The organism is Actinoallomurus liliacearum, assembly GCF_039542035.1.
Lineage (GTDB): Bacteria > Actinomycetota > Actinomycetes > Streptosporangiales > Streptosporangiaceae > Actinoallomurus > Actinoallomurus liliacearum.
The window spans coordinates 1-57,115 of sequence record NZ_BAABHJ010000001.1 but is presented as its reverse complement, the minus strand read 5'-3'; the positions used below and the strand labels follow the sequence as shown (position 1 = coordinate 57,115).

The 57,115-nt window shown below is 68.8% G+C and carries 51 protein-coding genes and 2 pseudogenes (1 of these 53 cut by a window edge); 30 read left to right on the top strand and 23 right to left on the bottom strand.

Features of this window, described 5'->3' with window-relative positions:
• The 3 genes from ABD978_RS00255 to ABD978_RS00245 all read right to left on the bottom strand — a co-directional run.
• Positions 1-980, bottom strand: the 5' portion of a protein-coding gene (locus tag ABD978_RS00255) for a cytochrome P450 (protein ID WP_345346219.1). The gene continues 298 nt to the left of window position 1, outside the view; only the first 980 of its 1,278 coding nucleotides appear in the window; its start codon is at positions 978-980; its stop codon lies beyond the left edge, outside the window.
• A gap of 61 nt (positions 981-1,041) precedes the next feature.
• A complete protein-coding gene (locus ABD978_RS00250; RefSeq protein ID WP_345346216.1) occupies positions 1,042-2,217 on the bottom strand; it encodes a Vgb family protein in 1,176 nt (391 codons plus the stop codon).
• Positions 2,218-3,290: 1,073 nt separating this feature from the next.
• Positions 3,291-3,743, bottom strand: coding sequence for a RidA family protein (locus ABD978_RS00245; protein WP_345346213.1), 453 nt, complete (start codon positions 3,741-3,743; stop codon positions 3,291-3,293).
• 195 nt (positions 3,744-3,938) lie between these two features.
• Here ABD978_RS00245 and ABD978_RS00240 point away from each other — a divergent pair, with 195 nt between their 5' ends.
• From ABD978_RS00240 to ABD978_RS00220, 5 genes are all read left to right on the top strand, one after another.
• Positions 3,939-4,421, top strand: coding sequence for a cupin domain-containing protein (locus ABD978_RS00240; protein ID WP_345346210.1), 483 nt, complete (start codon positions 3,939-3,941; stop codon positions 4,419-4,421).
• Entirely contained in the window at positions 4,418-5,323 is a 906-nt protein-coding gene (locus ABD978_RS00235; RefSeq protein WP_345346207.1) for an acyl-CoA thioesterase, read from the top strand. Before ABD978_RS00240 ends, ABD978_RS00235 begins: the two co-directional genes overlap by 4 nt.
• Before the next feature lie 41 nt (positions 5,324-5,364).
• Complete coding sequence (locus ABD978_RS00230) at positions 5,365-7,023, top strand: AMP-binding protein (protein ID WP_345346204.1); 1,659 nt, start codon at positions 5,365-5,367, stop codon at positions 7,021-7,023.
• Positions 7,024-7,034: 11 nt separating this feature from the next.
• Positions 7,035-9,416 (top strand): bifunctional salicylyl-CoA 5-hydroxylase/oxidoreductase, encoded by a 2,382-nt coding sequence (locus ABD978_RS00225; RefSeq protein ID WP_345346201.1) that lies wholly within the window; start codon positions 7,035-7,037, stop codon positions 9,414-9,416.
• A gap of 247 nt (positions 9,417-9,663) precedes the next feature.
• On the top strand, positions 9,664-10,512 hold the full coding sequence (locus ABD978_RS00220; protein WP_345346198.1) for a PaaX family transcriptional regulator: 849 nt from the start codon (positions 9,664-9,666) through the stop codon (positions 10,510-10,512).
• 148 nt (positions 10,513-10,660) lie between these two features.
• Here the strand turns inward: ABD978_RS00220 and ABD978_RS00215 are convergent, their stop codons facing one another.
• The 4 genes from ABD978_RS00215 to ABD978_RS00200 form a co-directional block, all read right to left on the bottom strand.
• The gene (locus ABD978_RS00215; RefSeq protein ID WP_345346195.1) at positions 10,661-12,082 is read right to left on the bottom strand and encodes a pyridoxal phosphate-dependent decarboxylase family protein; all 1,422 of its coding nucleotides are present in this window, start codon (positions 12,080-12,082) and stop codon (positions 10,661-10,663) included.
• An 11-nt stretch (positions 12,083-12,093) separates the two neighbouring features.
• Positions 12,094-12,921, bottom strand: a complete 828-nt coding sequence (locus tag ABD978_RS00210) for an AraC family transcriptional regulator (RefSeq protein WP_345346192.1) — start codon at positions 12,919-12,921, stop codon at positions 12,094-12,096.
• A gap of 118 nt (positions 12,922-13,039) precedes the next feature.
• Entirely contained in the window at positions 13,040-13,744 is a 705-nt protein-coding gene (locus ABD978_RS00205) for a hypothetical protein (protein ID WP_345346189.1), read from the bottom strand.
• Between the two features lie 89 nt (positions 13,745-13,833).
• Entirely contained in the window at positions 13,834-15,546 is a 1,713-nt protein-coding gene (locus tag ABD978_RS00200; RefSeq protein WP_345346186.1) for an amidohydrolase, read from the bottom strand.
• Positions 15,547-15,786: 240 nt separating this feature from the next.
• Between ABD978_RS00200 and ABD978_RS00195 the strand changes: the two genes are divergently transcribed.
• A complete protein-coding gene (locus ABD978_RS00195) occupies positions 15,787-15,918 on the top strand; it encodes a hypothetical protein (RefSeq protein ID WP_345346183.1) in 132 nt (43 codons plus the stop codon).
• Between the two features lie 311 nt (positions 15,919-16,229).
• Here ABD978_RS00195 and ABD978_RS00190 read toward each other — a convergent pair whose 3' ends face one another.
• Positions 16,230-16,880: a TetR/AcrR family transcriptional regulator gene (locus ABD978_RS00190; RefSeq protein ID WP_345346180.1), complete on the bottom strand. Its 651-nt coding sequence runs from the start codon at positions 16,878-16,880 to the stop codon at positions 16,230-16,232.
• Between the two features lie 20 nt (positions 16,881-16,900).
• Between ABD978_RS00190 and ABD978_RS43680 the strand changes: the two genes are divergently transcribed.
• Positions 16,901-17,464 carry a YcaO-like family protein gene (locus tag ABD978_RS43680; protein WP_425550650.1) on the top strand — a complete coding sequence of 188 codons (564 nt, stop codon included), beginning with the start codon at positions 16,901-16,903 and terminating at the stop codon, positions 17,462-17,464.
• A gap of 1,228 nt (positions 17,465-18,692) precedes the next feature.
• Here the strand turns inward: ABD978_RS43680 and ABD978_RS00185 are convergent.
• Positions 18,693-22,181: an alpha-N-acetylglucosaminidase TIM-barrel domain-containing protein gene (locus tag ABD978_RS00185; RefSeq protein WP_345346177.1), complete on the bottom strand. Its 3,489-nt coding sequence runs from the start codon at positions 22,179-22,181 to the stop codon at positions 18,693-18,695.
• Between the two features lie 181 nt (positions 22,182-22,362).
• On the opposite strand from ABD978_RS00185, the gene ABD978_RS00180 reads away from it, so the two are divergent.
• The gene (locus tag ABD978_RS00180; protein WP_345346174.1) at positions 22,363-23,550 is read left to right on the top strand and encodes an ROK family transcriptional regulator; all 1,188 of its coding nucleotides are present in this window, start codon (positions 22,363-22,365) and stop codon (positions 23,548-23,550) included.
• Positions 23,551-23,678: 128 nt separating this feature from the next.
• On the opposite strand, the gene ABD978_RS00175 is transcribed toward ABD978_RS00180, so the two are convergent.
• A complete protein-coding gene (locus ABD978_RS00175; protein ID WP_345346171.1) occupies positions 23,679-23,873 on the bottom strand; it encodes a hypothetical protein in 195 nt (64 codons plus the stop codon).
• A gap of 221 nt (positions 23,874-24,094) precedes the next feature.
• On the opposite strand from ABD978_RS00175, the gene ABD978_RS00170 reads away from it, so the two are divergent.
• The 3 genes from ABD978_RS00170 (at position 24,095) to ABD978_RS00160 (ending at position 26,033) form a co-directional block, all read left to right on the top strand.
• Positions 24,095-25,387 carry a pentapeptide repeat-containing protein gene (locus ABD978_RS00170; RefSeq protein ID WP_345346168.1) on the top strand — a complete coding sequence of 431 codons (1,293 nt, stop codon included), beginning with the start codon at positions 24,095-24,097 and terminating at the stop codon, positions 25,385-25,387.
• A gap of 78 nt (positions 25,388-25,465) precedes the next feature.
• Positions 25,466-25,681 carry an SGNH/GDSL hydrolase family protein gene (locus ABD978_RS00165; RefSeq protein ID WP_345346165.1) on the top strand — a complete coding sequence of 72 codons (216 nt, stop codon included), beginning with the start codon at positions 25,466-25,468 and terminating at the stop codon, positions 25,679-25,681.
• 160 nt (positions 25,682-25,841) lie between these two features.
• Positions 25,842-26,033, top strand: a complete 192-nt coding sequence (locus ABD978_RS00160) for a hypothetical protein (RefSeq protein ID WP_345346162.1) — start codon at positions 25,842-25,844, stop codon at positions 26,031-26,033.
• 16 nt (positions 26,034-26,049) lie between these two features.
• Here ABD978_RS00160 and ABD978_RS00155 read toward each other — a convergent pair whose 3' ends face one another.
• The 3 genes from ABD978_RS00155 to ABD978_RS00145 form a co-directional block, all read right to left on the bottom strand.
• On the bottom strand, positions 26,050-26,499 hold the full coding sequence (locus ABD978_RS00155; RefSeq protein WP_345346159.1) for a hypothetical protein: 450 nt from the start codon (positions 26,497-26,499) through the stop codon (positions 26,050-26,052).
• 329 nt (positions 26,500-26,828) lie between these two features.
• On the bottom strand, positions 26,829-27,581 hold the full coding sequence (locus ABD978_RS00150; protein WP_345346156.1) for a thioredoxin domain-containing protein: 753 nt from the start codon (positions 27,579-27,581) through the stop codon (positions 26,829-26,831).
• Positions 27,582-27,730: 149 nt separating this feature from the next.
• A complete protein-coding gene (locus ABD978_RS00145) occupies positions 27,731-27,913 on the bottom strand; it encodes a hypothetical protein (protein WP_345347414.1) in 183 nt (60 codons plus the stop codon).
• 22 nt (positions 27,914-27,935) lie between these two features.
• Here ABD978_RS00145 and ABD978_RS00140 point away from each other — a divergent pair, with 22 nt between their 5' ends.
• A complete protein-coding gene (locus ABD978_RS00140) occupies positions 27,936-28,739 on the top strand; it encodes a tetratricopeptide repeat protein (protein ID WP_345347411.1) in 804 nt (267 codons plus the stop codon).
• Between the two features lie 565 nt (positions 28,740-29,304).
• Here the strand turns inward: ABD978_RS00140 and ABD978_RS00135 are convergent.
• From ABD978_RS00135 to ABD978_RS00120, 4 genes are all read right to left on the bottom strand, one after another.
• Positions 29,305-30,162 carry a DUF5753 domain-containing protein gene (locus tag ABD978_RS00135; RefSeq protein WP_345346153.1) on the bottom strand — a complete coding sequence of 286 codons (858 nt, stop codon included), beginning with the start codon at positions 30,160-30,162 and terminating at the stop codon, positions 29,305-29,307.
• A gap of 396 nt (positions 30,163-30,558) precedes the next feature.
• Complete coding sequence (locus ABD978_RS00130; RefSeq protein WP_345346150.1) at positions 30,559-31,005, bottom strand: hypothetical protein; 447 nt, start codon at positions 31,003-31,005, stop codon at positions 30,559-30,561.
• A 167-nt stretch (positions 31,006-31,172) separates the two neighbouring features.
• Positions 31,173-33,164, bottom strand: a complete 1,992-nt coding sequence (locus ABD978_RS00125; RefSeq protein WP_345346147.1) for an acetoacetate--CoA ligase — start codon at positions 33,162-33,164, stop codon at positions 31,173-31,175.
• Entirely contained in the window at positions 33,161-33,874 is a 714-nt protein-coding gene (locus tag ABD978_RS00120) for a GntR family transcriptional regulator (RefSeq protein WP_345346144.1), read from the bottom strand. The genes ABD978_RS00125 and ABD978_RS00120 overlap by 4 nt, the downstream gene beginning before the upstream one ends.
• 130 nt (positions 33,875-34,004) lie before the next feature.
• On the opposite strand from ABD978_RS00120, the gene ABD978_RS00115 reads away from it, so the two are divergent.
• Genes ABD978_RS00115 through ABD978_RS00100 form a run of 4 tightly spaced genes read left to right on the top strand, consistent with a single transcriptional unit; the run spans position 34,005 to position 38,172 of the window.
• The gene (locus ABD978_RS00115; RefSeq protein WP_345346141.1) at positions 34,005-34,847 is read left to right on the top strand and encodes a fumarylacetoacetate hydrolase family protein; all 843 of its coding nucleotides are present in this window, start codon (positions 34,005-34,007) and stop codon (positions 34,845-34,847) included.
• A gap of 12 nt (positions 34,848-34,859) precedes the next feature.
• Positions 34,860-35,783, top strand: coding sequence for a VOC family protein (locus ABD978_RS00110; RefSeq protein ID WP_345346138.1), 924 nt, complete (start codon positions 34,860-34,862; stop codon positions 35,781-35,783).
• Positions 35,784-35,809: 26 nt separating this feature from the next.
• A complete protein-coding gene (locus tag ABD978_RS00105; protein WP_345346135.1) occupies positions 35,810-37,315 on the top strand; it encodes a bifunctional 3-(3-hydroxy-phenyl)propionate/3-hydroxycinnamic acid hydroxylase in 1,506 nt (501 codons plus the stop codon).
• Positions 37,312-38,172, top strand: coding sequence for an SMP-30/gluconolactonase/LRE family protein (locus tag ABD978_RS00100; protein ID WP_345346132.1), 861 nt, complete (start codon positions 37,312-37,314; stop codon positions 38,170-38,172). The genes ABD978_RS00105 and ABD978_RS00100 overlap by 4 nt, the downstream gene beginning before the upstream one ends.
• Before the next feature lie 17 nt (positions 38,173-38,189).
• Here ABD978_RS00100 and ABD978_RS00095 read toward each other — a convergent pair whose 3' ends face one another.
• A complete protein-coding gene (locus tag ABD978_RS00095; protein ID WP_345346129.1) occupies positions 38,190-39,110 on the bottom strand; it encodes a LysR family transcriptional regulator in 921 nt (306 codons plus the stop codon).
• 349 nt (positions 39,111-39,459) lie between these two features.
• Between ABD978_RS00095 and ABD978_RS00090 the strand changes: the two genes are divergently transcribed.
• The 6 genes and pseudogenes from ABD978_RS00090 (at position 39,460) to ABD978_RS00070 (ending at position 44,816) form a co-directional block, all read left to right on the top strand.
• The gene (locus ABD978_RS00090) at positions 39,460-40,272 is read left to right on the top strand and encodes a COG4705 family protein (protein ID WP_345346126.1); all 813 of its coding nucleotides are present in this window, start codon (positions 39,460-39,462) and stop codon (positions 40,270-40,272) included.
• 225 nt (positions 40,273-40,497) lie between these two features.
• On the top strand, positions 40,498-41,457 hold the full coding sequence (locus tag ABD978_RS00085; protein ID WP_345346123.1) for an amidohydrolase family protein: 960 nt from the start codon (positions 40,498-40,500) through the stop codon (positions 41,455-41,457).
• Between the two features lie 127 nt (positions 41,458-41,584).
• Positions 41,585-42,814, top strand: coding sequence for an MFS transporter (locus ABD978_RS00080; protein WP_345346120.1), 1,230 nt, complete (start codon positions 41,585-41,587; stop codon positions 42,812-42,814).
• Positions 42,815-43,027: 213 nt separating this feature from the next.
• On the top strand, positions 43,028-43,201 hold the full coding sequence (locus tag ABD978_RS00075; RefSeq protein ID WP_345346117.1) for a tyrosine-type recombinase/integrase: 174 nt from the start codon (positions 43,028-43,030) through the stop codon (positions 43,199-43,201).
• Between the two features lie 152 nt (positions 43,202-43,353).
• Positions 43,354-43,457, top strand: a pseudogene (locus ABD978_RS43675) (transposase); the annotation flags it as partial.
• A gap of 144 nt (positions 43,458-43,601) precedes the next feature.
• Positions 43,602-44,816, top strand: coding sequence for a serine hydrolase domain-containing protein (locus ABD978_RS00070; RefSeq protein WP_345346114.1), 1,215 nt, complete (start codon positions 43,602-43,604; stop codon positions 44,814-44,816).
• Between the two features lie 317 nt (positions 44,817-45,133).
• Here ABD978_RS00070 and ABD978_RS00065 read toward each other — a convergent pair whose 3' ends face one another.
• Both ABD978_RS00065 and ABD978_RS00060 read right to left on the bottom strand, forming a co-directional pair.
• Positions 45,134-45,352 carry a recombinase family protein gene (locus ABD978_RS00065; protein ID WP_345346111.1) on the bottom strand — a complete coding sequence of 73 codons (219 nt, stop codon included), beginning with the start codon at positions 45,350-45,352 and terminating at the stop codon, positions 45,134-45,136.
• A gap of 47 nt (positions 45,353-45,399) precedes the next feature.
• Positions 45,400-47,766 (bottom strand): tetratricopeptide repeat protein, encoded by a 2,367-nt coding sequence (locus ABD978_RS00060; RefSeq protein WP_345346108.1) that lies wholly within the window; start codon positions 47,764-47,766, stop codon positions 45,400-45,402.
• A 439-nt stretch (positions 47,767-48,205) separates the two neighbouring features.
• Here ABD978_RS00060 and ABD978_RS00055 point away from each other — a divergent pair, with 439 nt between their 5' ends.
• The 3 genes from ABD978_RS00055 to ABD978_RS00045 all read left to right on the top strand — a co-directional run bounded on the left by ABD978_RS00055 (position 48,206) and on the right by ABD978_RS00045 (position 49,681).
• On the top strand, positions 48,206-48,526 hold the full coding sequence (locus ABD978_RS00055) for a hypothetical protein (RefSeq protein WP_345346105.1): 321 nt from the start codon (positions 48,206-48,208) through the stop codon (positions 48,524-48,526).
• A gap of 409 nt (positions 48,527-48,935) precedes the next feature.
• Entirely contained in the window at positions 48,936-49,070 is a 135-nt protein-coding gene (locus ABD978_RS00050; protein WP_345347479.1) for a hypothetical protein, read from the top strand.
• Positions 49,071-49,246: 176 nt separating this feature from the next.
• Positions 49,247-49,681 carry a hypothetical protein gene (locus ABD978_RS00045; RefSeq protein WP_345346102.1) on the top strand — a complete coding sequence of 145 codons (435 nt, stop codon included), beginning with the start codon at positions 49,247-49,249 and terminating at the stop codon, positions 49,679-49,681.
• Positions 49,682-49,741: 60 nt separating this feature from the next.
• On the opposite strand, the gene ABD978_RS00040 is transcribed toward ABD978_RS00045, so the two are convergent.
• Entirely contained in the window at positions 49,742-49,906 is a 165-nt protein-coding gene (locus ABD978_RS00040; RefSeq protein ID WP_345346099.1) for a hypothetical protein, read from the bottom strand.
• Positions 49,907-50,201: 295 nt separating this feature from the next.
• Here ABD978_RS00040 and ABD978_RS00035 point away from each other — a divergent pair, with 295 nt between their 5' ends.
• The 4 genes from ABD978_RS00035 to ABD978_RS00020 all read left to right on the top strand — a co-directional run bounded on the left by ABD978_RS00035 (position 50,202) and on the right by ABD978_RS00020 (position 55,095).
• Positions 50,202-50,861, top strand: a complete 660-nt coding sequence (locus ABD978_RS00035) for a TOPRIM nucleotidyl transferase/hydrolase domain-containing protein (RefSeq protein WP_345346096.1) — start codon at positions 50,202-50,204, stop codon at positions 50,859-50,861.
• A gap of 522 nt (positions 50,862-51,383) precedes the next feature.
• Entirely contained in the window at positions 51,384-52,952 is a 1,569-nt protein-coding gene (locus tag ABD978_RS00030; RefSeq protein ID WP_345346093.1) for an N-acyl-D-amino-acid deacylase family protein, read from the top strand.
• Positions 52,953-52,960: 8 nt separating this feature from the next.
• Positions 52,961-54,376, top strand: coding sequence for a GntT/GntP/DsdX family permease (locus ABD978_RS00025; protein ID WP_345346090.1), 1,416 nt, complete (start codon positions 52,961-52,963; stop codon positions 54,374-54,376).
• Positions 54,373-55,095, top strand: a complete 723-nt coding sequence (locus ABD978_RS00020; protein WP_345346087.1) for a serine hydrolase — start codon at positions 54,373-54,375, stop codon at positions 55,093-55,095. Before ABD978_RS00025 ends, ABD978_RS00020 begins: the two co-directional genes overlap by 4 nt.
• Positions 55,096-55,258: 163 nt before the next feature.
• On the opposite strand, the gene ABD978_RS00015 is transcribed toward ABD978_RS00020, so the two are convergent.
• Together ABD978_RS00015 and ABD978_RS00010 are read right to left on the bottom strand one after the other, a co-directional pair.
• Positions 55,259-55,729, bottom strand: a complete 471-nt coding sequence (locus ABD978_RS00015; protein WP_345346084.1) for a FadR/GntR family transcriptional regulator — start codon at positions 55,727-55,729, stop codon at positions 55,259-55,261.
• Between the two features lie 457 nt (positions 55,730-56,186).
• Positions 56,187-56,423 (bottom strand): hypothetical protein, encoded by a 237-nt coding sequence (locus ABD978_RS00010; protein WP_345346081.1) that lies wholly within the window; start codon positions 56,421-56,423, stop codon positions 56,187-56,189.
• A gap of 231 nt (positions 56,424-56,654) precedes the next feature.
• Between ABD978_RS00010 and ABD978_RS00005 the strand changes: the two are divergent.
• Positions 56,655-57,115 (top strand): annotated as a pseudogene (locus ABD978_RS00005) (NAD-dependent DNA ligase LigA); the annotation flags it as partial.

Sequence of the window (57,115 nt, the reverse complement as noted above, 5' to 3'; positions counted from 1 at the left end):
CCGTCACCGGCCTTGATGAGCCGGCCGCCCAGGTGCGTGTCCTGGGTCGCCCATCTGCCCAGGCTGTTCTGCCCAGGGGTGTCCTCCCAGAGCACCTCGTTCAGTGCCTGACCGGCGCTGCGGCGACCACCGGACAGGGTCACTGCGAACCGGTCGTCGGTGAGCATGAGCCGCAGGGTGTTGCCGATCCAGTTGGCCATGGCGTCCTGGCCGGCGGTCATGGTGATGATGAGGTCGTGGGTGAGTTCTTCGTCGGTGAGCCCCGCAGGGTGGTCCAGCAGGCGTGAGGGGATGTCCGGACCGGGCCGCTCTCGCTTGGCCGCCAGCAGCCGCAACATCGCCGCGGCGAACCGCTGGTAGGCCTCGATGGCTCCGTCACCGCCGTTCATCGCCGCCATCACGTCGCGCGCGAGGTCGGGTGCCTCGGTCTTCGGCAGGCCGAACATCTCGGCCGAGACGAGGACCGGCATCGGGTGGGCGTACCTCGCCATCAGGTCCGCCTCGCCACGGGCGGCGAAGGAGTCGATCAGTTCGTCGGCGATCCGCTCGCACTGCGACCTCAGCTCGAACTGGTCGACCGCGGCGAGGGCGGCGCTGATCGCAGCGGAATGCCGCTGGTGCTCGGGCCCATCGGTGAACAGCACCGATGGCTGGTAGGCGATGAACGCCATCAAGGGCCAGTCGGGCGGGATGCGGTCCCAGGCGTTCCAGCGGCGGGAGTCACGCACGAACAGCTTCGGGTTGGACAGCACGTGGTAGAGCTCGCGATACCCGATCACCAGCCATGCGGGCACGTCGCCTTCGAGCAGGACCGGCACGACCGGACCATGCGTCCTCCTCATCTCCCGGTACAGCTCGGTCGGGTTCTCTTGATACTGCGGGCCGTACAACCGAACGGCGTCCGCGTGCGCGAGGTGTTCCGTCGGCGGGGTGCCGACGGGGCGCGCGCGGTCGGCCGGCGACTGGGCATCGGTCATCATGTCTCTCCACGAAGGTCCGTTCGGTGCCGCTGACCGGCAGGTGCTGCGTCTTCGACGGGTTTCAGTCGAAGACCAGCCGTCCCACCTTGTTGGCGGTCAGCTCGGCGAACCAGATGGAGCCGGGCTGCTCGTTGTTGATGTCGCAGGGACTGGACAACGAGGAGGGGGTCGCATAGGACTCGGCCTGATGCGTCACGGGATCGAAGCTGCCCATCTTGTTGCCCAGGCCGACGCTGCCGGCGAAGTTCAGTGAGAAGTACAGCCTCCCGTCGCTGCCGGTGACGATCGGCCCGGGGATGGGGAGGGGGTTGCCGATACCGCCACCGTCGAACAGGCTGCTGAGCAGGCCGCCGAGCCCGAACAACGGGAACTCCTGGATCCGCCCGGTTTCCGGGTCGATACGAGCCAGCTTCATGGCCAGTTCCTCGGTCACCCAGATCGCGCCGTCGGGACCGGTCGTGACACCGAGCGGGAACGATCCCGGTGTGGGCATCGTGTATTCGGTGACCGCCTTGGTGTCCACGTTGATCGAGAAGACCTTGTTCTCCAGCGGCAGGTCGGTCACCATGGTGCGCCCGGGCCCTGGCTTGATGATCCCGAACAACGCCTGTTGTGCTCCGGTGGCCGTGGGCAAGGGGTACTTGGTCATCTGGTGGGTCGCCATGTCGATGCGGCCGACCGAGTTCAGCCCGCCGAGCGTGAACCACATCGCGCCATCGGCGCCCTTGGTGATGTCGTTCGCCAAGCCGAGCCCGGTGTGCAGGGGAAGCTCCAGCCCGGACGTGTTCAAGGCACCGGCCCAGGGAAGCGGTATCTCCTGCATGGCGCCGGTGTCGGGGTCGATCCGTAGCAGGCTGTTGCCCGTCACCTCGGTGGACCAGATGGCGTTGTCCTGACCGATCTCCTCGCCGCCCGGGACGGACAACGGCATGGGCGTGCGGAACTCCTCGAAGTGCCCGGTGGCCGGATCGAAGCGGGTGAACTGCCCGGCCAGGTACTGCTCGACCCAGAGCCGGCCGTTGCCGTCGAATTCGACCTCACACGCCCCCGAGAGCGGCCCGGTCGGCAACGGACCGTACTCGACGACATGAGGCACCGCCGCCCGGGCGGCGGTGGCGGGAACGACCGCCGCGGCACTGGTGATGACGGCGGCGCACAGCCGGCCGATCAGGCGATGGGTGGCGCGCGGCGCACGCTCGCGCCGACCACGAGGTGAACGAGTGGCAGCCGGTGGCATCACTACATCCTTCCGATCGAACAGCCGGTCCGCCTGGGAGGAAATACCGCCAACTGCCAGGCGAGCGGACCAGAGCCTAGAGGAGAGATGCGTCCACATACGAGTTCAGCACCATATTGAGTCGTATTTGCCAGCAATATGTGTATTGTCGCTCTTGCGGTTTTTGTGCCCGTGATGGAAGTTTCCGATCATGACCGACGGTCGACTCGCCCAGCTGAGCTGACAGCCCGGCGCCCCGACCCACGGGTAGGACGATCTGGGACATCGCCGAAGCATTACTATCGGCCGTCACCTCGTTGATTAGCGTCTGTGGAGGAAGGGCCGCCTCGGGGAACTCAGGTCATCCCAGCGAACGCCAACCAGAGGGAAGGGCACGTCGCCGTGTGCTTCCTCGCGAACGTGGGATGTGCCGGCGCCGGCCAGGCGGGTGGTCACCGCGACGGCGCTGTGAGCGCGCCGCACAGCCACCGGCACGTACGACGGCAGATGTTCGAGTGCGGCGCCGGCCGGCATGCCGAACATCGGTGACCCGATCGGCAAAGCCGAAGCCCCCGCCGGCGCTCGGCCGGCGAGAGCTTCCGGTCGCCGCCCATGTGTTCGGGTAACCAGCCCGAGAACGGCGAATGTGTCCCAACCAGGCAAGGTCGAAGGACGTCTTTCAGTCTACTGCGGGGGGGCTTGAGCCGGCTCATGCGCGGCCTCCGCCCGGCCGAGCGGGGAGGCGCCTCGTGCCGTCACCAGCACGGCTCGTTCCTCCGGCATGGTCATGCCTTATCGCGGAATTGCTTACGGCGGGCGGTGTTCTGCGGATCTCGCTGCTCTAGTTCCACCCGGTGCACAGGATGTCGCGGTTGAAGCGGTGCAGCGGCGACTCCAGGCGTACCTCGCGGAGCGGCATGGGGCGGGCGTCGGCGAGCGCGGCCCGTACCGCGTCGAGTGCCGCCGGGCCGCCGGGCCGCCGCGCACGATGTCGTCGACCGTACCGATGGCGGAGGGCAGCAGTGCCACCATGCCTTCGGCCTCGTTCAAGGCGCCGGCTCGCCGTGTGCCGTCGACGGTGACAGAGGCGAGTCTCATTTCCGTGGCCCCTCAGGACCAGGTTCGGGCAGCGGCGCCGGCGGTACGAGCCGGTGTTCCGGGATCACGGCCACGCCCAGGATCTCGATCATGGCCTCCGGCTGCCACAGGGCGGTGCAGCCGATCCCGGCCATGGCCGGGTAGACGGGACCGGCGAGCTCGCGCCAGACCCGGCCGATCTCCTTGCCGTGAGCCTGGTAGCCGGGGATATCGGTGAGGTAGAGGGTGATGCTCACCAGGTCCTCGGGTTCGCCTCCCACCGCGCGGAGCGTGGTCAGCACATTGCCGAACGCCTGGCGGAACTGCTCGACGATGCCGCCAGGAACGATCTCCATGTCGGCGTTCAGGGCGGTCTGTCCGCCCAGGTAGAGCGTGTTTCCGGTGAGGGTTCCATGCGAGTACCCGCTTGGCGCTGGAAGGGCACTCGGGTTCACGGCGACGGGCGTCATACGGCCTCCCGTTGGGATGGGTCGAGCTCCGGTTCTTCCTCGGAGCGGTATTGACAATAAATGACGGTCGTGAAAAATACGACATGTCACGAGCATGCTCCGACACAGCGATCCGCCGACAGCCGTCCCTGGCTGCGGTCTCGCACCTCGACCGGCCGGCGCCTCCCCCCACGCGATCGAAACGGAGCCATTCCGATGGAGCCCGACTTCAGCAAGTACCGCCTCGAGGGTGACAACTCGATGTATCGGCTGCCCAGCGGTCTCGTCCAACCCGTGGTGACGCGCGGCGGCCTAGAGGACGCCGGTACGGCCGACTCCGGGGGAGCGGTGCGGATCTCGGGGGTCAGCATCCAGCACACCCCGGCCACGAGGCTGTGGTTCGGCAAGGTCAGCAACGAGCCGGGCTACCGGTCGGTCTCTCACCACCACGGCGAGGCCGAGACCGGCGGCTACGTCCTGTCGGGGCGGGCGCGCATCTACTTCGGCGACAAGTTCGAGGACTACGTCGACATGGAGGAGGGCGACTGGGTCTTCGTGCCGCCGTTCATGCCGCACGTCGAGTGCAATCTCTCGCGCACCAGGCCCCTGGTGTGGATGACCACCCGTACGCCGGAGAACATCGTCGTCAACCTGCCCGACGTCGCCGACACCGACCTGCGGGACTGGCTGAACCGATGACGACTCAGGCCCTGGAGACCTCGGCGGTCTTCACCGCCGCCGTCACGCTGACGCCCGCGGAGACCGAGCACTTCGACGTCGCCTTCACCGCCATCACCCAGCCCTGCCCCTGGCCGAAGGCCTACGGCGGTGATCTGGTCGCCCAGGCCGCGGCCGCGGCCATGCGGTCGGTGACCGACGGCAAGACGCTGCACTCGATGCACGGCTATTTCCTGCGCCCGGCCGACATCGGGGCGCAGGTGCGCTACGAGGTGGAGCTGCTCCGGGACGGACGTGGCTACAGCACCCGGCAGGTACGCGGTTACCAGCACGGCAAGCCGATCTACGTCTGCCTGGCCAACTTCGCCGCCGGTGAGCCCGGCGGGACGTTCCACGCCGAGCCGCCCGAGGCCGTCCCCGATCCGGAGGAACTGCCCAGTTCCGCGGCGTACCTCGCGCACCGGACCGGCGGCACGATGACCGATGAGTCGAAGGCCTACTGGTCCGGCGGCCGCAGCTTCGACATGCGGCATGTGCCCGGGCCGGTCTACCTGACCATCGAGGGGCGACGGGCGCCGCACCAGGCGGTGTGGATCAAGCCGTTCGACCCGCTCCGGCCGGTCGAGGGACTGAGCGACCCGCAGCGGGACATGGCCGCGCTCGCCTATGTCTGCGACTACACCATCCTCGAGCCCGTGCTGCGTGTGCTCGACCTGCCCTGGGCCAGGCCCGGGCTGATCACCGCCAGTCTCGATCACGCCATGTGGTTCCACCGGCCCGGACCGGTCGACGGCTGGCTCCTCTACGTCCAGGAAGCGGTCGCCGCCGACACGGGCCGCGGCCTCGGCACCGGCCGCTTCTTCACCCGCGATCGCCGGCACCTCGCCACCGTTGCCCAGGAGGGCATGATCCGCGTCGTTTGACCCGTCGTCCCCTCGCCGGCGGCTCCCGGAAGGCATCCCCATTGTTCCTTTCGCCATCAGCCCACCTGGACACCTTCACCCGCGATCACCTGCCGCCGACACATCTGTGGCCGACACTCGAGTTCACCTTGCCGGAGCTGCGGTATCCGGACCGGCTCAACGCCGCCACAGAGATCCTCGACAAGGCGGTCGCGACGTTCGGAGCCGACCGGCCGGCGCTTCGTACGCCGGACGGGGAGATCTGGTCCTACGGCCTGTTGCGGACACGGGCGAACCAGGTCGCCCAGGTGCTCACCGAGGACCTGGGCCTGGTTCCCGGACAGCGCGTGCTGCTGCGCGCCCCGAACAATCCATGGACAGTCGCGGCCTGGCTCGGCGTGCTCAAGGCCGGAGGCGTCGTCGTGACCACCATGGCCGCGCTGCGCGCCCGCGAGGTCGCCCCGATCGTCGAACGGACCCGGCCGTCCATCGCGCTGGTGGACCACCGGTTCGCCGAGGACGTCCACGTCGTCAAGGACGCGACGATGCCGTCCATGACGGTCGTGGAGTACGGAGGCGCCGGCGCGGACGATCTCATCGAACGTGCCCTGGTCAAGTCCGGGCGGTTCAGTGACGTGGCGACCGCCGCGGACGACGTCGCGCTCCTGGGGCCGACGTCCGGCAGCACCGGCGTCCCGAAGATCACCATGCACTTCCACCGTGATCTGCTGTCCATCGACCGCACCTTCGGCCGCCCCGTGCTCGGGCTGACCCCGGACGACACGGTCGCCTGCTCCGCGCCCCTCGCGTTCACGTTCGGTCTCGGCATGCTCGTGGTCTTCCCGCTGCTGGCCGGCGCCTGCGCGCTGCTGACCGAGTCCGTCACCCCGCCGCAGCTCGCCGACATCGTCCAGCGACACGGCGTCACGGTACTCGCGACCGCTCCGACGGCCTTCAAGGCGATCCTGCGTGAAGGCCGGGAGGAGAAGCTGGCCGGGTTGCGGACCGGTGTGTCGGCCGGCGAACACCTTCCGCGGACCACGTGGGAGGGGCTACGCGACAGGCTCGGGCTGCGGATCATCGATGGCATCGGCGCCACCGAGATGCTGCACATCTTCATCGCGGCCGCCGGTGACGACATTCGGCCCGGCGCCACCGGGAGGCCGGTGCCCGGCTACCGCGCCACGATCCTCGGCCCGGACGGCGAAGAGCTCGGGCCCGGTGAGTCCGGACGGCTCGCCGTCATCGGCCCGGTCGGTTGCCGCTATCTGGACGCCGCCCGCCAGACGGACTACGTCGTCGACGGCTGGAACGTCACCGGCGACGTCTTCTACCGGGATGAGGACGGCTACTTCTTCTACCAGGCCCGCAGTGACAACATGATCGTCTCGTCCGGGTACAACATCGGCGGGCCCGAGGTCGAGGCCGCCATCGACACCCATCCCGACGTGCTGGAGTCCGGTGTCGTCGGCCGTCCCGACGCCCAGCGCGGCTCCGTCGTGTGCGCCTTCGTCGTGCTTCGGGACGGCGTGGTCGGCGACGCGGCCAAGGCGAAGGAGATCCAGGATCACGTCAAGCGGGTCCTGGCCCCCTACAAGTACCCGCGCGACGTGCGGTTCTGCGACTCGCTGCCGCGCAACAGCAGCGGCAAACTCCAGCGTTTCGCTCTTCGCAGGGTCATCGACGACGAGCAGGCCGCCATGCCTGTCGCCGAGCAGTGAGAGGAACTTCGGTGAAGATCGCGATTGTCGGCGGTGGCCCCGGCGGCCTGTACCTCGCCGCCTTGATGAAGCAGCTCGACCCCGGCCATGACATCACCGTCTGGGAGCGGAACGCCCCGGACGACACGTTCGGCTTCGGTGTGGTGTTCTCGGATGAGACGCTCGGTGGCATCGAGAGCGCCGACACCGAGTTCGCCGACGCCATGGTGAGGCGGTTCGCCCGGTGGACCGACATCGACATCCACTTCCGGGGCGAAAGCCATACCGTCGGCGGGCAGGGCTTCGCCGCCATGAGCCGCAAGGAACTGTTGCGCCTGCTGCAGGAGCGCTGCCGCGGCCTCGGCGTCGTCACGCACTTCTCCACGCTCGCCCCCGCCGTCGGCGACCTCATCGCGTCCTACGATCTGGTGGTCGGGGCCGACGGACTCAATTCGCAGGTCAGGCAGGCGTACGCGGACGTTTTCCGCCCCACGCTGGACCGGCGGCCCAACAAGTACATGTGGCTCGGCACGGATCGTGTCTTCGAAGCCTTCCAGTTCTTCATCAAGCAGACCGAGTGGGGGACCATGCAGGTCCACGGCTACCCCTACTCCGACGGCGGTTCCACCTTCATCGTCGAGATGCACGAGGACGTCTGGCGCCGTGCCGGTTTCGACGTCACCGAGGGAGTCGAGTTCCCGCCGGGCGTCTCCGACGAGCAGGCCATCGAGCGGCTCCGAGAGCTGTTCGCCGATGAGCTCGGCGGTCACCAGGTCTTCGCCAACAACTCCAAGTGGCTGAACTTCACCACCGTGCGCAACGAGCGGTGGCATCACGGCAACCTCGTCCTCATCGGCGACGCGGCGCACACCGCGCACTTCTCGATCGGGTCGGGCACCAAGCTCGCCATGGAGGACGCGCTCGCCCTCGCGGCCTGCCTGCACGAGAACCCGGATGCCGAGGCCGCGCTGACGGCCTACGAGAGTGAGCGACGACCCGTCGTCGAATCCACCCAGCGGGCGGCGCAGGCATCCCTGGAGTGGTTCGAGAACCTCGGCATGTACGTTCACCAGGAGCCGACCCAGTTCTGCTTCAACCTGCTGACCCGGTCGCGCCGCATCACCTACGACAACCTGCGCACCCGCGACCGGGAGTTCGCCGACCGCGTCGACGCCGCCTTCGCCGCCTCGCAGGGCCTGGACGGAGTCGCGCCGGCGATGTTCCAGCCCTTCCGGCTGGGGCGGCTCGAGCTGAAGAACCGGGTCGTCGTCTCTCCGATGGACGTGTACTCCGCCGTCGACGGCGTGCCCGGCGACTTCCATCTCGTCCACCTCGGCTCCAAGGCCATGGGCGGGGCGGGACTGGTGATGACCGAGATGGTCTGCGTCTCGCCGGACGGCCGGATCACCCCCGGCTGCGCGGGGCTGTGGACCGACGAGCAGCGTGACTCCTGGGCCCGGATCGTGTCCTTCGTGCACGACCGGACCACCGCCCGCATCGGTCTTCAGCTCGGCCATTCCGGCAGGAAGGGGTCGACCAGGCTGATGTGGGAGGGCATGGACGACCCGCTGGAGCAGGGGAACTGGGAGGTCGTCGGCCCGTCACCGCTGCCGTACGGTCCGGGCTCGCCCGTTCCGCGCGAGGTCACCCGCGCCGACATGGACGAGATCGTCGCGGACTTCGTCGCGGCCGCCCGTCGAGGTGCCGAAGCCGGATTCGACCTGCTCGAGCTGCACTGCGCGCACGGCTACCTGCTGTCCTCCTTCCTGTCGCCCATCTCCAATCGCCGCACCGATGAGTACGGCGGCTCGCTTGAGAACCGCCTCCGCTTCCCCTTGGAGGTGTTCGAGGCGGTACGCGCCGCCTGGCCCGCCGAGCGGCCGATGAGCGTGCGGATCTCCGCGACGGACTGGGCTCCGAACGGCAACACCGAGAAGGACGCCGTCGAGATCGCCCGGGCCTTCATCGCCCACGGGGCCGACGCCATCGACGTCTCGTCAGGACAGGTCACCAAGGACGAGCGTCCCGCGTTCGGCCGTTCGTACCAGACCCCGTTCGCCGACCGGGTCCGGCAGGAGATCGCGGCCGCCACCGGCACGGCCGTCATCGCCGTCGGCGCCATCGCCTCCTACGACGACGTGAACTCGATCCTGCTGGCCGGGCGCGCCGACCTGTGCGCCGTCGGTCGTACGCATCTCTACGACCCGCACTGGACGCTGCACGCGGCGGCCGAGCAGGAGTACCGAGGTGCGGCCGCGGAATGGCCCGTGCAGTTCGCGGCAGGTCGCCGCAAGCCGCCGACGGCGCGCACCGACGCGGTGCGCCCCCGTCTGTCTCTCCTGCGCGCCGACACCACCGACCAGAACGTCCACCTGCGCTGGACCCCGCACCGGGACCCGGCACCCGTCTCCTGATCGGTGGGCGGCCCGGACCTCGTCCGAGCCGCCCACGGCCCGCGTGGCCCCGGCTCTAGGACATCCCCGCCTTGGCGCGGTGCGTGAACTCCTCACTGGTGACGGCGTCGGCGGTCGACTGGGCGAGCACGACCAGCGAGGCGCGATGGACCTCCTCGGCGGTCATGGCTCCCCACGCAAGGTCCGGGTGGTCGTAGGTGGCACAGGCGTCGGCGAGGACCAGCGTGATCGTTGGTATCGTGGCCTGGTGACGGCCGTGTCAGACCCGAGTGAGACCGGCGCCGACGCGCCGACGCGCAGTGCGCAGCCGAGGCACCTGATCGTCACCGTCTACGGCCTGTACTCCCGGTCGGACGGCGGCTGGCTGTCGGTCGCCTCGCTGATCGCGCTGCTCGCCGACCTCGGAGTCGACGAGCCCGCCGTCCGCTCGTCGATCTCGCGGCTCAAGCGGCGCGGGATCCTGCGAGCGCGCCGGCACGACGGCGCGGCCGGCTACGAGCTGTCCGACGAGGCGCTGGCCATCCTGCGCGAAGGGGACGACCGTATCTTCCAGCGCCGGCGTGCGACGCTCACCGACGGGTGGATGCTCGCCGTCTTCTCGGTGCCCGAGTCCGAACGCCACAAGCGGCATGTCCTGCGTTCCGAGCTGACCAGGCTCGGCTTCGGCACCGCCGCGCCGGGCGTGTGGATCGCACCGGCGCACCTGCATGACGCGACCGCCGAGATGCTGCGGCGACTCGACCTGGACTCATACGCGGATCTGTTCCGCGGCGAGCATCTGGCGTTCGGGGATCTGGCCGCGAAGGTCCGCCGATGGTGGGATCTCGACGAGCTCGAGCGGCTCTATGGGGCGTTCCTCCAGGCGCACGCGCCGGTGCTGCGACGGCGCCGCACGCCCCAGGCGGGGGAGGCGTTCGCCGACTATGTTCGGGTGCTCACCGATTGGCGGCGACTGCCGTACCTCGACCCGGGCCTGCCCGAGGAACTCCTGCCCGACGGCTGGATCGGGATCCGGGCCGCCGACCTCTTCTTCGCGCTGAAGGCGCGGCTGGAGGAGCCCGCCCGCGCCCACGTCATGGCCACGATCACCGGGTGACGAGCAGCGGCTTCCCTCGCCGAGACCGGCGGAGGCCGCTCTCAGGGAACCGCCTTCGGCCGGGCGGGCGCTCGGTCGCGAGACCTGCCCGTCACCCGCAGCCTCGGAGCAGGTCCGCGGCGGCGCGCGATAGATCATTAACCCGTGATCAGGTTCGAGGGCGCGTCGTGGCCTCGTCGCCGGCGCAACGGCGGATGTGGTCGAGCGCGTCGCGCAGGTGTGATTCGTGGGTCCGGTGGCTCGTGGCGTTCAGCCGCAGGTAGAAGCGCTCGTCAACGCGGGTGCTGGACAGGAAGAAGCGTCCTGTGCGGTTGATCCGGTCGAGTAGCCGGCGGTTGGCGTCGTCGTCCGCTCGCAAGCGGAAGACCACAACGGTCAGGTCGGGTTCCCATGGCACCTCGAGCAGCGGATCCGCAGTGAGTTCCCGGTATGCCAGCGCGGCCAGGTCGAGTTTCTCGTCCAGCGCGTCGCGGAAGGCAGCGGCACCGTGAAGGTGCAGCGGTAGCCAGAGCCGCAGTCCGCGGAACTCGCGGGTCAGCTCGGGGCCGAGATGGCCGTAGTCGGGCAGCCCGGCGACGCCGGTCAGGTCCTGCAGGTAATCGCCGCGACCAGAGTGGGCGGCACGCAGTGGCCCGGTGTCACGCACCAAGAGCACGCCGGTCCCGTACGGCAGGAAGAGGCTCTTGTGCGGGTCGAACACCACGGAGTCGGCGCGTTCGATTCCACGAAGCCGATCACGGCCGCGCGCGGTGAGCCGGAACCCGCCGCCATAGGCGGCGTCGACGTGAAACCAGATGTTCTCCCGGCGGGCGAGCTCTCCGAGCTCGGCCAGCGGGTCGATCGTCCCGGTGCTCGTGGTGCCGGCCGTGCCTACCAAGAGAAAGGGCCGCAGTCCGTTGGCGCGATCAACGGCGATGAGCCGGGCGGCAGCGTCCGGATCCATGCGAAGGCCCCGGGCCGGCACCGTCCGGACGGACGAGGCCGGCAATCCCGCGATCCGTGCCGCCTTCGCGACGCAGTGGTGCGTGTGCTCGGTGACGTACAGCGTGCCACCCGCGATGTCCTCACCGAGACGGTCGTGCCGTGCGGCGACGAGCCCCGCCAGCGTTGCCATCGAACCACCGGTGGTCACCAGACCGGCCGCGCTCGACGGCAGGCCGAACTGCCCGCACAGCCACCGCAGGATCCCATGCTCCATCGCGACCAGGGCGGGCGCGAGCTCGGCCACGGCGGTGAAGCGGTTGTACGTCTGCGCGAGCAGCTCGGCGAGTGCGGAACCGACCAGGCCACCGGCGGGGAAGTAGGCGAGATAACCGGGGCCCGCCGTGTCCAGGCTGCGTTCGGCGGCGTCCTGGAAGGTGTCGAGTAGCGCAGTGAGATCCCCGGCCTCCTCCGGTGGTGGCCGCAGCATCCGTGCCACGATCTGCTCGGTGTCGTCGTTCCGGCCGGCCGGTGCCTGGGAAAGGCCATCGATGAAGTCGGCGATCCTCTCGAGGACCGCCCGTCCCATCACCTCGATCGACGTCTGATCCGGCTCCAGCGCCAAGGCCCGTACGTGTATTTCCGCCATGGCTCGGCAGATTAGGCAGAACCCGGCGATGGCGCTTGTACGATCCTGCCACCCTGTTGGTAGCCGCCGGGCGGCACGCCGACGAGCCGGCGAAAGTGCCGGGACAGGTGCGCCTGGTCGTAGAAGCCGACCATCGGCGCGACCTCGGCCGGAGGTATGCCCCTCTCGAGCAGCCGACACGCAGCGCGGACGCGCAGCTGGGTCAGGTACGCGTGCGGCGGCAGCCCATACGCGTCGCGGAACGCCCGCACGAGCGTGGACCACCCGACCCCCACCTCCGCGGCGAGCTCCTCCAGGCCCGGCGGCTCCGTCATGCGTTCGTGCAGCACCTCGCGCGCCCGTTCGGAGAAAGCGCCGCCAGATGACCGGACCGGAACGGCCGAGGGCACCCCGCCGTACGACCGCAACAGCCCGGCCAGCGCCCGGCGCATCAGGGTCTCCGCAGTCAGCCGGTCCTCGGTCTCCGTAGCAGCGTGCGCTCTCAGCACCAGGCGCGCAGCCCGGTCATCGTCGACGACCCGTTCGATGAAACGCGGCGTGCCCCGCGTCCCGGCCAGCTCCGACATGAGACCCGCCGACGGATACAGCACCCGGTAGGCCCAGCCGTTGTCGGTCAGCGCGACACCGGTATGCACCACCTCGGGACCGATGAGCACAAGCCCGCCCGGACCGATCCGCTCGACACCGTCCGCGAACCGAATCTCTTCCGCTCCGGACTGGATCACACCGACCGCGAAGGTCTCGTGACCGTGCCGGGCGAACGCGTGCGACACGTAGCGAGCGCGCATCAACCCGAGGCCGTCCAGTCCGCGAAGCCGCCAGAACCGTGAGAGCTGCACCGCAGCCGGGTCGTTCGTCAGCCCCGCACCTCCGATGCCCTCCGGTCCGCGTCGGCGACCCTAGTACGCCGCCCGGCGCCATGGAAGAAGCCTGACCGACCGCTTGGTGCGCGCGCCCTCACCGCCGTGTCGTAGCCGGTTTCATCGCACCGCTCTCCCGGCCCAGAAGGATGTATCCGAGGGCGTACAGCAGCGCACCGGCGACCTCGAAGATCTGGATGAGCGGGAACCGCGGCCCTGAGGTGAAAATGAACAACCCGCCGAGCGTGTAGACGAATGACCCGACGCTGAGCAGGACGGCCACTCGCCCCATTCCGCGCCGCCTCAGCATGAGCGCGAGCAGCAGATACCCGAACGGAAAGATCAGCAACGCCGGGAACACGATGATCGCCGCACCCGCATCCACATCACCGCTCGTGTGAACGAGGCTCGGCTCGTAATGCGCACGAACGGGGTTATGGGAACCGTCGTAGACGATGAGCGCGAACCACAGGAGCGTGCCGACCAGCGCGGCGTACCACCCACTCAAGTCCCGGCGGGTCTGGACACGCATACCCAGCGCGAGCATGCTGGCGAGACTGACCACCTGCAACAGCAGACCGGCCGCCTGAATGTCGTGCGTCACCCCGTACAGTTGTCCGACCTTCGCCATTCCCCACCCATCGCGCGCCGGGTGCAGGATCGTGCCCAGCAAGAACAGCGGCCCTCCGATGAATGCCGCGATCCTCGCGACCGTTCGCAGCCGCCGGCGAATGCCGCCCGTATCCATGCCGAGCGGCACGACCGTTTCCTGGTCACTGTTCAACGTGGTTCGATCACTCATTTTCTTGCCATCTCCTCATGGGCGATTGGATGCAGCGGAAAACCGACTGCTTCGAGGTGGATGTATCGATGGCGGCCCGATCCCTCGCGTCAAAGTCCCGCTGCGGGGTCGAGGCCGGCGACGGTCTTACCGCCGAGCATCGTCGTGATGACTTTGGTGTTCGAAAGGTCGTCGAGCGGGCAGGTGAGCGGGTCACGATCGAGGATGACGAGGTCGGCGTGGTTGCCGGAGCGCAGGGAGCCGATGTCGTCCCAGCGCAGGACGTGAGCGGCTTGGTCGGTCCACATGGACAGTGCCTGGCGGCGGCTGATGCCGGGGGTCGCCGCGGTCCTGCCGCTGGCGCCATAGCGGGGTTCGACGGCCAGTGCGATGTGTTCGAAGACGTTCTTGGGTCCCCAGTCGCTGCCGGCGGCGACGTGCAGACCGGCGTCCAGGAGCCGGGCGAGCGGAATGAAGTCGGGAAGCAGGCGCTCGCCGAACCGTTCGCGAACGACTTCTCCCTTACCCCAGGAGAATGACATGGTGGTGGTGATGTCGAGGCCAAGGGCGGCGGCGCGTCGCACCAGGTCGGGTTCGGCGAAGTAGAAGTGCTGCAGCAGCCAGGCCCGGCCGTCCGCGGTCAGGGGCGTCTGGCCGAGTTCCTCGAGTTGGTCGAGGTGGCTGTCGATTTCGGCCAGACCCGAGGTCACGATGTTGAGGCGCACCCCGTTCTCGTGGCAGTACCGGATCGCCTCCTGGACCTTTTCCGGGCTCAGGGCCGGTCGGCCTCGGGTCGGCCTCCCGTACGGGTCGGAGTACGCCTCACGCATGAGGGTGAATCCCGGCCAGCACGGCCCGTACGGCGAGACGGTGACACCGTCGACGCGGAACATCTGATCCGAGCGGTCGGCGAGGTCGCGAGCCCGCTCCAACCGCTGCCGGTACTCGGCGGGCTGCAGCGGGTCGCTCCACACCACTCCTGTGGGCTCGGCCTCGGGCGAGCACAGCACCCGAAGGGTGAGCTGTTCCTGGTCACGCAGCCATCGGTAGAACTCGACGAGTGAGAAGGTCATCAGGTGCGCCTCGTACACCGTGGTGACGCCGAGGGCGTTGAACGTCCGCATCGCCCGCTGGGTACCGGGGAGGATCGCGTCAGCCTGTAGCAGCGGAAGCCGGCGGAGCAGGTCGTTCATGAACGGGTCGTCGCAGTAGTAATTGGTGACCGAGCCGTGCAGGCGCCCGGTCGGCCGGCCGTCCGGATCCTTTTCGATCCAGACGTCGCCGACGCGGTCCGGCGTGGAGGGGCTGATGCCCAGCTGGTCGAGGGCGAGACTGTTCATGGCGCAGACGTTCGGTACGACCGGTGCCCAGGCCTGGATGAACACCGGATTCCGAGGCGCGGCCCGATCCAGGACATCACGGTCCGGCAGCCGGCCTTCGGCCAGGTCGCGATAGGACCGGCGGATGAAGTAGTGCGGTTCGCCCACCGGAGTGGTCATGATCCACTCGCCGGGTGGGCTCACGGATGCTCGGGCCGCGATCCGAGCCACGATGTCTTCGTGGCAGGTCGCGTCGGTGATGTCGACCAGCGGCTCGGCGAGTGCGCCGAAGTGCATCAGGTGCGGGTGGGTGTCGATCAGTCCAGGGATGACCGTGCTACCGCCCAGGTCGGCCACCCGGGCCTGGGCACCGGCCCGTGCGCGGACCGTGCCGCTGTCGCCGATGGCCAGCACGCGGCCGTCGCGGATCGCGATGGCCTCGGCGATGGTGCCGTGTTCGTCACAAGTGATGACTCGACCGCCGTCCAGTACGGTCGTGTGCATTGTTCCTCCGCGGCTTTGCTGCTGGTCTCGGATGGGAGTACGGCCTCCGCTTGGCGGTGGCTCGCTGACGAGCCGGGGCGGGTCGCCCGGGACTTCGCGTCAAACCGAACAGTGGTGTTCGACTTATATCGAGGCATCGTAACCTGTACATCGCTGTCGTAGATAGGTGGGGCATGCACTCGACAACGGCGAACGCCCCCGTCGGCGCGCCACCGGCCCGTGGCCGGTGAGTATCCGCTGATGCTGACCACGATGATCGCCGCTTATGCGGCCGAACTACGCGCCTTCCGCCGCGTGGTCACGGTGGCGGCCGGCACCGCGCTCAGCCTGGCCGGTGCCGGAGTGCTGTTCGGGGGTGGCTCGGTCTCGTGACCGTGAGCCTCGTCCCGCAGACGGGGCCGGTCACGGCCATCGGCGACGCCGTACGAAACCGGTGCGCCTACGTCAAAGCCCGGGAACTGTCGGCGGCCGCGGACCTCGCCGCAAACCGCATCGTGCAGGAGGCGATGGCGTCCTGGGCATGCGGGAACGGGCGCCCGCGGTCGGCGGCATCTTCACGGCGGGCCCTACGCCGGAAGGCGGCATGCTCGAAGCGGTCACGAATGGCGTGATGTTCCTTCAGGCCGTGGGCGTCGCCTCCGCCTGACGCGGTGACGGCTCGCGGTGCTGGTCTCCTGCCGCCCTCAACGCTCGGCCTTCAGTGCCGCCAGCAGTGTCCTTTCCAGGATGTCCCCGACGGCGTCCTTGTCCAGCCGCCCGGCGGCGGCCTCGTCGGCGGCGGCGTGCAACAGCGTGTAGACCGTGGTGACCAGCCAGTCGGCGGGCAGGTCGGTGCGGAAGGCGCCGTCTGTCCGGCCCCGTGCGATGAGCCGTTCCATGTACCCCATCGGCTTGTCGTGGAAGCGGCGCACCTCCTCCGCGGGCAGTGCGTGTTGCGCGGCCGCGTGCAGGCTGCCGAGTCGGCTGAGGAAGGGCCAGCACGACCGGATGACGCGGGCGAACGCTTCGGCGGGTGGTCCCTCGGCGGGCGTAGCCTCCTCGATGATGCCGTCCGCGTCGGCGATCGTCCGGGCGAGGACGGCCCTCAGCAGGTCCTCGCGAGAGGCGAAGTGGGCGTACAGAGTCACGCGGCCCAGGCCGGCGGCCTTGGCGATCTCGCCCATGCTCGCGTCGCGGTCCCGGGCGAAACATTCGGTGGCCGCGGAGATGATCGCCTCGATGTTGCGTTCGGCGTCGGCCCGCTTGTGGCCGGCGGAGCGCCGAACGCCGCGCTTCGGGGCCTCTGGCTGCGCAGCCTGCCGTTGCGGGGTCTGCGGATCTGTGGTCTGCGCCATGGACGCAGATTATTCCGGCGGTGATGGCCGTGCGCCCGTTGGGCGCGACGTTGTCGGTCTCGCAGGGCAAGGGAGCGACTCTTCTGCTCGCGAAGATCTCTGCTGCGATGGAAGCCGTCGAACTATGGCATGCGGAGAACGCCGTCCCCTCACCAGAGCTCATCAACGTGCCCGCTTCGGCTCTGGACCTGCCTTACCCGGTCCCCGAGCTGGGCCGGACCGAGGACAGCCTGCTCACGGAATGGACACGGCTGGACTGGATCGGGGCGCAGAGCATCCCCCGACGCTCCCCGGCGATGGTCCCTCGTGGAGCGGTCCGATTGGGACATTCCCCTCTTGACTGGCGGATCCACGGGCTCACTGCGTCTTCGAACGGCCTGGCGTCCGGCAATACCGTGGCCGAGGCCACCGTGCACGCAGGGTCCGGAGCGCGATGCCGTCAGCGGACTGATGGGCGTGCCGGCGTCGGACCGCCGATACATCGATTCGGCGAGCGTGACCGAAAGCTACTGTGTGGAGCTCATCGACCGCATCGCCCATGCGGGCGCATGGCTGGAGCTGGAGCACGTCCGGATCGGTGCTGAAGTCGGCGGAGCACCTACTCGTTACGGCCAACCCAGTACTGCGATCTGGCATCACCGAAAGGAGGAATCGCCAACGATGGCACTTATTCAGCGATCGAGTCATCGGCAAAAGAAGTGCCTCCCGCACGCCGACGCTAAATCATCCCAAAGTTCGCATCTGCTGAGCAGGGTGGGCTACGGCATCCTACTGCTGGAGCGACTCGGCAGAATGGCGGGTGGGGTGGCGAAAAAACACTTCGCCACCCCACCTGATCCGATGAGCCGATGGCCCAGAGACCTAAAGAATCCATCTCATCTAATTAAAACGGAAACCAGCCAGCGGGACCCATGTCATTCACCTCCTTCGCTTATAGGCGATGAAGCATCTCTCCCGGATATCCCTTCAGGCGCGGCTCGCCCGACAGAGAAGTGGGATGTTCGAAAAGGTCAGAGGCCACCGCAGGAGCGTGTGGCGTCCTCGGTGCGGTCGGAGACCGGGGTCCATGACGCTCACCGAGCGTGTGACGCGGGGCGCGGAGCACGAGCGATCAGGTCGAGGAGTTCGTCGACGGACCACTGGTCGTACGCGTGCTCCCCGTACTCGCAGCGGTACGCGTCAGCCGGTTCCGATCAGGAAGTCGGTGGCCGCCCCGAACCGGCCGCCGTGCGGTTTCATCGGCGGGACGCGCTGCCGTTGGAGCAGGGTCGCCCAGGCGCTGCGCAGGGGACGAAGATCGGCGGGCCCGACGGCGAGGAAGAGGGCTCTCGCCTCCCGATGAGGCTTCCAAGCTGGGGTCTGTTCGGATCTCCGCGCGTGGCCATCCCGGCACCTTCCCTGTAGGCGTACAACATACGCTAACACATAAGCCGTACAGCCATGCACGACTTATGGCGAAAGTACGCTGTGGGGGATGCCCGGCCCACGCTCACTCACGGACGCACGGCTCGCCGCCGCGTGCGCACCGTCGTCGACCGGTGATGCTGCGGTCTGGTCCCTCACCCCACAGGTCCCGCCTGCCGGGTCATCCCTCTGCCGTCGCTCAGGGGAGCGGGCCCGACGCGTCACCGTTCCTCTGCGCGCGGGCGACCGCACGTTCGACAACGCCCGCCTGGCCCACAGCGCGACGCCCAACCTCACCGGCGACCTGGCGATGGGGTGGGTCTGGCCTCGCGGGTGCGAATTCAACTCGGGGCGGTACCGGCCGCAGCGGTATGCCGGAGGCGGCCACGGCCGGTATCCGCCGGGCGGCTAGGACGTCGGGGTGCCGTAGACGCTGACCTCGGTGAGGTGGAAGGTGGCGTTGGCGGTGTTGCCTAGGCCGGTCACCCGGACGTACCGGGCCTTGGCCTCGGTGTTCATCGTGTCGCCCGCGTCGGTGGCGGGGCCGGGCCCGTTCCGGCCGCCGACGGTGAACCAGTGGGTGCCGTCGGCGCTGCCCTCCAGCCGGTAGGTGTAGTAACGGGTGCCGTCGACATAGTTGCGGACGTTGACGCGGGACACGTCATCGACCGCGCCGAGGTCGACCTGCCACCAGGTCTGGCCGTACGTCATCGGCCCGCCCCAGTACGGGGAGTTGGCGCGGCTGCCGTCGTTGGCGGCCTCGGCCGGGTGGCCGGACTCCGACGACAGTGCCGTCACCGGCTTGTGGAGGCTTTGCAGGACGTCGCCGGACCCATCGCGGGAGCTATCGGGCGCGTCGGCGATGCCGCCGGCGAAGAGCGCGATCGCCTCCTGCGCGGTGTGGGCGTTGACCGCGCTGACGAACATGCCGACGTCCTGCGTGCCCGACGCGCCGGCGACCGTGCCGGATCCGATCACGGTCCAGTTCTTGTCGTCGGAGCTGCAGGAGCCGGTCACGCGGCCGCCGTCCGTGCGCAGTCGCACGTAGACCTCGCCGGCGGTGAACCCGCCGACCTCGGTCATGTGATCGAGGCTGCCGTCGCCGTCGGCGTCATAGGAGAAGGCGCAGCCGTGCTCGGGTGTGACGGCGATGTCGGCGTACCCGGCGGACCCGGTTCTGGACAGGTCGTTGCTGACGACCAGGCCGGCGCGGGTCGACGGGGACGCACCGTCCAGCTTGGTCACCTTCGTGGACACCGCGTGGCCTGAGGTGAGCCCACCACCCTCGTAGACGGTCGCGAGTTCGTTGGTGGCACCCCACATGTCCTTGCCACCGGCGGCGATGCCCGTCGTATCGCCCGTTCGCGCGAACTCGGCCGGTGCGGAGGCAGCCGTCTTATACGGCGCCGCGACCGTACTCCCGCCGACCATGAGGAGGGAGTGTGCGGTCGCCCGTCCGGACGCGCCCGCGGCGGTACGCCAGGAGGCCGTGGCGTTCAGGTCGGGCAGGGAACCGGCCGCGGCGTCGGCCGGGGCGGTCACCGTCCAGGTCGCGGTCGCGGTCTTGCCGGGATCGACGTCGTTTCCGGGGCCGGTGGTGCCGGTCGCGGGGCGGACGGCGTAGCCGTGTGGCGCGGTCAACTCGAAGCCCACCTTGTACGCGGTGCTCAGCGCCGAGTCGCTCGTGAAGGTCGCGGTGACGTGGACGGTACCGCCCGGGGTGACACCCTTCCGGTCGGAGGCGAGGGTCAGCACACCGGACGTCTCGTCGGCCGCCTTCGTGGCCAGTCGGTAGGCGTCGCCGTGCGGCACGGCCGCGTAGCGGGTGCCCGCGCGCGCCCAGCTTTCGGCGACCGCGCGCCAGTCGATCAGCTGCGGCTCGTCACCGGTCTTCAGCGAGTTCTTCAGCACGCCGAAGAACATCTTCCAGCGCTCGGCGTAGTAGCCGCCGACCAGGCCGTTGAAGTCCCGGCGCGCGTAGTCCTGGATCCCGGGGCTCTCGGTCTGCCACAGTGTCACCAGCGACTTCAGGTCGTAATCAAGGGTCGCGGCCTCCTTCGGGTTCGCGGCCTGGCGGGCCGCCTCCTGCTGCCACGTGCCGAGCAGGAAGTGCGAATCGGCGCCGAGCACCTCGTCCATCAGCCTCATCTCGGCCATCCACCGGTCGGTGAGTCGCCCGAAGGCGGCGCTGTCGCGGTCGCGATAGGCGGCGAGGATCTGCGGCAGGAGTGCTCTGCTGCGGTTGGCGAGCACCTGACGAGTGACATCGACGAGGTCGTAGCGGTACGCGTCGGAGTGGCGCAGCCGCGGATCCACCTGAAGGAGCTCGTGCAGTGCCTTCTCGAACTCGGCGGGGTCGTACTGCAGCGCCGCCTGTCCGGTGTCGGTGAGGCTCGGCTGGTCATCGAACAGGGCGGTCACGTGCCGGGTGTCCTTGCCCGCGGGCCAGGAGTACGCCGTGCGCTCGATGATCTGCCAGGCCGCCACGGCGTGCGGGTCGGCGGCACCGTAGCGGGCGGTGGCGTACTCGGCGAACCAGGCGTCCATGTCGACCGGGCCGTTCTCCCACGGCATGTCGGCGAAGAACTCCACCGCGGCCGGGTTGTTGTCGATGGCCTCGGGCATCAGCGCGATGCCGTTCATGGCGTTGCCCGGTTTGGCGCGCCAGGCGTTGAACTTCTCGTTCCACACGGTGAGGCCGGCACCGAAGTTCTGGTGGCCGCCGAAGTTCCAGATCGTGCCGAAGGCGTACTGAGTGCCGAGGAAGTCCTTGTCGCGGTCGGTGATCCCGGGCTGTTCGCTGAGGCCGTCCACGACGAACATCTTCGATCGGTCGACCGCCTGGAGCGTCGCCGGAAGGGGATTGCCCTGCCAGCCGAGGATCACCCAGATCGCACCCGGGTGGGCGGCCTCGAGCGCGTCCTGGACGGCCTTCGACGCCGGGCCCACCGGTACCGACCCGGCGGTGCCGCCCTCGTGCAGCAGGTCCATCTTGTACATCGTGGAGGCGCCGAAAAGCTTGGTCTGTGCCTGGTAGAACGCCGCCGCGACCTTGCCGAACTGCGGTCCGGTCGGATCGAGCCAGTCGGGACGCTGCAGGCCGTTCCAGGCGCCCTGCGGGACGGTGTTCGCCCCCGGGTTCCGTGTGGCGAAGTCCGTTGGGACCGTGCCGTAGTAGCCGGGGAGCACCGGCGTCATGCCCAGTTCGCGCAGCCGGTCGATGATGCGCCGGGCGAGCGCGGCGCGACGGTCGATCAGTTGCTGGGAGATCGGTGAGCCGGTGCAGCACATGTTCTGCAGCAGCCACCACGACTGGTGGGCCGGCTCGGGGATCCACTTCCGCATATCCGCCGCGCTGTAGCCGAACTGCTGGAAAGCCTGCTCGTAGACGGCCTCCTGCCCCTCGTAAACCAGCACCTGGTTGATGCCGAGCAGTGCGAGCACGTCGAGGCGGTGTTCCCACTCCTGCCAGCTCAGGTACGCGCCGCCGTATCCCTCATTGGTGTCGTTGAGCGCGAACCGGTTGGCGACCGACGCGTCCTGCGCGATCGGCGCGGACGGCAGCGGCAACCGCGCGGGAAGGTCGAGCTGCGAACCGCCGATCGAGACGTTGGCGTGCGCGACCTTGCGCAGGTACCAGCCGAACCCGGTGAGCTGCACGGCCGGGGAGGTGCCCGCGACCAACAGGTGCCCGCCCTCGGCGGAGACCTGGAAACGGTCGGCGCCCGTGCCCTTGTCGATCGTCCGGAGCGTGATCTGGTCGGCCCGGCTCTTACCGAGGATCCGCTCCAGCGCCTGGGCGGCCGGTCCGTTGTCACGCGCGGCGGCCGTCGCGCGTGTGGGTTCCGCTGTCGCCGGTGGCGTCACGGCCAGCGGCACGGCCAGCGCCGCCGCCATGGCGGCGATGAGTGTACGAGATCGGCGCCTGATGCCCGATCGTCTTCCTGGTCGTCGGCCCAGCACGATGGCGGCACCTCCAGCGAAGGAAGTTTATTAAGGTCTTTACAAAACCTCGCACTCATAATGTGCATGCGGGACTCTGGGGTCAAGGGGGCCAGTGGATCTTTCGGAGGAAACAATGGGAGACGAGCGTGCGGTCGGCACTCCCGTTCTGCGCCGCCTCAACACCGCTTCCGTGCTGCGTGCGGTGCGCGACTGCGCACCCGACCCCGTACGGCTGGCCGAACTGGTCAAGCTGACCGGCCTCACCCGTCCCACCGTGGGCCAGGCGGTGGAGGATCTGGTCGAGGCGGGCTGGGTCCAGCACCACCACCCGGCCGCCGCCTCCCGGAAGGGCGGCCGTCCGGCCGTCCGCGTCTCCCTCCGGGGCCGCGCCGCACCCGTGCTGGGCCTCGACGTCGGCCCGCACACGGTCAGCGCGGGGATCGACGACCTGGCCGGCCGCCGCCTGGCCGCGGTGCGCCGATCGGTCGACCACAACAGGGCCAGCCGCCTCCTGACCGTGGTCGACGCGGTCATCGCGCGCGTCCTCGAGGAGGCCGGCTTCGATGCGGACGAGATCGCCGCGGTGGTCGTCGCCACCCCTGGGATCGTCGACTCCGGATCTGGCCGGATCCTCCTGGCGCCCAGCGTGTCGGGATGGACCTCGGTGAACCTCTCCGATCATCTCCGCGACCGGTTCCGCTGCCCGGTGCGGGTGGAGAACGACGCCAACCTCGCCGCCCTGGCCGTTGCGAGGGAACGGGCCGGGCCCGGCACTCTGCTGGCCGTCCAATGGGGAGAGCGGCTCGGCGCCGGCGTCGTGATCGACGGGCGCCTCCACCGGGGCACCGGGGCGGCGGGCGAGATCGGCTTCATCCGGCCACCCGGTCGCGTCCCCGACACTGACGACGGCAGGGGGCCCCTCGAACGCGCCATCGGCGCCGAGGCCATCACCGAACAGGCCCGTCGGGCCGCCCGTACGCACCCCGAATCGGTCCTGCGCGACGGCCCGATCGACGCCGCCGCCGTCTTCGCCGCGGCCGCCACCGGGGACGCGGTGGCCGAGCGCGTCGTGGACGACGTCGCCAGGACCTTCGCCCACGCCATCGCGCCGGCCGTCCTGGTCCTGGCCCCCGACGCGGTCGTGATCGGCGGCGGGGTCGCCCGCGCCGGACCCGTCCTGCTCGCGGCCATCACCCGGCACCTGGCCGATCTGACCCTCACCCCACCCGACGTGGGAATCTCCGGTCTGGCCGAGGACACGATCCTGACCGGCGCCCTGCGCATGGCCCTGGACGAGGTCTGGCACCAGCTCCCCGCCTGACGACCGCTGAACTGAGCCCGGGGCACGACTCGGGCGAACTGCGGGCATGCAAGTCAACCAAAGTGACTCCACCAGACCCGGGGCACATCAGTCTGTACAGAGCTGCGGTCTGTGCTGCTTCGGCGCCTTCAAATCCCGGTGATCTTGAGCTGATGGCCCTTGCGCACCGTCTTGGGTGACGCGGCGAAACCGGTGATCGTCGTGCGGTACTCCGTATCGACATAGTCGGACGAACCGGGCATCGGTACGTAATCGGGATCCTGCACGGTGACGCGCCAGTACCCGTCCCGTGCGGCGGGCGAATGCGAGTCGAAGCCGACCATGAATGGTGACGCCCGCCGCAGTAGGTGTATTCGTCACTCAGGCTCGCATGGGCGCTGACCGGATCGCCGTCGCGGTCACCGGCGTTTCGGCGGCCTCGCCAGGCCCTCAATGAGCCTTCGTGCCGCGGAGTACTCCGAACGTGCAGGTACGGCGCGGGCCGGATGTGGACGTCCGGCGTATATGCCCTTAACGGAACGCGTCGGCTTCGTACGGTCGCTTCATGCGCGAGGACGAAGTCTGGGAACTGAGGTTGCGGCGGGAGCGGGAGACCACGGCCGGCCTGTGGCCGATCGGTCGCGCCTTGGCCGTCGCCGGCCTCAGCGTGGCGGTGGGGCTCGCGATGGTGACCGTTGTGGCGCTGGCGGTGCTGGGATTCCCGCACCTGGCCCGGCACAAGGATCTGTCGGTCGGGGATCTGCTGGATGTGCTGAAGCTCGTGCTGGGCACGGTCGCCGGGGCTGGCGCGCTGGCCGCGCTGGTGATGAACTACCGCAAGCAGCGCGTGGCCGAGGTCGCCGAGACCCGCGACCGGGTACGGGTGTTCAACGAGCGGTTCACCACCGCGGCCGGGCAGCTCGGTCACGATGAGGCCGCCGTACGGCTGGCGGGGATCTATGCGATGGCGGGCCTGGCCGATGACTGGGAGCACGGTCGGCAGACGTGCATCGACGTGCTGTGCGCCTACCTGCGTATGCCATATGAGCCCGACCCGGGCTCGGGCGCCCCGGCGGCCGAGGGGTTGGTGTTCGGCCGCAATCAGGAGGTCCGCCACGCGATCATCAAGGTCATCACCACCCATCTGCGTTCCGGTGCCCGTGTGTCCTGGCGGGGGCACGACTTCGACTTCACCGGCGCCCGCTTCGATGGCGGCGACTTCAGCCACGCAAAATTCATCGACGGCGAGATCTCCTTCACCGGCGCGGAGTTCACTGGCGGCACGGTCTCCTTCGCCGGCGCGGAGTTCCGGAGCGAGGTCTCCTTCGCCCGCGCGGAGTTCACCGGTGGCGTGGTCGACTTCTCCGGCGCGGAGTTCACCAGAGTCACCAGCGGCACGGTCTCCTTCAGCGGCGCGCAGTTCACCGGCGGTGAGGTCTCCTTCGGCGGCGCGCAGTTCACCAGTGGCGTGGTCGACTTCTCCGGCGCGGTGTTCATCGACGGTACGGCCGACTTCAGCGGTGCGCAGTTCACCGGCAGCACGGTCGACTTCTCCGGCGCGGACTTCACCGGCGGTGAGGTCATCTTCAGCGGCGCGGGCTTCATCGTCGGCAAGATCTCCTTCACCCACGCGGAGTTCACCAGCGGCACGGTCACCTTCACCGGCGCGGGCTTCATCGAAGGTGAGGTCACCTTCAGCGGCGCGCGGTTCACCGGGGGCACGGTCGATCTTCATGACCTCCGCTTCACGAAGGTGTCGCCGTCATTCGATGAGGCGGTCCTGGCGTCGCCGCCGGAAGGATTGCGGCTGCCGGCCACCGCGACGGCACCACAACCGGGTGAGACATCCGGCCGGTAGAGACACGCGCCCAGCGCTGCCGGCGGTCACGGCTCCCCACCGTGGCGGCCGTCGGGCGCGAGCGGCAGGGGCCTCGACGTGCACCGGCTGAACGGCGTCATCGCGGCGCAGGCCAGGGCGCACAACGCCGATTACGTGGATGTGGAGACCCCGAGCGCCGGCCACGACGCCTGCCAGTCGGCCACGGTGAAATGGGTGGAGGGGTACGTGCCGGTCAACCCGGCCGCGCCGCTGCACCCGAACCAGCGAGGCGAGGCGAACTACGCCCGGATCATCGCCGACCACCTCGGCTGACCGGCTTTTCGAGGGCGACGTCGGCGGACGATCGCTTAGCCAGTCTTTCGAGCGCCTTGCTCCATATCGCCGGGAGGATCGCTTCGAACCGGCTTGGCGCAACGCGGTGACCTTTGCGGGCGGCCATGGCGGACCAGTGCGCGGCGGCGGAGTCCCGGCCGTGCGCGCGATCGCGGATGGCCAGGCGGTAGGCGGCGTCTCCGCGCCGGCAGTAGCGAGCGGCGATGTTGAGATACAGGTCGGTCCACAGCCGGCTGGATTCGTATCGCCGGTCTTCATGCGCCGGTACATCTCGCTGACCGCCGAGCCCTGCCACATCTGGATCAACGCGATCCCGCGGATCGAAAAGTGAAGCCGCACAAGCCGGGCTATCCGGCCTTGCGCTTGTCGAACTCGGCCGCGACCGCGTGGATGGAGCCCCGGCCCTCGAGCTCGACGCTCTTTCCGTCGGCCATGCTGATCGTGACCCGCTGCCAGCTCCTGCCGCCCTCGACCTTGATGGACGCGATGCGCTCCAGGGGGATCTGGCCAAGGTGGTCACCGACCCGGTTGAGCATCGGGTCGGCGGTCCACACGTGCAGGGCGCTGTCGCTGACACCGAAGACGACGGCGGCGTCGAGCGGAATGTCGGTCTCTTCGGTCATCTTCTTCGCCGCCGCGCGAGCGGCCGGCCTGGTGATCAGGTAGTTACCGAGCGGCGAAAGCATCCGCGCCGGGCCGAGCGCGGTGTCAACCCTCGCGTACGCAGCCGCGACGATCTTCTCGTCGCCCAGCTGCTCGGTCAACGCGGCGGCCAGTTCAGCATCTTTTGCATGCATCAGTACTTCCCTTTAGTTGGAGTTCGGGGCACAGGCGATCTAGTCCTGACGCCCGCTGGGTCAGTGTTGTAGGCCCGCGTGAGCGCCGTTCAAGCGTCGGCCTGGCAGCGGTCAGATGCCGATGCGCGGAGCCGCCACCGCCGGATGGGCCGTCGTAGGTCGACACCGTTCACCGAGACGTCGCCGCACCGCTTGCGCAGACCGCGTACGGGCACCGTCGTTTCATCCATTGCGCCAGTGTCGCGGCGGCGGGCACCTCACACGATCGGTGATCCGGTTATTCCCGTGTCCACCGAACGGTGGACAAATTGCCAACGGGGCCGCTGGCGCTACGTACGAGGGTTGAGCCAGGGCCGCCGCTTGGATGTGGCCAGGCCGCGGTGGGCCGCCATCGGCGCCGCAACGCCGCGAGCCGCCTCACCGCTCGGCCGTTCCGGAGACGGGCCTCTGCTCTTGTTATCCCGGTCATGGGGCATTGACCGGACCGCCTTCTCGGACCGGCCGATCACGGCGGTTCCGTCATCCGCGGTGATCGGCCGCTGGATGAGGATCGGTTGTTCGGTAAGAACCCGGTGACGTACTCCTCCAAGATCGTTTCGGGTGGCAGGTGGCCACCGCGTTCGTGCGCCACCTGGTTCATCGCGTCCCACGCCGCGTACGACGTCAACCGGCAGACCACTGCTTTGCACGGTCAGCCTGCGCAGCGCGTCGTGGCGCAGGGCGGAGAACCTGAGCCTCAAGGTTTCTCCCAGACTGGTGCCTTCTGCCGCGCGCACGCCGAATTCCTCCAGTGCGGGGAAGCCTGCCAGCAGCGGTGTGACGTCGGTCTGACTGATCCGGGAGAGCTTGCACTCCTTGTCCGTGATGTCCCCAAGGAACACCGACCGCAGGGCGGGCAGCCGGTCACGTACGGCCAACAGCGCTTCGATGACGTCGGAGGGATCGGTGTCCTCCGGGTCGCCCCAGATACCGACGATCAGAGCGCGGACCCGCGTGATGTCGACCTCGGCGCAGAAACGGCCGAAGGCGTCCTCCCACAGCTCCTCGGATTCCCACCTCTGGTAGCCGATCCGCCAGGCCACGGCGTCGGGCTCAGCCAGCCTTGTCGTCTCGCCGGGCGCGGGAAATGTGAAGGCGGGGAGACCGTACAGCTACTCAAGGTGGTGGTCCTGGGTTCTCATCGGGGCTGCTCCTGCCATACGACGCGTCAGGGGTGATGCACGCTGCAGTTCTACCAGTAGCGACTCACAACGCGCCGGTGAGACCGGTGGCGGTCCATCGAGTTCCAACCGATCCCTACAAGGAGTCGTCGCCTACGGCCCCGGAAGGAGAACCACCTGCCGGGGCCGTTCATTCGGAGCGGTTCGACGAGCCGGCCATCGTCGACCAGTTGTTCCCGCCAGGCCGGAGGGATGTCCCAGGCACCGACCGTGACGATGACCGAGTCGAGGGGGGAACTCGGGGGCGCCCTGCTCGGCGTCGGCCAGCGTCACCGTGACCCGGCGGTCGTATCCGGTGGCGGCCAGCAGGATGCTGGCGCGGTCGGTCACCTCCGGATCGATGTCGATCGTGACAACGTGCCCTCGGGGCCGACCACCTTGGCCAGCAGCGCGGCGTTGCAGCCGCCCGATCCGATCTCAGCACGCTCATGCCCGGAGGAGCTCGACCTGCTCCGGCTCGCCGCTACCGCCGACCCCGTACAGCACGCCCGTATCTACGACACGCTGGCAATTCGCCTGTCCAACGCCGGACAACGGCCTGCGGCTCTGGCCGCCAGCCTCCAAGCCACCGCCATCTGGCAGCGCCTCGCAGCCACCAGCCGCGACGCCTACCTCCCGAACCTGGCGACCTCGTTGAGCAACCACGCCAATCGGCTGGCGGAGGTCGGGCGGCCGACCGAAGCGATCCAGGTGTCGCAGCAGGCCCTTGACCTGCGGCGTGAGCTGACCGAGCTCAACCGCGACGCCTACCTGCCGGATCACGCCGAGAGTCTCGCGGTCCTTGGGCACGTGTTGATGCAAGACGCTCGGTTCGGTGAAGCGGTCGCTCCACTGGTCGAGGCGATGGGGTTCGGGCAGGAACTGCCCGAATATGCTCAGGGCATCATGGCGGTGATCGTTGATCTGCTGCGCCGGTGCCATACCGAGGACGCGGCCAGAGTGGCGGAAGAGTTCCGTGAAATCGCCGGTGCGAACGTTCCGGACTGGATGAAGGAGCCACCTGCCTCTTCCGATGGATGAGCAGGGCGCCGGTCAGCGGCTCCGTACGAGCGTTCAGGGAACCCGGCTACGTCAATCTCCAGCCTCTCGAGTACCGCCGGGTAGACAACGATCTCAACGGTCAGGACTTCCCCTTGCAAGCGCCGCTCGGCCCAGCCGTCCGTCCGGACGGGCATGAAACAGCCTTCGCCCTCGTACGCGCACGAGAAGAGTTCACCGACACCGCGTTCCTCCGGCGTCCCCTCCGGATCTATCCCCACGGCGACCGCTGGCGCTGAAGGACCCTGCGCGTACGGCTTTGTGCCGGGCGGCCTACCGCAGAGTCGCCGCCGAGTGGGATGTGGTCCCCGCCTCTGGTGCCTCGCCCGACCGTTCACACCAGTCCCACCAGCCACCGGGTAACCTCGGGGCCGTTCTTGTACTCGAGCAGGAGTGGGAGCACCCGCTCGCCCCGGTCACAGGCGATCATCTGCTGTACCGCTCCTGGTGGGATTTCTCCGAGCGGCGCACCACCTCCCACGATGGCCGCCGTGATCTGACTGGGGTCTTCGGATTCTCAGCAATCCTGCGCAGGACCCACCTGGAATCAGTAGTGGTCGAGGTCGCGGCCACGGATGGCGTCATCCAGGAGGAGCGCGCTGTCGGCCGAGGTGAGCGCTACTCTTTCGATCTGGCGCCACTGCGGGGCGAGGTCGGCCTGACTCATGCCCAGGCCGTCCGGCCAGTGCACGACACCGAGCCGGTCGTTGAGCGCCGAGACTTCGTAGATCTCAAAAGACCCATCAAGGCCGACGTAGTAGCCGGCGCTGCGCGGGACGACCCGAACCTCGTGGCCGGCCCGGGAGAGCGCAAGTAGGTGCTCGATCTGTCCGCGCCACACGTCCTGATGTCCGTTGAGGACCTCGGCGACGGCCCGCTGGTCGACGATCAGGTCCAGGGTGCGCGGGTCGCCGCCCGGCCGATGCCTCTGCCGCGCTGCCAGCAGCGGCCAGTCCCATTCCGGGTGGTCTTCAGGTAGCAGCCGGTGCTCATACAGCAGCCGTGCGTAGCCTTCGGTCCGGGCCAGGTCGGGTACCGCCTGAACACCGAAAGCACGCACGATGTCGGCCTCAGCCTCGACGGTGAGGATGTCCCGCAGCATGCCCGACAGCTGGCCGAGGTGAGGTCGCAGCCACAGCGGACCGTCCGGACGAGCGGCCAGCCCGGTCAGCGCCGACCTGATCCGATCAGGCACTTCGCCGTAGTGCGCCAGCAGTGCGGAAACCTCGCCCGGGCCGATGTCACCGAAGCCGGTCTCAACAGCGGCCAGCCACTGAGCGTCGCGGCCGAACCCGGCGACCGCCTCCTCATAGTTGAGCTCCAAGATCTCACGCACCCGCCGCAGGCCTAAGCCGATCAGCCTAGCGTTGATCTTGGGAAGGGGGCGGTCGTAGTCATAAGCCACGGCCCCATCCTCACGGTTCCCCACGCCCCTCCGCCACGAGATTCGCAGGTCTTCCCGCTTACTGGACCGGACGGATTCCCGGCAGCCGATCCGGGAGTCAAGCCCGCGCCTGGGTCGGCCCAATGGTGGACCACCTCTGCGACCCGAGCCGGCCAGTCGCTTCATGGCCGCGGGTTCGGCCAACCACCTACGACAGATGGTGGGTGTGTCCAGTTAGTTCACCAACTGGACACACCCCGCTACGAGCTTGCTGCGCCGCAGGCCGGCTTCGACGGCGAGGGAGACGATGGTCCCGACAAGCAGGCCGCACGCGCCGGCGATCAGGCGCCTCGGATCCCGCGCGGGGTCTCGCAGGCCGCTGATGCACGGCAGCGCCGAAGCATCCCGGGCGCGGATTCAGGGTGCGGTCTGGTCTCGGCTCCGGATTTGAACGGCCCGCGGTAGGTCCTGGATGCCGCCGCCTTCGGGGATCATGCCCCAGAGGAAGGGGATCAGGTACTGAGGTGATTCGCCCAGGAGTGCGGCGAGGTCGTGCTCAGTGACGGTGAGGGTGAATCCCGAGCCCGCCTGCCGCGAGTCCCATCCTTGTTCGATGGCCCGGCGGATGCAGCCACTGACGAGAACGGGGCGGATTGCGATCGTTCGCTCTCCCTGCCAGTTGTCCGGCCGGGCGCAGGGGAGTGTCACCAAAAGAACGCTTGCCGGCTCCTCGGCGTGCTCAACGGCGAAGGTGAGCGGGGCCTGGCTGTTGCCCTGGCTGTAGGTCGGCTTGTGTCCGACTCGCCAACGGTAGGTGGTGCCGTCGACGGTGATGAGCCGTGAGCCCTTCTTCGGCATTGTCACGGCCGCCTCCGTGCTTGCTCTTGTTCCGGCGCTGTTCCGTGGGAGCACCAGAATCAGCGAGGAGTGATGCGAGACGACTGAAAGCATAACCGCTTCATATTCACAGGAAGCCCCGGCGTCGACCGGCGCCAGGCAGACCGGACTTCACGCGAGCCGGGGCAGCTCGGCTAGTGGATGTGCCGGTCGTTGGCCGAGACGTGGCGCTGGGCTCCGATCATGGCGTACCAGGCGAGGACGTCGGCGTTGTCGACGCTGGTGGGATCGATGAGTGTTTCGAGTCGTTCGCCGCGCAGGATGCGTTTGATGGGGACTTCGAGTTTCTTGCCGGTGCGGGTGTGGGGGATGGCGGGAGCGACGATGATGTCGTCGGGCACGTGGCGCGGTGAAGCGTGTCGCCGGATGGTGTCGCGGATCTGCTCGCGCAATCGCTGGTCGAGTCGTCGGCCGTCGGTGAGGGTGACGAACAGGGGCATCCAGTAGCCCCCGTCGGGTTCTTCGAGGCCGATGACGAGTGCTTCGCCGACGTAGGGAAGGCGTTCGACCGGGGCTGTGATGTCGGCGCTGCCCATGCGGATGCCGTGCCGGTTGAGGGTGGCGTCGGAACGGCCGTGGATGATGATCGAGCCGTGGTCGGTGGTGGTGATCCAGTCGCCATGGCGCCACACCCCGGGGAAGCGGTCGAAGTAGGCGGCGCGGTATCGGCTGCCTTCTGGGTCGTTCCAGAACCGGAGGGGCATCGAGGGGAGGGGTTTGCGCAGGACGAGTTCGCCGACCTGACCGCGGAGCGGTCGGCCGCGGTCGTCGTAGCAGTCGAGTGCCACCCCCAGGCACGGTGCCGACAGTTCCCCCGCCCATACCGGGTGGGTGGGGACGGGGCCGGCGAAGGCGGTGCACGCGTCGGTGCCGCCGCTGATCGAGCCGATCTGCACTGCGGGGTCCAGTCGGGCGGCGACCCAGCGGTGGAGTGCGGCGGGGAAGGCGGAGCCGGTTACGGCGAGCCGGGTGAGCGCGCTCAGGTCGTGCGCGGCGGGATCGGTGTGGTGCTTGCGGCAGGCGGCGAGGTAGCCAGGACTGGTGCCCAGCAGGGTCGCTCCGGTGAGCGACGCCAGCCGCCACAGGGTGTCGGTGCTGGGATGGGTGGGGCTGCCTTCGTAGCAGACGATGCTCGTCCCGAGCAGCAGCGTGCTGACCATGGAGTTCCACATCATCCAACTGGGGGTGGTGTGCCAGAGGACCCGGTCGCCGGCGTGCAGGTCCAGGTGCAGCGCGGAGGTCTTGAGCTGCTCGAGGACGATGCCGCCGTGGCCGTGCACGATGCCTTTGGGCAGGCCGGTGGTGCCGGAGGAGAACAGCACCCACAGCGGGTGGTCGAAGGGTACGTCGAGGGGCTGCAGCCGTGGCGTCCCCTCCTGGTCGGAGACGGCCGCCCAGGAAAGGGTGTCGGAGGCTTCGCCTCCGACCAGGATGGTCGCTTTCAAGGAGGGTAGCGCCGCCCGCAGCGCCGCGACGTCCGCCCGGCGGTCGATGCGCCGACCGGCGTTGGTGTACTCGTCGGCGGCGATGAGCACGGTCGGCTCCAGCTGACCGAACCGGGCTTCGGCCGCGGTGGCGGCGTAGTCCAGGCCGCAGATCGCCCAGACGGCACCGATGGCGGCGGTGGCCAGGAACGCGACGACGGCCTCGGCGCTGTTGGGCAGGTAGCCCACGACCCGGTCTCCTGGCCGGACTCCGAGTTCGCGCAGGGCGGCCGCCACCGAGGCGGTCCGGCTGCGCAGGGCGGCCCAGGAGATCTCGCGAGGAACGAATCGCTCGTCGACGACGGTCAGGGCGGTCTCGGTGTCGCTGCGACCGCGGAAGACTTCTTGGGTGTAGTTCAGGCGGCTGCCGGGGAACCAGGTCGTCCCCGGCATGCTCGGGTCGGCCAGCGGCACCGCGCCGGGGGGACGTTCCGGGAGGCCGAAGTATTCCCAGACCAGGGCCCAGAATTCGCCCGGCTCGCTGACCGACCACTCCCACAACCGCGGGTAGTCCCCCGTGAGGTCAAGGCCGGTGCGGTCGGCGGCAGCGCGGGCGAAGTCACTGATGCGGGCGGCCGCGATCCGCTCGGGAGAGGGCGTCCAGTCGGGTGTCGCGCGCTCGTTGATCGGGGATTCGGTCATTGCCCATCACCGCTGCCGGGCGACGCGGCGGTAACACCGCTGATCAGGATCTCCGTGGTGTGAGCGATGTGGTCGCGGAGCAGCGTGGCGGCACGGTCGGCGTCACGGGCCAGGGCGGCGTCGGCCAGCGCCTTGTGTTCGCCGGCGAGGTCACGGTCCGGCTCGGTCCCCAGTGGGCCGGCCCATCGGCGGTAGAGCTCCGCCTCATCGCGCAGTGTCTGAGCGGTCTCTCGTAGTCGTCGGCTGGGACAGCCGCCCAGCAGGGACTGGTGGAAGGCCTCGTGCGCCCGGCTCCACTCCTGCATCGCGTCGCTGCCCACGTCGGTCGGCAGCGGTGTGCGGGAGAGCAGGTGGTGGGCGGCCAGCACCTGCGCCTCCCAGGACGCGTCGCCGTGCAGCACCGATTCGCGGAACACCAACGACTCGATGTGGACGCGGGCGGTGGTGAGGTCGGCCAGCTCGTCGCCGGAGAGTTCGACGACCGTGTAGCCCTGGTGGGCCTTCGACACGACCAGCCGTTCGGCGGCCAGCCGGGTCAGCACCTCGCGCGCGACGCCGACGCTGATGTCGTAGGTCGCGCACAGGTCCGGGAATTTCAATCGCTGGCCCGGTGCCAGCGTCGCGTTGAAGATGTCGGCGCGCAGCCGCTGGTACACCTCCTCGGCCCGCCGCTGCTTGTTTCCGCCTCCGCCACTCGCTCGGTCTGCCATGCCCAAGACCCTAGCTGACAAGCGCATCTCAGAGCTAGATGCGCATCCGATTGACAGATGCGCATATTTGAGCGCAGGCTGTGCGACACGGACCTGGAGTGGTGCGACCTAGCAGGACGAAAGGTGACGGATGAGGATCGGGAACATCGCGGGCCGGGCGAAGGTGATCGTCGGCGAGGCCCACGCCGTGGACATCGAGACTGCCAGCGGGGGCCGGTTCGGCTCTGATCCGGGCGAGCTGTACGACCGGTGGGAGCAGTTCCGTGGCTGGACGCCACCGGCGGACGCCCCGGTTGAGAGGTTCACCCGCGGCGACATCGGCAACCCGGCACCGGCGCCGCGGCAGATCTTCGCGATCGGCCTGAACTACCGCGACCACGCCGCCGAGTCCGACATGGCCGTTCCCCCGGAGCCGGCGGTGTTCACCAAGTTCGCCAGTTCCCTGGCCGGGCCGTTCACTCAGGTCGCCCTGCCGGTCGGCAACGTCGACTGGGAGGTGGAGCTGGTGGTCGTGATCGGCCGCGGTGGCAGGCACATCCCGGCCACGGCTGCCTGGCGGCACGTCGCCGGAGCGACAGTGGGCCAGGACCTGTCCGAGCGGCGACTGCAGGCCGTAGGGCCGGTTCCGCAGTTCAGCCTGGCCAAATCCCACCGCGGTTTCGGTCCGATCGGCCCCTTCCTGGTCACGACCGACGAATTGCCGGACCCGGACGACCTGGTGCTCGGTTGCAGCCTCAACGGAGAGCAGGTCCAGAAGTCCCGAACCTCGCACATGATCTTCCCGGTACCCGAGCTGATCGCGAGGCTCTCGGCGGTGACCGAGCTGTGGCCCGGTGATGTGATCTTCACCGGCACGCCCTCCGGCGTCGGCGCGGGTCGCACCCCACAACGGTTCCTCGCACCGGGTGACGAGCTGGTCTCCTCCATCGACGGCGTCGGCGAGATCCGGCAGACGTTCGTCGCGGTCGCCTGAAAGGACATGACAATGGCGCTGCACAGGCTCAACTCGGTCACGATCGGCGTTCCGCAGGTGGCCGAGACCGCCCGCTACTACGCCGACTTCGGTCTCGCCCCGGACTCCGACGGCTGGTTCACCACCGTCGACGGCGGGCGCCAGCTGCGCGTCGTGCCGTCCCCGGCGCGGCGACTGGTTGAGATCAACATTGGCGCGGGCGACCATGACGACATCGCCCGGATCGACCGCCGACTGGCGAGGCTCGGCGTAACGGCGGAGGTGGACGGGGATCGACTGGCCGCGGTCGAACCGCTCTCCGAGGCCCGCGTCGTCGTCGAGGTCACCGGGCCGCTGCACCAGCCGGCACTGCCGGCACCCCCGTACAACGCCCCTGGCGCGGCCGCCCGCGGCACCGGCCGCGCCCCCGGCATCCTGCGCGAGCACCCCGTGACACCTCGCAAACTCGGGCACGTCGTGATCGGCTCGGTCGACCAGGAGGCCACTCAGCGGTTCTTCACCGACGGGATCGGCCTGAAGATCAGTGACGTCGTCCCCGGCATGGCGGCGTTCCTGCGTTGTTCGACCGACCACCACAACGTGCTGGTCACACAGGCGCCGGTGAACTTCCTGCACCACACGTCGTGGCAGGTGGACGACGTCGACGAGATCGGCAGGGGAGCCGCGCGGATGCTCGACGAGCACCCGGAACGGCACGTCTGGGGACTGGGGCGCCACCACATCGGCTCGAACTTCTTCTGGTACCTCAAGGACCCGGCCGGGAACTTCTCCGAGTACTACTCCGACCTGGACTGCATCGTCGACGACGCGCTGTGGACCCCGGAGGTGTGGGAAGGCGCCAAGAGCCTCTACAGCTGGGGGCCGCCGCCGCCACCGTCATTCATCGAGCCCGAGGATCTCGCCGCGCTGATGACCGGCGCCCACAACCCCGCCTGAACCGCCGCCTCCGGGAAAGAGCCGTCATGACCGCCACGACCTCTGACCAGTACGACGTGATCGTCGTCGGCGCCGGCCCCACCGGGCTGACGCTGGCCCGCCTGCTCGCGATGAAGAGCGTTCGCGTCGCCGTCGTCGATCCGAACCGCATCGCGTGCCCCCATCCCCGCGCCACCCACATCGACGATGAGATCATGCGCACCCTGCAGACCGTCGGTGCGGCCGACCTCGAACCGGGGTTCCTGCGCATGGACGGCTGGATACTGCGCGATTCCGGCGGCGACCCGTTCCTGTCCCTGCGATCGCCGAACGCCGAGACGGACCAGGCGTGGTACGCCGACTACCAGTTCCACCAGCCCGACTACGAATCACGCCTGCGGGGCCTGCTCGCCTCCAGCGAGCACGCCGAACTGTGGCTGGGGTGGCAGGTCACCGCGGTGAGCCAGACCGCGGACCACGCCACCGCCCGAATCAGCGACCGCACCACCGGCGGCACCCGTACCCTCCAGGCCGCCTACATCGTCGGGGCCGACGGCGCAGGATCGTTCCTGCGCCCGTACGTCACGCACGACGTGGAGGACCTGCACGGCACCCAGCGCTCGCTGATCGTCGACATTCATCCGTTCGCGCACCCGGCCGAGCTGCCGACCACCAACGGCTTCATCGTCTGCGAGGCCGACAAGCCGGTCACGTACTGCCCCATCCTCCCGCCCAAGCTGCGGTTCGAATTCATGCTCGGCGACGGCGACGACGCCGAGGAGTACGAGCGTCCCACGACCGTCTACCGGCTGCTGGCCCGCTGGCTGGCGCCGGGCGATTACCGGATCCAACGTACCGACGTCTACGAATGGCACGCCCGCCTGGCCGGTCGCTGGCGCAACGGCAGGCTCTTCATCGCCGGCGACGCCGCCCACGAGATGCCGCCCATGCTCGGCCAGGGCATGTGCTCGGGCCTGCGTGACGCCGCCAACCTCGCCTGGAAGCTGGCGCGGGTGGTGACCGGACGGAGCAGGCCGGATCTGCTCGACACCTACGAGGCGGAGCGCGCCGCCCATGTGCGCCCCTTCATCGAGGAGTCCGCGCGCCAAGCCAACATGATCGAAGCGTTCGGCTACGCCGAGCACCGTCCCCACGTGACCGAACCCCAGACCCTCGACCGGCTCCGGCCGCCACTGGGCCGGGGTCTCGCCGACACCGCCGGCGAGGCTATCAACCGCCTCGCTCCCCAGCCCCGTACTGCGGACGGAACCCGCTTCGATGACCTGGTCGGGTACAACTTCGCCGTCCTGACCACCCCGGACGTCGCCGCCGATGTCACCGATCGGACCCGCGGCGCCTGGGCGGACCTTGACATCGCGGTCATCACGCTGCCCAGCCCGCAACTGGCCGCCTGGCTGCGGGACCATGAGGCCGACGCCGCGATCATCCGTCCCGACCGCTACACCTACGCACTCACCCGCGGCAGCGCGGCACTCGACGCCGCCACCCTGGCTTTGCATCAGCGGCTGGCCGTTGCAGAGGTTCCGGCGTGAACATCCGCGATCTTCAGATCTACGCGACGGGACTGACCTGGGGAGAAGGCCCACGGCGGCATGCCGGGGCGCTGTGGGTGTCCGACACTCAGGCCTCCCGGCTGTGGACCGACGCCGGCGGGACCTGGGCGGCGACTGAGCTGGAGTCACCCGCCAACGGCCTGTGGTTCCTCCCCGACGGCATGCTCGTCGCCGCGATGATGACCGAACCGCGGCTCGGCGTCTGGAACGGCGCCGGCTTCGATACCTACGCCGACCTCACCGCGCTCGCCTCCGGAGCGCTGGGGGACCTGGTCGGCGACCGCGCCGGCAACCTCTACGTCGACGACGTCGGCTACGCCCCGCACAAGGGCGAGGCACCCCGGCCGGGGCGTGTGCTGCGGGTCGGAGCCGATCGCACCGTCAGGGTCGCCGCGGAGGGCGTGCGGTTCCCGAACGGCCTCGCGCTCATCGACGACGAGACGACCCTCATCGTGGCCGAGACCGCCGCACAACGCCTCACCGCGTTCGACGTCGGCCCCACCGGTGCGCTGTCGGGCCGCCGTACCTATGCCGACCTCGCCGCCCTGGTCGGGCCGGCCGCCCGGCCGGACGGGATATGGCCGGTCCTCGACGGCATCTGGGTGGCCACCACCTCCGGCCACTCCGTCGTCAAGGTGCGCGACGGCGAGCTGCTCGACTCCATCGACACCGGCGACGGCTATCCCATCGCATGCTGCGCCGACGGGCGGCTGCTGTACGTCACCGTCGCGGACGCGCACGGCCAGGACCTCATGCGGGCGCTCGCGGCCAAGACCGTGGAGACCGCGGTCGCCACCGCCCCCCTTGACGCCGCGCCCCTACGACACACTCCGTGACGACAGTGGTGTCTCGCTCACCGCAGCTCCTCCACCACGAGCCGCTCGTCGTCCGATTCGGGCGGTGCTTCAGGCGTGTCGATGGCCGATCGGGTCCGATGCCGTTGTGGCCTGAGCGCGGCGGTCACGAACGAGGCGACCAGCGGCCGGCGGTCGTGCTCGTTCCAGGCGAGGACGAGCCGGCTGGGTGGTGTGTCGGTCACCGGGACGCCGACCAGGCCGGCCGGGAGTGGTTCGACCAGCGAGCGGGGAAGCACGCCGATCATCCGGCTCACCGTGATCATGTGGAGCAGCTGGGTCACGTCGGCGACCTCGGGGCCGGTGCCGTCGCCCCCGGGGACCCCTTTCCAGCGCGGCAGCGTCTCACCTTCCAGGTCGGACATGCGTACCGAGGCGCGTCCGGCGAGGCGGTGTGTGGCCGGGACGATGACCACGCGGTCCTCGGTGTGCAGTGTCTCGTGGGCCAGGCCGTCGAGGTCGTCGAATGGGGCGTAGAGCAGGCCGACGTCGGCCCGGCCGTCGAGCAGGATGTCGTTGCGGTCGGCGGGGCCGCTGAACAGGATGTCCACCCGGCGGGCGTCGGGCTGGTGGGCGTACTCGGCCAGGATCCCCGACAACAGGCCGGCGTCGCCGCCGGGCTTGAGCACGAGGCGCAGGTGGGCGTGGGGGTCGGCGGCGCGCCGGGCGTTCCGGACGGCGGCGCTGACGGCGTTGAGCGCGTGCCGCCCGTGTTCCTGCAGCGCCTGTCCGGCGGGGGTGAGTGCGACGTGCCGACTGGAGCGGACGAACAGCGGGACGCCGAGCCGGGTCTCGATCCGCCGGATCGCCTTGGACAGCGCCGGCTGGGCGATCGAGAGCCGGACGGCGGCCCGGCCGAAGTGCAACTCGTCGGCGACCGCGAGGAAGTACTCGAGCTCGCGGGTCTCCAGTTCAACCATGCCTCCAGGTTATCACCGAAGATCGAACCGGTCTTGGACACCAGCGGCGTGCACCCTCAAGAATCGAAGGGTGATCAACCATTTGATGGTCGTTTCCTTCGACCGCCCCCTGTCTGTCACCCGGCCGGAACAGTTCCTCACGGATATCGAACGGATGGCGGTCTGAGCCCGCATGAGCGACGTCCTTCGTCACCGGGACCGCGCTGTCGGTCGACGGCGGGCGGCGGGCATGAGAGTCATACGGCCGAGCGCGTGTTCGGCATCCGACGGCCAGGCCGAACCCTCTCGTCAGCTGTGGACACTCGTCGTCCGCTAGTTCGCACCCTCTCTCCAGGAACAACTAATCATTATGCGTATCGCAGCACTCGATGATCAGAGACCTGGCGCCACAGGCGCACGGCGGCTCGTCGCCAAGGTCCCCGAAATCACCGCACTGTTCTGGATCATCAAGATTCTCACTACTGGAATGGGGGAGACCTTCTCGGATTTTCTCGTCAGCCACGTCAATCCGGGACTCGCCTTGGGTGGCGCCGCAATCGCGTTGGCGGTTGCGCTGATCGCCCAATTCCGCAGCGATCGCTACCGCCTCTGGATCTACTGGTCGGCCGTGGTCATGGTGGCCATCTTCGGCACCATGATCGCCGACGTTCTCGACTTCGTGGTCGGCCTTCCGTACCTGGTTACGACGGTGGGGCTCTCGATCGTGCTGGCCGTGATTCTCGTCTGGTGGTATGCCCGGGAGAGAACCCTGTCGGTGCACAGCATCACCACCCCGCGCCGGGAACGCTTCTACTGGACGATGGTGATGACCACCTTCGCGCTCGGCACCGTCGCCGGCGACCTGACAGCCAACCGGCTGCACCTTGGGTACCTGGGTTCGATCGTCCTGTTCGCCATCGCGATCGCCGTCCCGGCCGCCGCGTACCGCTGGGCGGGCCTGGGCACCGTTACCGCGTTCTGGTCCGCCTACATCATCACCCGTCCGCTCGGCGCGTCGATCACCGACTGGCTGTCCTCGTCTCGCCAGGACGGCCTCGGCCTGGGTACCGGATGGATCAGCCTCGGCGCGACGATCGCCATCGTCGCGCTGCTCGGACTGCTTGGGATGCGCGGAGCCGACCCGACCGCCGAGGTCCGCCCCTCCGAGGAGGCGGACGGTTAAGGAGCCTTCTCCGAGTGCCGCTCCGATATGGACGCCACAGTCGACGATCGGCTCTGAATCCCGCGGCCGTTCGAGGGCGTCCAGGCGCGCTACGAATGGCGGCGACCGCCCCCGCCGTCCGCCGTTCATCAACCCCCCATGGCCTGACTGCGTACACGACAGACACGTAGCAGCAGGCATTCGAGAGCCGCCGATCTGTGCGGCGCCAACAGAAGGGCATGTGCCTTGGGTCTCATCGCGATGGAAGAAGCCTTCGCCATCCCCGAACTGCAGGCCCAATACCCCGTGCCCAGGACGGTCACCGCCGGCCACTGGGCCGAGGACTGGGCGAAACGGCTGTGCGACTACACGACCTACCGACTGCACGACATGGATGAGCACGGCGTCGACATCCAGGTGCTCTCGCTGACCGCCCCGGGAGTCCAGTGCGTGACCGACGCCCGGCAGGCGGTCACGGACGCCCGCGTGGCCAACGACCACCTGGCCGGCGTGATCGCCGCTCATCCGACCCGGTTCCGCGGCCTGGCCGCATTGCCACTCCAGGATCCCGAGGCCGCCGTGGCCGAACTCCACCGCGCCGTCGGCTCACTCGGACTCAGCGGGGCGCTCGTCAACGACCACACCGGAGGTGGCTATCTCGATGATCCGCGGTACGAACCGGTGTGGGCCGCCCTTGAGGACCTGGACGTTCCGCTGTACCTCCACCCGGGTGCCCCGCCGACTGAGCCCTGGCGAGTGCTCGCGGGACGTCCCGAGTTGCAAGGCCCGCTGTGGAGCTGGGCGGCCGAGACGGGTGGACATGCCCTCCGGATCATCTTCGGCGGGGTATTCGACCGGCACCCACGTGCCACGATGATCCTCGGTCACATGGGCGAATTCCTGCCCTTCCAGCTCGCGCGGCTCGACTCGCGCTATGCCCGCCAGGCACAGCGGACACTCACCCGGAAGCCGTCGGAGTACCTCGGCAGCAACATCCTGATCACCACCAGCGGTGTCTGCTCACCGGCCGCCCTCGCCGGCGCGGTCCTGGCGATCGGTGCCGACGCCATCATGTTCGCCATCGACTACCCGTTCGAGGACACCGCTGAGGCCGTTCGCTTCCTCGACCAGGCGCCGCTCAGCGATACCGACCGCGCGAAGATCGGTCACGGCAACGCCGTACGGGTCCTTCACCTGCACACCTGAACGGGTTCGTCCCGACTGTAGGCACGTCACGACGAAGCCGTGACCTGAGAGGATGAGGAATCCGTACGTGAGCACAACGCGACCTGGCGTATCACCGGCGCCGCCGTCTTCTCTGCTGCGGAAGGCTGTGGGAATCGGGCTGGCCGTCATGACCCTGGAGGGCTATGACCTCGTCGCCTTCGGCGCGACGGCGCCGCTGTTGCACCGATATCGGCCGTGGGGCCTTTCTCTACCAGCGCTGGGCGTGCTGGGCAGTCTCACACCCGTGGGAATGCTGTTCGGGGCCCTACTGGTCGGGCAGCTCACCGATCGGTACGGGCGACGACGAACGGCGTTGGTCAGCCTCGTGGCCGTCTCATTGGGGATGTTCACGTGTGCGTTCGCCCTCGATCCACAGGTGTTCGGCGCCGGCCGATTCGTGGTCGGGCTGGGGGTCGGTGCGATCTACCCCGCCATAACACCGCTGATCTTCGAGTTCACACCGGTGACGCGAAAGAACCTGTACTCAGCGATCGTTCAGTGCGGCGTCACGATAGGGGGATCATTGGCTGCCATGGTGGCCAACGTCCTCCTGCACAAATCTGATTTCCGGCTGGAGTACCTTGTCGGCGGTGGCGTCGGACTGCTGCTGTTGGTGATGACTCACAGATGGCTGCCCGAATCACCGGCGTACCGGCGGACATCCGCTGAGGCGCAGAGTGCGCCTGGAGACGGCGGATTCCGTCTTGTGCTGCGGCCACCGTACGTGGGAACGACAACGCTGTTCTGCGGCATGGTGATCTGTTCTTTCCTGCTCATCTTCGGGATGAACACATGGTTGCCGCAGTTGATGCAGGCGGCGCGGTACCCCCTGGGCTCCTCATTGACGTTCCTCACGCTCCTCAATCTCGGTGCGACGGTCGGGGGACTCGCAATAGCGATACTCGCCGACCGTGCTGGGTCGAAAGGACCCATCATCGCGTGTTTCGTCGTGGCCGCAGGTGCCATCACCGGCTTGAGCGTCAAGTCGCCGCCGGCGATCCTCTACACGGTAGTGATGATCGGCGGCGCAGGCGCGCTCGGTGTTCAAGGGCTTATCAACGTGTACATCTCACGCACTTATCCGGTGCACGCCCGGGGTAGCGCGGTGGGTGTCACGCTGGGAATAGGCCGGATCGGCGCCATCGCCGGCCCGACTCTGGGAGGCTGGATACTCGCCGCCGGTTTCGCGCCGCAGTGGAACTTCGTTCTCTTCGCGATACCGGCGGTTCTCGGCGCAATGCTCGCTCTCGCCATCGGATCAAGGACTCCCCGGCGACTCAAGGGGAAGGCCCCTGCCATGCGGCCGGTTGAAGAGCCGGCCGAACCGGCACTGTGAGATGGATACCCCGCCGCCGACCTGGTCGACCGGAGACTCGCCCGCCGGCCGTCAGCGCCGCCGCGGAACGCATTTTGAGGTGGGTCAGCGGCTGGCCGCTGAGGAGGGCGGTGGCGCCGTCGTCGCTCAGGGTGCCCATGGACAGGTCGAGCACCTCAAGCCGGGCGACCACCGGGGCGGACGCCATGGCGGCGGCGACCTCGTCCTGTACATGTGCGGCGACGAGCCGCCGCCGGCCTCGGCATCCACCAACTGCGCCACGCCCACGCCACTGAACTCATCAAGGCCGGCGTCTCCATCGAGACCGTCCGCCGCCGCCTCGGCCACGCCAGCACCGAGACCGGCCCGCGGGGGAGCAATGGAACGAGAACGTACGCTAAGCGGTGATCTTGAGGCCTGACGTGCTGTTTTAGGGCAAGGCGGTGAAGCTAGAGGCTGATCGGCTCCGTCCTGGAGGAGATCAGCCCGCCACGGCGGACGAGCGCCGCAAGAGCGTGCAGACCGTAGGGCTACTGGCAACCACGCTCGTCGACGACTTCCGCAACGGGCACCGGTCCAAGACGGTGACCAGGTCGGCCCGGTCGAGATCATCTTTCCCCGCGACCGGGGCGGCAGTTCCGAACCGCAGATCGTCCGCAAGCGGTAGCTCGTCTGCGACGGGCTTTCCGGGCTGCCGGACGTGGTCGCCCACCTCTGGCGCCAGGCCCTGGTGCAGACCTGCCGCGTATCGCGGGCGTATCGATAAATGCATACGCGACCGCAACGGCCCTCTGTCTTCGATGGAGGCATGAACTCCCTTGCGGTCAAGCGCATGTCCGTTGCCGCCGCGTCCGCGGTGGCCTTGCTGCCGGCCATCGCCTCGCCTGCGGTGGCCGCCCGTACCACCGCAGTCGGCAACGTTCAGAAGGCCATGGAGAACGTGGCCAAGACACCCGGCGTCGTAGGTGCGATCGGTGGCGCCTATGTGGACGGCAAGCTCGCCGGCCGTGGCACCGCCGGGTCTCGGTTGCTCAACGGCAAAGGCGGCAGGATCCCGGCGGACGCGCGGTTCCGCGTCGGTTCGCAAACCAAGTGGATGGTGGCCACCGTGATCCTCCAGCTCGTCGAGGACGGCAAGCTCGGCCTGGATGACAAGCTGGCCGACGTGTTGCCCGAGGTGGCCGCCGGCGGGCTGGTGGAACTCGCCGACCAGATCACCGTCAAGGAGCTGATCGAGCACACCTCCGGCATCCCGGGCTGGTTCTACAAGCCCGGCACGACCGTACCGGCGTTCAACGTCTTCGACTTCACCACCTACCACCGGCCCATCGACATCGTGAAGATGACGCGGGGCCTGCCGCGCACCGGAGCGCCGGGCGAGAAGTACACCTACTCCGACACCAACTACACCCTCCTCGGCATGATCATCGAGAGGTTGACCGGCCACCCCCTGTCCGACGAGCTTGACCGCCGCCTGTTCCGCCCGCTCGGCATGACCCAGACCTACCATGTCACCAAGCCGCCCGAGGGCATCAACGGCCCGCACGGGCACGGCTACTACCCCGACTCCACCGGTACCCCTCGCGACGTGGACCGCTTCAACGCCAGCTGGGGTAACGGCGCCGGCGGCGTCGTCTCGACCACCCGTGACGTCAGCACCTTCCAGCGAGCCTTCAACCAGGGCAAACTGCTGCCCCCGGCACTGCAGAAGATTCTCACCAACGGTCCCAAGCCCATCGCGCTGCGGAGCATGGACCGGTGCGGAGACGACCTGAAGGTGCAAGGCGGCGACGCGCCCGGCTACATCGCCATGACCTTCTTCTCCACCGGCGGCCGGAAGCAATTCGCCGTCTCCGCCACCCGGAGCGTCGCCGACGACAAAACCGACGCCATCTTCTCCGCGATCTTCAAGGCCGGCGAGTCCGTCCTCTGCCCGACGGGTGACGCCAGAGCGGGCGCTGCGGAGCGCAAGGCCCGCCAGGGCCGGGTCGGCACTCCGCGCCCCCAGCGGCGGCCTTCGTGACGTCCGTCCTGGCCCTCCACTCAGGTCCGTGTCACCAGGGGGAAAGTAGGGGTCCTGCGCAGGTCAGAGCGTCGCGTGTCCCGGTAGCGGAAGTTACGCACAGCTACTTTTCACTTGGTCGCAGCGATCCGAGCGAGGGCCGAAAGGGTCGCCGCACGCGAGACCGGGCATCTACGAGCGATGACCAAGCACCGACTGATGGACGACGAGGCGAAGGCCCGGGGCATGTCGGCTGCGGCGTGCTATCCCGAGTCCGACACGGCGCAGGACGAGTTCCATCGGCGGGCGCAGGCGGGCATAGGAAGTTTCCATATGGATTATCTCGCGCCACTCATCCCGGAACGATCAATTAGGGTAAACAGCATTACCCATACTCTCGGCGCGACGGCTTGATGGGGGGTGCGGTAGTACTCGCCGGTGGCTTCGCGGATGTTCTCGCGTTCGGTTTCGGCCATCGCGGCGAAGAACGCGAACAGCACCCGCCCGGTGCCGGACGGGTCGTAGATCCCGCCCGCCGCCTGGGGGTCAGTTTTCACGTGTCGTCGACATGATCAACCCGATCCCTGCCGAAGAGCTACACCCTTCAAGGTTCGCCACGACCCGTCGGCTGAGGGGCAGCCCAGTCTGTCGGTGTCCAGGGGATCGGCCACTTATTTTCGGTGGTGTCGAGCCGCTGCTGCGCAGCGGCCGCCCTTGGGTGACTCATTTTTTCGAAGAGGTGAAGTGCTTGCTGCCAGGCGTGACGGGCTTGGTCGAAGTTGCCGGCGGTGGCGTGGGTCTCACCGGTGCCGAGGAGCGCGTCGGCCTGGACGAAGGTGTCAGACAGCAGCAGAGCGAGGTGTTGTTGTTCGCGGAAGAGATCGAAGGCGCTGTCGAGGTCTGTGTTGACAAGGTGGAAGAAGGCGAGATTGCCGATGGCCAGGGCTTCGCCGCGGCGGTAGTTCAGCTGCCGGTAGATCGCGAGGGCCTGCTGAGTGTCGGCGAAGGCTTGAGCCAGGTGTCCTAAACGTTGGTGGAACACTCCCCGGTTCTGCAGCGCTGTCGCGCGGGCCCGACGCGAGTCTGGGTCGTGGAGCAGGTCAAGGGCCTGGGTGAGGAGGGTGACGCTGTGCTCGTGATTCCCGCGTTGGCCTTGGACCGCGCCGTAGTCGATCAGAGCTGAGGCCTGGCCGGAGGGGTCGACGACAGTGCGGTAGATCTTTAGTGCTCTCAGACAGCTGTCTTCTGCTTCGTCGAGGCGGTCCATCCTCCAGTGGATGCTGCCGAGTCCGGACAGCATCAGGGCCTCGGCGGCCTGGTCGCCGGCGGCCTGCGCGGCCACGACAGCGAGTTGCTGTACGGCGAGAAAGTCGTTGAACTGCTGGCGGGTGATACAGAATTCCTTCTGGACCGCGGCGATTTGCCACACATGGCGGTGAAGTCCTGCTCGGGCAGCAGAGTCCTGGATGGCGGCGAGGTTCTGGCGTTCATTGTCGAACCACGCCAGGCCCTCGTCGTAACTGGCGAAATGGCCGGGCCTTGCGGCCTGTGCGGCAGGGACACCGGACAGGGGCGGGGCGCCGATGGCGCGTGCTGCGGCATGGCCGGTGGCTACCGCCCAGGTCGCCAGCCGGGCCACAGGTGCGGTGGGGTCCGGCTCGGGGTCGGCGTCGGTGAGTTCGGCGGCGTAGGCCCGCAGCAGGTCGTGGAGTTCGTAGCGGCCGGGGGTGTTCTGGCGGATCAGGTTGTCGTCCTGGAGCTGCTCGAGGGCGGCCTCGGCCTCGTGGGCGGGGATGTCGGCGAGCGCGGCGAGGAGGGCCGGGGTGAAGTCGGGGCCGGGATGGTGGCCCAGGAGGCGGAAGACGCGCCGGAGCGGCTCGGCGAGACCCCGGTAGGACAGGTCGAAGACGGGGCGTATCGCGCGGCCGCCGGCGCGGATCGCCTCCAGTCGCCCGGCCTGCATCCGGTCGGCGTGCTCGGCAAGGCTCCACGCGGGCCGGGAGCGGAGCCGTGCTGCAGTCAGTGCCAGGGCCAGCGGGAGACGGTCGCAGTACTCCACGATCCGGGTGGCCGCTTCGGGTTCGGCGGTGACGCGGTGTCGTCCGGCGATCCGCATGAGCAGGTCGAGTGATTCGGTGTCGGTGAAGGTGTCGATCCGGTGCGGGGTGACGCCGTCAAGGCCGGCGAGGCTGCGGCGGCTGGTGATCAGTACCAGGCAGGTCGGGCCGGCGGGGATGAGGTCGCGGACCTGGTCTTCGTCGGCGGCGTTGTCGAGCAGGATCAGCGCACCGCTTTCGCGTAGCCGGTCACGGTACATCCCCGCCCGCTCCTCCCGGCTCACGGGGATCTGCTGCGCGGGCACACCGAGCTGCCGCAAGAACGCCTCCAGCACCGCGGCGGGGTCGGCGGGCGGGACATCAGGGTCGAAGCCGCGCAGGTTCACGTGCAGCTGGACGTCGGTGAAGTGGCCGGCGCGGACCAGCTCGTGGGCGACGCGGACGGCGAGCTGGGTCTTGCCCACCCCCGCCATGCCCTCGATCGCGGAGATCACGACCGTTCGAGCCCTCCCGCTGTCGTGCCGGCGTGTAGCCGTTTCGATGAGCCGTGTCAGCTCATCCTCACGGCCGGTGAAGGTCGCGAGCTCCGCGGGAAGCTGACCGAACACACCGACCGGACCGCCTGTCTTCGCCAGCCCGTGGACCTTGACGCACGCCTCGCGCCAGCGAGCCACACCGTCCGCGTCCACCCCCAACGCCCGGACGATCGCGACCACCAGGTCCAGATCCAGGCGACGCCGGCCGGCCTTGAAGGCGTCCGCGACCGTGAATGGTGATACAACCCGCGGAGGCTTCATGAAAGGCCCGGCCTGTTTGGCCAGCGTCCGATAGGAGGGCATCCCTGCCCACACGCGCAGCTCACCCAGCAAGCCGATGAACTCCGCCAGATCCGTGGCCTTACCCGGATCTGGCATCACACCCCCGTGCCGTACCACAACGCCCCCTGAAAGCCGTACACCCCGGAACAACACGGTAAATGAGCGTGTGTGGGATGTGTGGATGTGTGTGGGAAGCGAGACTTCGCCGGGCTTCCTCCCGCAGAGTGATTGTGCTGCGAGGGCGGGTCATACGACCGGACTAGGTGGCCGAGACCGGTCACGCGGCCGGGTGACCTTGCCCCCCTCGGTCCCAGGGGTGGTCTGGGTGACCGTTCCGGCGAGGGTGACCGAACCACCGCAAGAGCTCCAAACCCATCATCAGCACAAACAAAGAAGGAGCACCCAACAACTGTCGACAACTGGCTACCAGGCAAGGACCCTCCGCCACATTGCGCGATAGCTCACGCCACTGGCCGACTGTCGATGGAGATCGTCCGTGCCACTGGCACCTTCATCAAAGGAAAAGGAGTACCAAGTGAAACAACCGTTCTCCGGCCGCCGTCTCGGCGCTGCCACTGCACTGACCGCCGTCACCCTCGCCGGTGGAGGCTTGGCGCTGGCGCCGGCCGCATCCGCCGCGGTGACCGCAACCGCGCCCGCGAAACCGGCCACGTCGGGCCAGTGCGAATACGTCCTCGTCACCAGCGGGTACCCGATAACAACCGCCCGAGCCCAGGCCTGTGAAAACGGAGCTTCAGGTAGCTGGATTTCCTTCGACCTGTGCTGGGCCGGACTTGAAGGAACCAACGTATCGGACTATGTCGTAACTCTGGCCTGCAACGCAGCCGGCGACTGACGACTCGGGGCAGCCAGCCGCGAAGACGGCCCGCCGCTCGGGTTTCTCAGTCGGCGAGCAGGATGCGTTTGCGCAGCATGCCGGGGTTGGCGCGGCCATACATCTGGCGCTTGATGCGGTTGATGTGGCCTTCGACCTCCCCGGAGCTGTAGGGCAGGTCAGACCGGCGCGGGCGGCATCCAGGTCTCGGTGGAGCCCGGTGACGAAGGAGCGCAGTTCGGGCAGGTCGTTGGATTCGACCGGGCTCATCCAGTGTTCGAGTTGGTCACCGTGCAGGTGCAGCATCATGTGAGCGAATCCGCGAACGTGTTCCTGGATGCTGGCCGGCACCGGGCCGGCGGTGGTGAGCGCCTCGAGTTGCTGTCGTTCACCGGGCTGGAGATTGTCCGGAAGGTGCAGGATCCAGCCGGTGACCTGCCGGACGCTGGGCGGTGTCGGTGTCGGTGGCGGCTCGAGAGGAACGGCGCTGCTGCGCACGTGGGCGTCGAACACCTACCACGCCTGCGGGAACGGGGACCGGACCTACTGGGTCGGATACCAGTGATCCGCCCTCACTAGATCACGCATACACCACGGCAAAAGCCTCTTGAAAGGACCTCCAAAGTGTCCGTCTGGACGAGATTCGCCGTCACCGCCGCGACCGTCGCTGCGACGTCCGCGGCTGTAGCCGCGCCCGCGCAGGCCACTGTCTTGCATCCGTCCACTCATATGAGAGAGCAGATGGCGGCCCAACTGAAGCGCCACCCGGGTGGAAAGATCACCGCACCCAACAAGATTCACTATGCCAACGGAGACATCACCCTCACCTTCTCCGAGCCCGCTAAGAAGGGGGCCATGTCCGCGATGTCGTTCATGGGATGCCCGGACGGCAGCGTCTGCCTCTGGACCCAGCCGAACTTCCAGAGCGGCACGCTGAAACTGCAGACCAACTCGGAGTGGTGCCCCAGCGACGGAACCGGCATGGGCAGGGCCCTGGACCTGAACGACTACGGGCTGTACGGCAACGTCCGATCCGTCGACAGCGAGAACGGCTACACCGCCGTGGGCTGGTGGTACGCATTCGGCTGGTCGAACGTGCAGTGGACCCTCCACCCATACAGCGACCTGGCGTCGGTCAGTGCCAACCACATCGACCACATCGACATCTGCCCGTGATCATTCCATGAGCTCTCCGACCGAGCCCGGCGCCGTAGGCACGGTCGGAGAGTTCTCAGCTCAGTATCTCTTGGGTTGCGGCAGAAGCGCGCCCGCCCGGCGCGTGCGCGGAACGGCGATCGCCGCCGCGCAGGCCAGCTCGGCCAGGCCGCTCGTGTACGTCCAGGCGCGCGGGCTGCCCGGCAGGCGGGACGGGATGATCGCGTCGTACGGGCGGGATGCCACGGTTGTTAACGCTATCTCGGTGGGCCGTCCAGGGCACCGTTGTCCTCTGTTCTGGAGGCAGTTGTGTTGGTGACCTACGGGTCGTGCGGGGACGTCGAGCCGATGACGGGCGGCTACGTGATGTCTTCCACGGAAAGCGGCGGGACCGCCCCGGCTGTCGGGAATGAGACCTCTGTCAGTCCTTCCGAGACGTGCCAGATGCGCGCGGCATTCTCCGGGCTGCGGAGCGGGCGGTAGAGGCGCTGCTCCGCTGGAAGCGGCCCCAGGAGCCGGCCGAATTGGAATGATTACTCAGGTGGACGATTACTCGCACTCCCCTCCGGCATTGATTCCTCGGAAGGCGGGTGGGCGGCATGCCGCGCAGGCGGCGGTGAGGGAATACGCGCCTGGCGTGACTGCCGGTGGGGGCACGGTCGTGCTGGTGGAGGGAATGAGCGATTACGCGGCCCTCACTGCGCTCGCCGCGCGTAGCGGACGTGAGCTTCACGACGAGGGTGTTTTCATCGTTCCGATGGGCGGCGCGACGAACGTCGGCCATTTCCTGGATGTGCTCGGTCCGCGCGGGCTCGACGTCCGGCTGGCGGGCCTGTGCGACATGGCCGAGGAACCCGGCCTCCGGCGCAGTCTTCGGCGAGTCGGCCTGAGCCCGGTTGCGGATCGCGGCAGCCTGGAACGGGCCGGATTCTTCGTGTGCGTCACCGACCTGGAGGACGAACTGATCCGCTCGCTCGGCGTGGCCCGCACAGAGCAGGCGATCGAGGCCCAGGGCGAGCTCACGTCGTTCCGCATCCTCCAAAACCAGCCGGCGCAGCGGAACCGGACCCGTGACCAGCAGCTACATCGCTTCATGGGGAGCCGCGGCGGCCGGAAGATCCACTATGCGCGCGTTCTCGCTGAGGCGCTGGATCTCAGCCGTATGCCCGAGCCGCTCGATCGTCTCCTGACCTTCGTCTGATTCATACGCCAGAACCCCGGTCCTCAGGGCAGGGTGACCAGGTCCTGAGAGGCTGTCCGCATGAGGTCGTCGGCCAGGCGAATCGCGTCTGTCAGCGTCCAGTGCGAAGCCGCGCCGCAGCAGACGGGCCCGGTCTGCGGGCCGGTGGTGGCGCGTTCATGACCGGCAATCTGTCAGGCGCCGGCGTTGTAGATCGTTCGATTCGCAACAGCCACTCGGACGCGCTGGCCCCGTCGGCTGCTTGCGTCGCCGGGCCGTAGCGCGCTTGTCTCCTGAGATCGGCGTGCTCGCCGTCGACGACCTGTTCGATGCCGGCTGATCGGGTAGGCGGCGCATGCCGAGTCCGAGGGGGCGAAGGCCTCGCGGAGCACGTCGCCGCCGAGCGCGGTCTATTGACGACAGTGGGTGATCTTGATAGAAGTCCGATTGATACCTGTTTGCCGTTAATCCATATTTCGGGCAGGCGAAGATGGCGGGATAGCGCCCCCTCCTACTGACCAGACCGGAGGTTGGTACCGGACCATGACCGAACTCGACCTCGTCATCACCGGTGGAAACCTGCTCGATGGCACCGGTGCGGCGGCCGTGCCGGCCGACGTCGGCGTACGAGGTGACCGGATCGCCGCCATCGCGCCCCCCGGAGCGTTGTCGGGCGCTGAAACCCTCGACGCGACCGGCCATGTGGTGACGCCTGGCTTCATCGACCTCCACTCCCACGCCGACTTCTCCGTCCAGGGGCACCCTGGCGCGGACACCTGCCTCTACCAGGGCGTGACGACACTCGTCGGCGGTAACTGCGGCTTCTCCCCGTTCCCGGCCAAGGACCCGGAGAGCCTGCGCCGGGCGGCCGGCTTCATGGGCCGGGATGAGCTGCGCTGGGACTGGACCGGCTTCCGCGACTACGCCGACTCCGTCGACCGCGCCCATCCGGCCGTCAACCTGGTGGCCCAGGTCGGGCTGAACGCGTTGCGCATCGCCGCCCTCGGCTACGACGAGCGGGCGGCCACGCCGGATGAGCTCGCGGCAATGCGCCGCCTGCTCGAACGCGCCGCCGAGGAGGGCGTGGCGGGCTTCTCCAGCGGCCTCATCTATGCCCCCGGGTGCTACGCGCCGCCGCACGAGGTGACGGAACTCGCGCGCACCGCGGCGCGGCTCGGCCTGCTGTACTCCACGCACATGCGCAACGAGGCCGACAGGCTGATCGACGCCGTCACCGAAGCACTGGCCACGGCGCGCGAATCCGGCGTGCGCCTGGAGATCTCGCACCTCAAGGCGATGGGGCGGGACAACCACGGAAAGGTACATGAGGCGCTGCGGCTGATCGACGAGGCCCGCGCGGAGGGCGTGGATGTCACCGCGGACGTCTATCCCTACACCGCCTCGTCCACGACGCTGACGTCTCGGCTTCCGGGCTGGGCGCTGGACGGCGGCGTCGACCGGTTGCTGGACCGGCTCGCGGACACGGAGGTCAGGCGCCGAATCGCCGCGGAAACGAGGATCGACCCCGACGCCATCGTCCTCGCGCAACTGCCACCGGGTCCGTACTCGGCATGGATCGGCCGGAGTCTCGCCGAACTCGGCGGCGAACTCGGCCTCGGCGGGGCGGAGACGGCCCTGGAGGTCCTCGCCGCGCACAACGGCTCGGCCGGCATCGTGAACCACGCGATGGCCGAGGACGACATGCGCGCGGTGCTGTCGCATCCGCACGTCAGCGTCGCGAGCGACGGATGGACGCTCCGCCCTTCCGGTACGGGGCGACCGCACCCGCGCAGCTTCGGTACGTTCGCGCGGGTGCTCGGGCGGTACGCGGGCGATGCGCGCCTGCTCACGCTCGCCGACGCGGTGCGGAAGATGACCTCGCTGCCCGCGTCGCGGGCGGGGCTGACCGACCGCGGCCGGATCCGCGAGGGACTGGCCGCCGACCTGGTCGTGCTGGACCCGGGCACCGTCCGGGACATCTCGACCTTCGACGATCCCTGGAACCTGGCGACGGGCGTACGTCACGTCGTCGTGAACGGCACGGCGGCGCTGCGTGACACGGCCTTGACCGGCAACCGTCCCGGACGCGTGCTCCGGCGACCCAGGCCCTGAGGAGCCCCATGAGTACGACCACGCCCGTAGAGAAGACGCCCCGGGAGGAACGCTCCCGGCGGCTGCCGATGATCGCCACCGGGGCCTTCGCGGTCGCGCTGCTCATCGGCATCGTGATCGCCGTGGGCGGCGCCAAGGCGGGCCTGTGGGGGCTAGTACCGATCTTCCTCTACGCGGTGCTCGCGCTCCTCGGCGTCGATGTGGTGCTGGCGACCGCCGGCGCGCTCATCGTCGCGGCGGTCATGACACGCACCGGCCCGATCCCCCTCGGGGCTCAGATGGCGACGTCGCTCGGGTCGCTGGTCGCGGTCATCGGCGTGATCATCCTGCTCGGATCGGCGCTCGGGCAGGTGACGCAGGAGACCGGCGCCGCGCAGGCGCTCATCAGGTTCGTGATGGGCCGGATCGGGCTCAACACGCGCACCCGGGTGCAGCTCGGGATCATGGTCTCGTCCCTCATCATCGTGGGCGCACTGGGCACGTTGGCCGGCGGTAACGCGATCCTGGCGCCGATCATCATCCCGATCGCGGCGCGAACCGGTTGGCGTCCGCCCGCGGTGGCGGCGATGCTGCACGCGGCCGGGGCCGCGGGCCTGATGACCGGCCCGTTCACCCCGCCCGTGGTGACGATCATGGCTGCGACCCGGCTCAGTTACGGCGCCTACCTGCTGCACGCGGGCCTGCCGGTCGCGGCCATGACGATCGTGACGGGCTTCTTCATGGCGCGCTGGATCCAGCGTCACACCGACCAGGAGTACACCGCGGCGGACGCGGCCGACACCACCGCCGGGACCGACACCCGACAGGCCCGCCGGGCGGCGCTGGTCCTGGCGGTCGTGCTGCTGGCGCTGGCCGTCTACGGCATCGCGGAGAAGGCCACGTATTCGTACGCCGTCGTCGTCATGATCGTCACCGCCGTCGCGACCGGGCTGGCCGGTGGGCTGGCGCCGAAGCGGATCCTGGACGCGATGTACGTCGGCGCGGCGCGGCTTATCTGGCTGTTCCTGTTGTTCTGGATGCTCGACCCGATGCTCACGCTGATCGGTGAGACCGGTGCCTTCAACGCGGTCTTCACCGATCTCAAGCCGGTGCTGTCGCACGCCGGCCCGTGGGTGTTCCTGATGCTCATCGTCTTCCTGGGTTATCTCCACGCGGTACCGGGCGCGGCCGTCGCCCAGGTGGTGCTGGTCAACAAGCTGTTCGGTCCGGTCGCCGCCGCGCTCGGCGTCGCCCCCGGTGTGTGGGCGGTGGCGCTGCTCGGCACCTCCCAGATCGACCAGCTCGGTCCGCTTCCGGGTGCCGACATGATCGGGCAGATGGGCTTGGCACGCTCGTCCAGCCTTCGTCTGATGTTGTTCAACGGCTGGGCCATCATCATCACCAACACCGCGCTCTTCGCCGTGTTGTTCCTGGCCCTGACATGAGTCTGCGCGAATCGCTGACCGAGCTGGCGGCCGGGAGGGCGGCGGTCGTCGTCCGCCCACTTGGCGCCGGCGAGGCCATCGAGATCGCGGCGGATCACCGTTTCACCGCCGCGTCCTTGATCAAGCTTCCGATCCTGGCCGCCGCCCTCGACTCGGGCCTGCCATTCGACGAGCGGCTGCCGGTGCGGCCCGCGGTCCCCGGCTCCGGCGTGCTGGCTCATCTGGCCGACGTCGCGGACATGAGCGCCCGCGACCTGCTCACACTGATGATCACTGTCAGCGACAACACGGCGACGAACGTGCTCATCGACCGGATCGGCATGGGACGGGTCAACGCCTGGTGTGCGCGTCACGACCTGACCGCCACCGTGCTGGCCCGGCGGATGATGGACGCCGAGGCGCGGGACCGTGGCGTGGAGAATCTCATCAGCGCCGCCGACGTGGCCTCGGTGTTGTGCCGGCTGGCGGATTCGCCGTTCGCGGTCGGGGTACTGGAAGCGCAGCAGTTCAACGACCGGCTGCCGCGTCACCTGCCGCCCGGCTTCCGCCTGGCGCACAAGACCGGTGAGCTGCGCCACGTCTGCCACGACGCGGGGATCGTCTATCCGCCCGCCGGCCCGCCGGTGGTCCTCGCGGTGCTGACCGAAGGGCCCACCGACGGCGCCGGCCTCATCGCCGAGTGCGGCCGCCTGGTCTTCTCCGCCTTGGGTCGCCCGTAACGCCGGTACCGATCTCGTGGACACCCGGGCGTGGTGTTCTGGGGCGGAGGCGTACCGGTCAAAGGGTTCCGGCGGTCTTGTGGGCCTGGATGATCCGCCTGGCGGCCTCATGGTCGTGGTCGGCGATCGCGTCGATGAGCGCGGAGTGCAACTGGTGGCGTTCTCACAGGTAGGTGGCGAGGTGGCGTTCGCCGTCGGGCTGGACGGACTGGGTGTGGGCCTCGATGAGGTCCAGCAGGCTGGCGTACAGCGAGCGCAGCAGGACGTGCGGGCTGACCGCGGCGATGCGGGCGTGCAGCCGCCAGTTCGCGTGTACGAAGGCGGTGGCGTCGCCGTCGGCGGCGGCGCCTCCCATGTCGTCCAGGATCTCGCGCATCTCGCCGATGTCGGCGCGCGACGCGTGCCACAGCGCGTCTTCGACCAGCAGCAGGTCGAGCGCGTCGCGGATCCGGATGGCCTCGGCGACGGAGGTCTGCTCGGCGTCGAGGGCCAGCATCGAGTTGCCGAGCCGGACCATGGGGGACTGCTCGGCGGCGAACAGGCCGCCGCCGGGGCCGGGCCGGACCGCGACCAGGCTGCGGGACTGCAGCAGGCGGAGCGCCTCGTTGAAGGTGCTGACCGAGACGCCGCACAACGCGCGGAAATCGCCCTTGGTGCCGAGGCGGGCACCAGGTTCGGCCGCGCGGGCCAGTTCGGCGATGCGGTCGGCGGCCTGCTCGGCGGGACGACGACCTCGACGAGTACGGCCTGCCGCGCATCCACATCGACTACGGACTCACCCGCAATGACCAGGACCTGGTCCACCGCGCCGTCAAGGAGTTGGAAGGACTCGCCGCCGAACTCGGCGAGCATGACCCGGGTCCCCGACAGTGAACCGATGCCCTGCGGCACGTTCGACGGCGCCCCGGCACCCGGCCTCTCGTGGGTGCGGGGGCCACCACCGTGCCTACGCGGCTCGGGGACGAGCCTGGTCGTCGTGTTGAATCGGCCCGCGCCGGTTCCGACGACGCCGAAGTCACGCGGGGCGCGACCGGCGTCCGCCTCTTGCCGTGCCGGCTCGGCGGGGGAACGCCTGACCGTTCCCGTGGCCACTACCTCACCCAGAGCTCCCAGTACGGGCTGTCCCAACGGCAGTCGTACTGCGTGTACGGCCCCGCGACGAGGATGGCGGTCGCCCCGTCAAGGCAGCCTTCGTAGGTCCGGTAGGCACCCTTCCCGACCCAGCCCGTGGTTGAGGCACCGGCGGGGGCAGCGGCGGCGAGGGCGCCGGCGGCGAGGGCGCCGGCCACCGCCAGCGTCGCGCCGAACCGTGCGGCTTTCTGTCGCATGAGATCGTCCCTCCGGAATGAGCGGCGCGCGCCGCCGTGCGAACGAGCCCACGCTAACACCAGTTGATCTTGAATCCCGGACCGATGTCGATCTTGGTTGAGCACGCGCGTGCGCACGGATGAGAGCCATCGGAGCGGGCGTCGGGCGGTCATGACGGACTCCGGGACGAGGGGCGAAGCCGCAACGCGGCTCGTACAAGAATTGTCGTACTCACCAGGCATTATGTCGGCATGAGCGAAGCCGTTGCCTTCACCGAACTCGCCGACGAGGCCGCGTACGCCGCCGCTGTCCAGACGGCTGTGGCCGCCTCGGCGGCCTACTACGGTCAGGGCGAGTCCCCCCTCGACGATGACACCTTCGACCGTCTCGTGCGGGGGATCGCCGCCTACGAGCGGGCGTACCCGGATCAGGTTCTGCCGGAGTCGCCGACCGGGAAGGTCGCTGGGGGAGCGGTCGTCGGCGATGTGCCGCACACCGTGCCGATGCTGAGTCTGGACAACGTGTTCTCCGCCGAGGAGCTGCAGGTCTGGGCGGCCGGGCTCGAGCGCCGCCTGGGCCGGCCGGTGATGGCGTGGAGCGTGGAGCCCAAGCTGGACGGGTTGGCGATCTCGGCCCGGTACCGGGACGGACGCCTTGTTCAGCTGGTGACGCGCGGAGACGGCGCGGCGGGGGAGGACGTCTCGCACGGGAT

Coding starts and splice junctions, on each gene's coding strand:
- ABD978_RS00250 (WP_345346216.1), bottom strand. CDS start 2,217: ATGCCACCGGCTGCCACTCGTTCACCTCGTGGTCGGCGCGAGCGTGCG.
- ABD978_RS00245 (WP_345346213.1), bottom strand. CDS start 3,743: ATGACGCCCGTCGCCGTGAACCCGAGTGCCCTTCCAGCGCCAAGCGGG.
- ABD978_RS00240 (WP_345346210.1), top strand. CDS start 3,939: ATGGAGCCCGACTTCAGCAAGTACCGCCTCGAGGGTGACAACTCGATG.
- ABD978_RS00235 (WP_345346207.1), top strand. CDS start 4,418: ATGACGACTCAGGCCCTGGAGACCTCGGCGGTCTTCACCGCCGCCGTC.
- ABD978_RS00215 (WP_345346195.1), bottom strand. CDS start 12,082: ATGGCGGAAATACACGTACGGGCCTTGGCGCTGGAGCCGGATCAGACG.
- ABD978_RS00205 (WP_345346189.1), bottom strand. CDS start 13,744: ATGAGTGATCGAACCACGTTGAACAGTGACCAGGAAACGGTCGTGCCG.
- ABD978_RS00200 (WP_345346186.1), bottom strand. CDS start 15,546: ATGCACACGACCGTACTGGACGGCGGTCGAGTCATCACTTGTGACGAA.
- ABD978_RS00195 (WP_345346183.1), top strand. CDS start 15,787: ATGCTGACCACGATGATCGCCGCTTATGCGGCCGAACTACGCGCCTTC.
- ABD978_RS00190 (WP_345346180.1), bottom strand. CDS start 16,880: ATGGCGCAGACCACAGATCCGCAGACCCCGCAACGGCAGGCTGCGCAG.
- ABD978_RS00185 (WP_345346177.1), bottom strand. CDS start 22,181: ATGGCGGCGGCGCTGGCCGTGCCGCTGGCCGTGACGCCACCGGCGACA.
- ABD978_RS00180 (WP_345346174.1), top strand. CDS start 22,363: ATGGGAGACGAGCGTGCGGTCGGCACTCCCGTTCTGCGCCGCCTCAAC.
- ABD978_RS00175 (WP_345346171.1), bottom strand. CDS start 23,873: ATGGTCGGCTTCGACTCGCATTCGCCCGCCGCACGGGACGGGTACTGG.
- ABD978_RS00170 (WP_345346168.1), top strand. CDS start 24,095: ATGCGCGAGGACGAAGTCTGGGAACTGAGGTTGCGGCGGGAGCGGGAG.
- ABD978_RS00155 (WP_345346159.1), bottom strand. CDS start 26,499: ATGCATGCAAAAGATGCTGAACTGGCCGCCGCGTTGACCGAGCAGCTG.
- ABD978_RS00140 (WP_345347411.1), top strand. CDS start 27,936: ATGACCGAGTCGAGGGGGGAACTCGGGGGCGCCCTGCTCGGCGTCGGC.
- ABD978_RS00125 (WP_345346147.1), bottom strand. CDS start 33,164: ATGACCGAATCCCCGATCAACGAGCGCGCGACACCCGACTGGACGCCC.
- ABD978_RS00120 (WP_345346144.1), bottom strand. CDS start 33,874: ATGGCAGACCGAGCGAGTGGCGGAGGCGGAAACAAGCAGCGGCGGGCC.
- ABD978_RS00115 (WP_345346141.1), top strand. CDS start 34,005: ATGAGGATCGGGAACATCGCGGGCCGGGCGAAGGTGATCGTCGGCGAG.
- ABD978_RS00110 (WP_345346138.1), top strand. CDS start 34,860: ATGGCGCTGCACAGGCTCAACTCGGTCACGATCGGCGTTCCGCAGGTG.
- ABD978_RS00105 (WP_345346135.1), top strand. CDS start 35,810: ATGACCGCCACGACCTCTGACCAGTACGACGTGATCGTCGTCGGCGCC.
- ABD978_RS00095 (WP_345346129.1), bottom strand. CDS start 39,110: ATGGTTGAACTGGAGACCCGCGAGCTCGAGTACTTCCTCGCGGTCGCC.
- ABD978_RS00090 (WP_345346126.1), top strand. CDS start 39,460: ATGCGTATCGCAGCACTCGATGATCAGAGACCTGGCGCCACAGGCGCA.
- ABD978_RS00070 (WP_345346114.1), top strand. CDS start 43,602: ATGAACTCCCTTGCGGTCAAGCGCATGTCCGTTGCCGCCGCGTCCGCG.
- ABD978_RS00060 (WP_345346108.1), bottom strand. CDS start 47,766: ATGCCAGATCCGGGTAAGGCCACGGATCTGGCGGAGTTCATCGGCTTG.
- ABD978_RS00045 (WP_345346102.1), top strand. CDS start 49,247: ATGGCGGCCCAACTGAAGCGCCACCCGGGTGGAAAGATCACCGCACCC.
- ABD978_RS00030 (WP_345346093.1), top strand. CDS start 51,384: ATGACCGAACTCGACCTCGTCATCACCGGTGGAAACCTGCTCGATGGC.
- ABD978_RS00025 (WP_345346090.1), top strand. CDS start 52,961: ATGAGTACGACCACGCCCGTAGAGAAGACGCCCCGGGAGGAACGCTCC.
- ABD978_RS00020 (WP_345346087.1), top strand. CDS start 54,373: ATGAGTCTGCGCGAATCGCTGACCGAGCTGGCGGCCGGGAGGGCGGCG.
- ABD978_RS00010 (WP_345346081.1), bottom strand. CDS start 56,423: ATGCGACAGAAAGCCGCACGGTTCGGCGCGACGCTGGCGGTGGCCGGC.